Below are 57,671 nucleotides of genomic sequence, written 5' to 3'. Positions count from 1 at the left end.
GACACGCGTTGGTTCCCGATTTATCTGTCAATGTGCTTCTGCATTTCTCCGGGATACCTTCCGCCTTGTACGTCGATACCAGCCAGCGCCTGAGCAATATTCGTCGAATCAGCTTCTGAAAGGTTGATTTCGGCCCCACCGAGGTTTTCTTCCAGTCGGTGCAGTTTGGTTGTTCCAGGAATCGGCACTATCCAGGGCTTTTGGGCAAGTAGCCAAGCCAGCGCAATCTGCGCAGGCGTCGCCTGTTTTTCGGTCGCTATTGTTGTAATCACATCTACCAGGCCCTGATTTGCTTTCCGGTTCTCTTCTGAAAATCTGGGTACAGTATTCCGGAAATCACTTTTGTCAAAGGAAGTATCCTCATTGATTTTGCCCGTCAGAAAGCCTTTTCCCAATGGACTGAACGGAACAAAGCCAATGCCCAGCTCTTCCAATGTAGGCAGAATGCTTTCCTCCGGCTCCCGCCACCACAATGAGTACTCACTTTGCAAAGCAGTAACCGGCAATACTGCATGTGCCCGGCGGATGGTAGCGGCGCCCGCTTCTGACAAACCAAAGTGCTTTACCTTTCCTTCCTGAATTAACTCTTTTACCGTTCCTGCAACCTCTTCAATGGGAACGTTGGGATCCACGCGATGCTGGTAAAAAAGGTCTATTGTATCTACATGGAGTCTTTTGAGCGAAGCTTCTGCCACAGCCCGGATATTTTCAGGGCGGCTGTCTACACCTTCTGTGGGCTTCCCATTTCTGAACCCGAACTTGGTGGCAATAACTACCTTATTACGGAACGGCTTCAAGGCTTCCCCTACCACCTCTTCATTTGTATATGGCCCATAGGCTTCGGCAGTGTCAAAAAACGTAACGCCGCGTTCAAAAGCAGCACGGATCAGCCTGATTGCGTCTTGCTTTTCTGTGGCCGGACCGTAACCAAAACTCAGCCCCATGCAGCCTAGTCCAAGTGCTGAAACTTCCAGACCGCTATTTCCTAATGTTCTCTTTTTCATAATCATTTCTGTTTACAAATCGCGCCACTTATTCCGCTCAACATGCTAACATTTGCATGCCCGGCGTCAGTGTTGATGCTACTTAAACAATGCAAATGTCATACACTTCCCGGGCGCAGCTGGTATACAGATTCCTGAAATGTCTACCATTATTCCTGATTTGCACGCGCAATTGAAACGCCATCTTACGAATCCATTAAATTTGAATCAGTTAAAAAACAAAGTGATATGGAAAAGCTGATCCGGTTTGACTCCGTGAGTCAATACAATTCATTTAACCAACAGGAAACACTGCATCCGCTGGTTACCGTAATTGATCTCTCCAAGGCCAATAAGCGCGGGAACAGCAATATGTACCTCGGTATGTACTTTGTGTTTTTGAAAGAGGTCCATTGCGGTGACCTCCGGTATGGAAAACAGCTTTACGACTACCAGGAAGGAACATTGGTATTCTTCGGGCCCGGTCAGGTGGTACAGATTGAGAATAATGGCGAGCTCTATCAGCCCAAAGGCTACGCGCTCGTTTTCCACCCCGACCTGCTGCACGGGACTTCACTCAACCAGCACATACACGATTATAATTTTTTCAGTTATCAGAACAGCGAGTCGCTTCATATCTCGGAAAGGGAAAGGCAGATTGTTCTGGACTGCCTGGGCAAAATCCGGTACGAGCTCGAACATGCGATTGACAAGCACAGCAGAAAACTGATCGTCTCCAACATCGAGCTTTTTCTGGATTACTGTTCCCGCTTTTACGACCGGCAGTTTCTCACGAGACAAACCGCGCATTCGGGCATTCTGGAACGCTTTGAGTCGCTGCTTAAAGATTATTTTCTTTCGGATAAGCCGGTATTGAACGGCCTTCCATCCGTCGGGTATTTCGCAACAGCGCTAAACCTTTCTGCCAAGTATTTCGGTGATCTGATCAAAAAAGAGACCGGACAAACGGCGCAGGAATACATTCAGGCGAAGGTAATAGACACTGCGAAAGAGAAAATTTTCGACAGGAACAAAACGGTCAATGAGGTTGCATTTGAACTGGGCTTCAAATATCCGCAGCATTTTACCAGACTCTTCAAACAACGCGTAGGTCAGACGCCCAATCAGTTCAGGGCATTGACGCACCCCAATTGAAGTACCCGACCGGAAGTCGAACATCAGCATTTGCAAAAATCAATATTGGCGCAAAGAGCTTTACTTACTGACTATCCGGAAGGTATATCTGAAAAGTTGATCCATTCCCGGGGCTGCTGATCGCCGTGATCATCCCGCCCATATTGACCACAATGCGCTCACAAATGGCAAGGCCGATACCCGTTCCCGTGTATTCACTGCGGCCGTGCAGTCGCTGAAAAACCTGAAAGATGCGGTCAAGATAAACCGTATCAAAGCCGATACCATCATCGGAAATATCAATGCGGTAATAATGCATGTCCGCCGCAAGCGATTGTTGCGCTTCCGGCAGTTCCTCGTGGGCGATCCGCTGCGAATGGATTTTCACGGTTGGAGGTATGAAGTTCCCATCGGGATCAACTTTACGAAATTTGATCGCATTGCTCACCAGGTTTTGAAAAAGCTGCGTTAAATGCGTTGTGTTTCCCGGCACGTCCGGTAACGGTCCAATCTCGAACGTAGCGTCTGCCTGACTGATCTGCACTTCCAGGTCTGTAATTACCTGCTCAACAATGTGTTTCAGGGATGCACGCCCTGCGGGGCTGTCGCTGGTAGAAACGCGCGAGAAGGTAAGCAGGTCGTTGATTAATGACGACATTCTACCTGCGGCTGCACTCATCCTGCTCAGGTAGTCCTGTCCTTTCGGTGATGTCGTTTCAAACTCGGCCATTAACCTGCTTCCGAATTGCTGTATTTTCCGGAGCGGCTCCTGCAAATCGTGTGAAGCTACGTATGCAAACCGGTTCAGATCCTCATTGGAACGGCGCAGCAGCAAATTAGCCTGCTGCAATCTCTGATTACCTTCCGCAAGCTTCTTGTTACTGGCGTCAAGCTCCTTGGTACGCAGCTCCACCAGCGCTTCAAGCGACTGCTGCTGTGTCCGTAGCATCGTCACATCCTGCGCAATGCCTGAGATACTTACGGCTTTTCCGGAAGGATCATAGTTCGTTTGTCCCTTCGTATGAATAATGTGCGCTTTGCCCGTTTTGCCGTGAATAATCGTGTATTCGGCTTCAAACTTCCCGTCGCTGCCCGGTTTTAGCGCATCGAAAAATGCATTGACCAATTGTGCCCTTTCACTTTCGACGACGTGGTTGATAGCGGTTTCGAGGTCCATATCCCGTGCGGTCACGCCAAACATACTCAGGTGGCGCTGGGAGAAAGTTGCTTTTTGCGTCGCAATATCCATGCTCCAGGTACCGAGTTGCGCCACTTCAATGGCATCCAGCAACGATTGTTGCTGCTGCTGCATTAGTATCTGCTGCTGTTTGCGTTCGGTAATGTCAGGGCTTACAGTCGCCAGGATAGCTGGCAAACCCGTGGAAGGATCATCGATGACCATCACATTCCATTGTACCCAAAACGGCTCTTTGGTAACCTCATTCCATAATCGGATTTCATAGCTACCGCCTTTTCGGGCATAAATCTCAGGAAGAACTTTCAGCACAAAATCACGGTCTTCGGGATAGACCGCATCAATGAGCGTCCTGCCTTTATTATGCTTCCAGCCCAGCCTGTCAAGTGTATATTGATTGTTATACAGCGGCTCCGGCATGGGTTCCAAATGGCTGATACCGATGATCAGCTCGCAGTATTCCAGCACCGAAGTTTTAATCTGGCTGTTCACCTCCGACTCCCATAGCGCGGCTGCACTTCTTTTTGCAGCCAGCTCTGCCTCTACGGTTTCGGTCACGTCCACCGAAATGGCCATAATGCCGTAAGCATCACCATTAGCGTCCAACAAAGGTTTATAGGTAAAATCAAAGTAGTGATTCGTGGTTACGCCATCTTTCGTCAGGTAACCCGGCATTCCCTTGGCCTTGTAGCTTTCTTTGGTCTTTAATACCGAAGTAAGGATATCCAGATAAGGCTGTACAGCAATCTCCGGAACCGCCACGCTTGCAGGTTTGCCGAGTATGGAAGCATCTTTCCCGAGCATTTCGATCATACGCTCATTGGCAATCGATATGATATGATCGGGGCCTGTCATCACCATCATGGCAACAGGCGCATTCTCAATAATTGCTTCAAACAATGCCCGTCTGTCGATTTTCAACGTTTCGGGGGTGACATTCAAAACTTCCTGATGCAGTGCAGGGAGCTGAAGTATTTCGTCCAGTTTGCGGGTGAGCTCTTTATCCAGCGCAACGACCTGTTCATATACAGCTTTGGCTTCATTATTCTTTTGCTCAGAAATAAGCAGGTTTATTTGCGCGGCGAGTTTGTGGATACCTGCATGCAGTTCTTCAATGTCCCGAAGCTGGTCAATTTCAGCATAGGCTACCATTGCGTGTGCATACAACCATGGACCAAGTCCGTGCGCATATTGGGTCAGCGCGGCTGCATTGACAGGTTTTTCGGCTTGCCCGTTGATCTTCAAGCGCAGGGCTTCTACAAACGAATGGTGATCGTGTCTTGCCTGCGCCAGGCCGGGAATGTTAAGTGAAATCAACTGCAGCTTCTGATAAAAATGTTTGTGTTTTTGGCCCGCCTTCCACAAGGCTTCAAACCATAACTATCAGAAATTTATTAATTCCATGCCACTGCGTAGTCCGGCAGTCGAAAAGCCGGTATCACTGGTTTCCTACCGTAGCAATACGTATATAGTGTTCTTCAAAGTAGAATAACAACCGCAACGATTCTAAAATCAACTTAATAGTTGTAAGATTTTCTTCCTACCGATTTAAACATTCATAAAAGATTGCCTGAATTCCAGGGGAGATTGCCGCGTTTTGTTCTTGAAAAACTTGTTGAAACTCTGCGAGTGCTCAAAGCCGAGCTCATAACCGATCGCGCTCACGGTCAGATCTGTTGTCGAGAGTCTTTCCTTGGCTTTTTCCACGAGTTTTTCATGAATGTATTGCTGTGCATTCTGGCCGATCAGCGAACGAAGTATATCGCTCAGATAGCCAGAAGAAACATTCAGTTGTTCCGACAGGTACTGCACAGTAGGCAGTCCATTATCGAGCGCCTTCTGGTTGTTGAGATAGTCATTGATCACGCATTCTGTTCTTTCCAGAATGGTATTGCAGGTGGCTCTGCGTGTCACGAATTGTCTTTTGTAAAACCGGCTGGCGTAGCTCAGCAGTAGTTCAAGCTGGGCCACGACGATCTCCTGACTGAATTCATCGACGCGACTATTCAGCTCACGTTCAATGATATGGTATATCGAAAGCACGATCTCTTTTTCCTGATCGGACAAATGCAAAGCCTCATTGACCGAATAAGAAAAATAGCTGTACTGCCTGATCTTCTGCGCCAAAGGATAACCCAGCAGAAAATCGGGATGAATGAGCAGCACATAAGATTCGCCACCAGCCTGATCGTCGGCGGCACCTACCAGCTGCTGCGGTGCCATAAACATCATACTCCCCTCTTCAAAATCGTAGTAATGCTGCCCGTATTTGAGCCTGCCGCTATTTTGTGCATTGAATTTGATTTTGTAAAAATCCAGTACGTCATAAACAGGCGCCCTTCCCATAGGGAATTGATTGTTCTCATTGAAATGTGTGAGGCTGATCAACGGATGCTGCGGCTTTGGCAACCCAAGTGCCTGATGTATAGAAGAAATGGAGCGAAACCGGAGGAGATCTGACTTTTTCATTGTTGGCGTTTAAAATTGAAAAACAAAATCTGCGGCGAATTGATCGCCGCAGATGCGCATTTCTTACTAGCAATTAAGTTTACCAGGGATAAACTTCCTGGTTTGGTCCTGTAAAGAGTGCGGTGGGGCCGTCTTCTTCCAGAGCTACCCGGATCGGTTCGAGGGAACCTACTTCCACTGAATCCGTTCCTTCGAAGTTGTTGAGGGCAGTGGCCGTAAAGCCCGGGCTTACTGCACTTACCTTGATTCCGCTTTTTTCCAGTTCATTGGCAAATGCCACTGTAACTGCATTGAGGGCTGTTTTGGATGCGCCATAAGTCATTTCAAAGTTCGACTCGTACGGATTTTCCGGGTCTCTCGCCAGGGTAAGCGAACCCAGTATGCTCGATACATTCACAATGCGCGGCACTGTGGCTTCGCGAAGCAGTGGCAGGAATATCTGCGTGACCACGACTACTCCAAACACATTGGTTTCCCAAACGCTGCGCATTTCATCTACCGACGAAATGCTTGGGCGGTTGCTGGCCATGATTTCTGCCAACGTTCTTCCGGGCGCTCCGGCATTTGAAATGGCTGCATTATTGACCAGCAGGTTCAGCCGGCCAAAGTCTTGCTGCACCGTCGCAGCCGCATTTTCAACAGACTTCCTGTCTGTCACATCTATTTGAATTGCCCGTGCATTGCCGCCGATCTGTTCGGCAGCGGCGAGGCCATTTTGCAGGTTACGTGAGCCAACATAAACGATATAGCCGTTCTCTGCGAGGGCTTTGGCAACCTGAAATCCTACTCCCTGATTGGCACCGGTAACCAGTGCTACTTTACTTTCCTGTGCTTGCATTTTTGTATCTGCTTTGAATTTGAGAAAGCAAATTTCGGGTGATGCAGCACTGCGTTTGTAGCCAAATCAGGGTGATTTGTAGCCAGAATGAGGGTTGTTCCAGCATTTATGTAAGCCGCGCAAAGTCGCAGGAGCAACCTGTTTATAGCAATCGATTGACAGAGCGGCTATATTAGCAATTTGTGAAAAATCTTTAACAATGGAGCAGCAAGCTAAAAAGCATAACCCAAACGACCATCTCGCCAATGAGCGCACCTTCCTTGCCTGGATCAGGACAAGCATCGGTATTATGGGATTTGGTTTTGTGGTCGTGAAATTTTCACTTTTCGTGCGGCAGATCACAGCCGTACTGGGCCACAAAGCGGAAGTACCTTCCACGGGATACTCGCCTTTGATAGGGATTTTGCTGGTGGGAATGGGCGCACTTACAACACTATTCTCCTACATCAGGTACATCGACACCAAACGCCAGCTGGAAGCCGGGCAGTATTATCACTCCACGCTCCTGGTAAAACTGCTTACTGCGGTTATTTTCGTGATAAGCATTCTGTTGATCTGGTATCTGATGCAAAGTGTATAGGTAACTCAGGTCTGCGAAACAGCTGCCTTATTCTGCAATCCTGTCGATCATTCCATTGAAAATAAAATAATGAAATGGCAGTACGGCGTACCAGTAAAGCCTGCCTCCCAGTCCCAGCGGCCGGAATGTGGCCGTTTGCCTGATCTGATCGCCTTCAATGCAAAATTCCAGCCAGGCTTCTCCCGGTAGCTTCATTTCTGCATACAATAGCAGGCGCCGTTCTTCCCGGTTCGCGTAAATCACCCGCCAGAAGTCAAGCGTATCCCCGATCACTACCTGGTTCCTGTTTTTTCGCCCGCGACTCAGTCCAACGCCGCCGAACAGCTTATCCAGAAAGCCGCGGAAACGCCACAGCCAATCGGCGTAGTACCAGCCCGACTTGCCGCCGATAGCAAAGATGCGATCTGTAGAGCGGGAAACGTCGGTGGCGGTGCGCGTTTTCTTATCCTGAAAAACGCCGTATTTAGGCGGACTCAGCTGCTTGTCGACCATCTTTTTGGAGTAGGTACCTCCCCAGGCATCCTTCCAGCTGGACAGTACCAGGTTCTGTTCTATTTTGTCAAATGCAATGCGTATCGCCTGCTGATAGCTCACCGGCGTGACCCCAAGTTTCTCGCACAGTTCATTCTCCCGCGCCACCACATCCACGCTCATACTCGCCACCAGGTTTTTCGCCAGCACATAGGAAGTGGATGTAACGAGATACAACCAGTACGAAGACAATTTCGGCGTCATCACCGGCACAGTATAGATCGACCGTCGCAAGCCACGCGCGTTCGCAAAGCCGAGCAGCATTCCTTTGTAAGTGAGGATATCAGGACCGTAAATGTCAAAATGCCGGTTGAAGGTAAATTCTTTCATTAACACACCCGACAACAGCTCAATCACATTTCTTATGGAAATGGGCTGACAGCGCGTGTGAAGCCACTTTGGAGCGATCATGACGGGAAGCTTTTCTACCAGGTCCCGGATAATTTCGAAAGAGGCGCTGCCGGAACCAACGATGATACCTGCACGCAAGCTGGTGAGCGGCACGCGTCCCGCGCCCAGGATCTCTTCGACATTTTTCCTCGACGAAAGGTGCACGGACAATTTACTGTCATTGATGATCCCGCCCAGGAATATACACTGCCGGGCAGTTGTCTTATCCAGCGCTTTGATGAAATTTCTGGCTGACTGCTCTTCGCTGCTTGAAAATGCACCTGCAGTGGACATGGAATGCACCAGATAATATGCGGCATCGATATCCCTGGGAATGGCATCCAATGTCGCTTCCCGCAGCAGATCCACTTCGATCACATGCAGCGACTCCCCGTTCTCGAACCGGCCCTTGTCAAACCTGGATGCATCCCGGACTGCACACACAATCTCGTGCCCTTGTTCCAGCAGTACAGGCAGCAAACGCTGTCCTATATACCCTGTCGCACCTGTCAGTAAAATTTTCATGTCAGTCGGAGTAAAAGAGAATTAATGCATGGGGATTTCCCTTGGCTCGGTTCCCGGCTTGGCGTAAGCGAGCCTGCCTACCGGCTGAGGGATGAAGTAGGCGTCCAGTCCGGCAACTGTCATGGTACTTGCTTTCTCGTGATCGATCGTCCCGTCCTCCCCTATCATCATATCCTCCGCAACGATCCGCACAATTTCACCGATTACAATGGTGGTACCATTCAGCTCTACGTCCATCATCTGCCGTAATTTCAGACCAATGCGCACGGTGGATTGTTTTACAAACGGAGCCGAAAAGCCTTCGGAATAAAAAGGTTCAAACCCGCAGGCATCGAATTCCGAAATCCCGGAAGGATAGCTGGCGCTGGTCTGATGCGCTTGTTTGTACCAGTCGGGCAGCACATTGTTTAATGTATATTCGCCAGTTGCCCTGATATTTTTCAAAGTATCATTATGCTCCCGCTGGGGCCGCATGACCAAACCGACCAGCGGCGGATTTGCGCCCAGGTGAAAAGCCGAACTTACAACGCAAAGATTAGTCACTTTATCTTCACCCGCCGTGCCCAGCAGGTTCAGTGATTTAAACCCTACCAGGCTATTGATCAGATTGATACGGTAAAATTTCTCCATTCCGTCAATCTGCTCGCGGTTAAGATGTTCCATGTAAATGTGGTTGTTTTTAGAAATGCCTTCTTCAAAGATGTGTTACATCATTCAGAACACAATAATCAAACCACACCTACTGAAACAGCTATAAAAAAGAATGCTGCGCAATCATGGTCTATGACTGCGCAGCATATTTTCTTAAAGGTGATTGGAGTTGTTGTTACAAACAGCTCGTTTAGTAACGGAAAAGTGTCTCAACCGGCATGGAACTGCCTTTACCTCCTGCAAAGTTGCATTCCAGCGAAAGCTTTGGCGTAATACCCTCTTTTAACTGGTAGAAGATCCTGACAGGATGCTCACCCGCTTTCAAATGCACTGAACCTGTAACCCGCTGGTCTTTCTGCGCATCAAAACTTCCATCCAGTACATTCGCCTGGTGCAGTTTTAGCAGGAAACCGCTGCTGCCCGACATCGCCATTTCGTAGGTACCATCTTTTTCAATATGTATCAAACCTTCGATCACAATCAAACCTTTCTTTGTCTTGAAGTCAGAGAAGTCCAAAGAAGAAAGGGTACCCTCGCGGGCAGGCTTTGTGTCTTTTAAATCCGCGATCCACGGAAAATCACCTTCATAAACCCTGAACTTCAAACCCGGCTTCGCTCCTTTCTGCGATACGGGCGGGATCAGCGCATTGTCGTACGGGCGGGGCGCTTCTTCATCAGGTCGCCGGACTTGCAGTACCTGTGCTTTGAAATCCTGCTGCATTTGTTTGAATGCCGGATCTGACGCCAGGTTCCTCGTTTCCTGTGGGTCCTTTGCAACGTTGTAAATCTCAAAATCATCCTCTGCCGATTTGATCCTGTATCTTACGCCTGCATAATCCCCTTTCCGGATCTTCTGCATCTGGTTTCGCTGCCGCGATCTGTGGTTGGCAGAGAACTCTTCGAAGTCGGGCGTTTTGCCATTCTGGTCATATTCAATGTAAACCAGACTCTCGTTTTTCCTGCCTTTTCCTGTCAGATGCGGCAATAAGGTCACGCCATCCACGCGCGCGGGAGCGGGTATGTGGGCTGCGTCGGCGAAGGTGGAGAGCCAGTCGTGGGAGGCACTTGGGGTATCGATCACCTGGTTGGCCGGGATCTGCCCGGGCCAGCTCACGATGGTAGGAACACGCACGCCGCCCTCCCAAACATCCCGCTTGATCCCGTCGAAAGGACCAAAACTGTTGAAAAACTCCGGACTGTAATCCACGTGCTCTTTGGGAAGATACGATTCGATTGAAGGTCCATTGTCCGAAGTAAATACGACCATGGTATTCTCGTCAATTTTCAGGTCTTTGAGCAACCTGAAAATATCACCGATACCATCGTCAATGCGGCGGCAAAGTGTTGCATACCTTTTGTAAGTATCGGGCCAGGGTTTTTCCGGGGTTGAGGGATTTTTATCATCGTCGTAAGTCGCATTGGCGTAATCGGGATGAATGTACGAATCCGGCGTGCCGCTGGCTGTATTGATCATTTTACCCGGCGTTCCCAGCCATTGAAGTCCCCCTTTCAATCCACCACCTGCCGGATATTGCTGGGTCGGAAGTTCCAGCACTGCGTGGGGCACGTCATAGGCGAGGTACAGGAAGAACGGCTGGTCCTTTTTGCCGGCATTCGTTTCTTTTACGATCCAGTTCTTGGCAGCCGCAGTCCACAGGTCTGTTGTAAAGCATTTATCCAGTCCGTCGGACACTTCGGTTTTATTTTCCCAAACCTTCTTTTTGCCTCTGTAAATCCCCTCTTTCGGATAATGCTCGTGACCGTCCACGTGCTTGATATAAGCATAGGAATAGTCAAAACCACGGTTAAGCGGGTGAGCGGGCCACTCGGGCTCGGTAGCTTTTAAACCCTGCAGTCCCCATTTGCCCACCAGTCCCGTTTTGTACCCGGCCTTTTGCAATACGTTTCCAATCGTAAATGTGTTCTGCAGTTCCTTGTCAAACTGGTTGTCGCGCACATTCGCGTGACCCTGACTTACCCCAAGCATGATCGACGCCCGGGAAGGCGCGCAAACCGGCGCGGCGCAATAATGGTTGGTGAGCATCGCCCCCCCTTTCGCCATCGCGTCCAGGCTGGGTGTAAACTGCCAGGGTTCGCTGCGGTCATTCTTTTTATTCCGCTGATTTTGCCAGAAAGCCCCCACATCACCCCAGCCCATATCGTCGACGAGAATGAAAATGATGTTTGGCTTTGCGGCCTTCTTCTTTTGTGCATCAGCAGGAAGAACCGCCAGCACAGCAAGCACCAGCAAACATTTACTTACTACTGATCTCATTTTAAATCCATCCATTATACTTGATTTTTTTACCGGTTGTAGTTCGGGTTTTGGTCGAGGTTCGGGTTAGTCTGCAATGCGGTGGTTGGAACAGGCCAAAGATAGTCGCGCTGCGGATTGAAAGAACGGTTATCCACTACTTTTCCGAGGTAATTAGTTACATCGACATTCAGCTCCGTATCGGCCGTTTTCCATCTTTTTACGTCAAAATAATAAAGCCCCTCTCCTACAAACTCGATCCTTCTTTCGTGCCGAAGGCGCTCGCGCATTGCCGCCTGTGTCAGTCCCGCCGGTAACTCAGGCATACCTGCACGTTTCCGAACCAGGTTCACCGCCTCGTAAACGGACGCCTCGGGACCAGCTGCCTCGTTCTGCGCCTCCGCGTACGTAAGCAACACCTCCGCGTACCGGATCAGGATCACATTCAGGTCAGAGATATTATCGACCTTTCCTGCGGGCGAAGCTTCATTGTCCTTGTAAGTTGTCCCTTTTTTCAGACCATAACCCGTTTGCGGATAAGTCGTCGCGACCACCGGTTTTCCTTTAAACTGGCTTCCGATATATATGACCGTATTCTTCAACCTGGGATCGCGGTTTTCAAATGGCTTTGCAGGATCGTAAAGTGGTGAGTCTTTAATGGACTTTCCGTCGGTAAGCTGGTATTCGTCGATCAGGTTCTGGGTCGGGGCAAAGGAATTGAACTGGTCAAACTGAATATCATTGCTATGCACAAACTCGGGCTGCTTGTATTGCACGTCGAGTATCACCTCTGAGTTCCCTTCATTTTCCAGCATAAACAGCCCACGGTAATCGGGGAACAATGCATTGGATTTCAGGTCAATCACTGCCTTGGAAGCTTGCGCGGCGGCAGCCCATTTGCCCCCGTACAACAAAATACGCGCCTTCAATGCAAGCGCAGTCGCCTTGCTCACGCGGCCTTTATTGGAGGCAGAAACGGTTGCAGGTAACACAGCAGCTGCGGCGTCAAGGTCGGCCAGCATGTGGGTTTCGATCTCTTCGGCTGAGTTGCGGGGCAGCTCGCCCTGCTCTTTCACCGGCGGATCGGTGATCAATGGTACCCCGCCGTACACCGACCATAAACTGAAATAATAAAATGCACGCAGGAATTGCGCCTCGGCGACAATGAGCTTTTTGCGCGTTTCGTCCATTGCAATGCCGGGCACCCGGTTAATGACCGAATTCGCCCGACCGATACCCTGGTAAGCATTGCCCCAGCGCGAATTAATGATTCCGGTATTTGCCGCATCGTGAATGCCGCGTGCAATGTTACCAGCTCCTGCCTGGTTGTCGTAGCTGTAAAAATTAGGCGTGATCGCGTCGAATGTGGCAGGGATATTGTTTCCATAAACCAACATCAGAGAACTGTAAGCAGCTGTTAATCCTGCATTTGCGTGCTCCTCCGTTTTCCAGAATGTAGTTTCTGTAAAACGGTCTGTCGGATTTACGTCGAGGTAATCGGAGCAGCCGGAAAGCAATAATGCGGCGAGAACGAGTTTAGATAATTTCATATATAAATGCTTTGAAAGGGTCAGAATGAAACATTAAGTCCGAAGGAAACCACTTTGGCGATCGGGTAAGCAACCACGCCGGCAGCAGAAGGATCGCGCTCGGGATCGCCCAGGCGGAATTTGGAAACGGTGATCAGGTTCTGCCCGTTTACGTACAATCTTACCCTCCCCAGACCCAGTTTTTTCACCAGCTCCAATGGTACCGAATAGCCCAGCTGAACATTTTTCAAACGCAGATAGGCAATGCTTTGCAGCCAGAAATCAGATACCTGGAAATTCTGGGGATACCCGTTTGCGGTAGTCAGCCGTGGCAGCGACGCATTCGGATTTTCCGGTGTCCACGAGTCGGTCAGCCAATCGCGGGTTACGCCTGCGCCATTTTTGTAGGGCTGCGCAAGATTGGCAGTTACATAGGTGTCAATCTTGAAGGTACCCTGCCAGAACATCGCAAAATCAAACCCTTTGTAATCGGCCCCGGCGGTGAATGTGTAAGTGTAGCCCGGGTTAGACTGTCCGATCACAACCCGGTCGCCGCTGTCAATTTTCCCGTCGCCATTCTGGTCTTTATACCGGATATCGCCCGGATTGGTCACATTATTCTGAAAAGGCGCTGCGTCAATTTCTTCCTTGGATTGGAAAAGACCAGTTGATTCCAGACCAAAAAACGAGTTGATCGGCGAGCCTTCCTGGATGATCCGGTTGGTGTTGTACAAAATAGCGCCGTCGGTATTTTCCACCTTATTGACCAGATGCGTGATGTTACCTGCCAAATTGTAATTCACGCCGCCGATCCTGTCGCGGTAGCCCAGGGTCAGCTCGTAGCCTTTGTTGGACACGGAGCCTATGTTACTCAGCGGGCCTTGCAGGTTTCCTACCTGCGCAGGCAGGTTTACACGGGCGAGAATGCCGTCGGTGTATTTACGAAAAAGGTCGAATTCGAATGTCAGCTTGTTGTTGAAAAGCCCCCCATCGATCCCGATATTACTCGCGGTGGTCGACTCCCAGCCGACAGTCGGGTCAGCCAGTGTTCTCACAGCCGCTCCGCTGGAAATCACGTTATTGAATGAATAGTTGGTATTATAGCCGGACTGGTTCAGCTCCACTGCATTGATATAGCTGAACAATGGAATGTTCTGATTACCCAGCTGGCCCCACGAAGCGCGCAGTTTCAGGTTGGTGATCGCGCGCACATCTTTCAGGAAATTCTCTTCGTTGATACGCCAACCTGCCGAGAACGAAGGGAAGAATCCCCAGCGCCGCGACTGATCAAAACGGGAAGAGCCGTCAAACCGGAAATTGGTCTCAAACAGGTATTTGTCATTAAAAACATAATTAACCCGCCCAAAAGTGGACATAATGCGCGACTTGGTTGAAGTACCCGTCACGAGCGGGTTCAAACTGCCGCCATTGAGCTCGGTGATCTCATTGCCGAGATACCCCTGGTTTTCGGCTGTAAACCTGCTGATCGAGAAATGTTCGAGACTGAACCCGCCCAGCACATTCAAGTAGTGCTTTTCCTTTAAAGTTTTTTCCCAGTTGAGTGTGTGAAAGTTGGTGAACGAGAAATTCAGCCCGCTTCCCTGCCGCACTCCCCGCGGCGGGATGTTACCCATATTTGCGATGTCGCCCGTTTTGGTATTAGTCAGCGGGATTACTGGATAGTTGTACTTCTCGTTTTCAAAGTAAATGTTGGGCGCAACCGTGATTTTGTATTTAATGTCAAAAGGGAGGTTCACCTGTGCGTACAGGTTTGCTATTCCTCTCAGGCTCTTGTTGGTATGCCTGCCTTCCAGCGATAATGCATACGGGTTCCGAAAGAAATTGTGGCCCGGCACGCGGATCCACTGGTCGGCATAGGCACCGCTGGCGGTAAGGTTGGTCTGCATGGGAAGCCCGCGGTAGATCAGCCCCATAATCCCGCCTTCACCATTAGCATCGTTTACCGTGTATGCACCTTCGTAATTGTCCCACCAGTTGGCGATCACATTGCTCCCGATGGTCAGCCAGGGCGTCACCTCCGAGTTGATATTGGTACTGAAAGAATATTTCTGCGCCCCGCTTCCCGGCAATATCCCCTTTTGATTGAGGTAACCGAGTGAAACCGAATAGGTGGATTTTTCGCTGCCGCCCGATAGCCGCACATTGTGTTCCTGGATAGCCGCATTCCTGAACATCAGCTTAAACCAGTCGGTGTTGGGGTAAATATAAGGATCGGTCCCATTCCGGTATTCCTGCATCAGCTCGGGGGAATATTCGGCGGCGCGGCCTTCATTGGCGAGGGCGCGGTTCTTGCCTTCCATGTATTCCAAAGTATTGGTAACCACATTATCAGGAAGCCTTGTCGCCTGCTGCACACCCAGGTAACCCGAATAATCTACCCGCACTTTGGTGTTCTTCATACCCGTTTTCGTCGTGATCAGCACAACGCCGTTTTGTGCGCGGCTACCGTAAATAGCAGCAGAAGCAGCATCTTTTAACACAGTTATCTTTTCAATATCATTCGGATTGACATCCCGCAGCGAAAACTCGATCCCGTCCACAAGCACGAGCGGACCGGTGCCGGTTTCCAGGTTGTAGGAGCTCGCACCACGAATGGTAATGTTCGCGCCGTCTGCGCCGGGGCGGCCCTGGTTCATATTCACATAAACGCCGGGCAATCCCTGCAATGCCTGCGACGAATTGGTGATCGGGCGGTTCTCTATTGCCTTGGAGTCAATGGACGTGATCGCGCCGGTGAGGTTCACTTTCTTCTGTGTGCCGTAACCTACCACCACCAGCTCTTCCAGTTCTTTGAGATCGGGTTTCAGCGATATGTTCAGCACCGACTGGCCGGCAACTGCCACTTCCTGCGCTATGTAGCCGACGAACGAGAAGATGAGCACAGCCGCATCGTCCACATCATCGAATGCAAAGCTCCCGTCCACATTCGTGGTCGTACCGGTAGCGGTACCTTTCACCAGAATGCTCACGCCGGGCAAGCCTGCACCTTTTTCGTCCAGTACCGTTCCCGAAATTTTCTTAACGGGCGGCGCCTGCGTTTTTGGGACAATGTGGTCCGGCTGGACCAGCGACTTGTCAAGACTGAGCACAATGACCTTTTCGGTAGCCTGGTAAGTAATCCCGAGCGGCCTGAAATTCTTGTCGAGTACATCGAGTACGGTCTGGTTTTGCGCTGCGACCGACATCATCCGCTGCGCCCCGATCATCGACGGGCTGAATACAAACCTGACATTGGAACCCCGTTCAATGGCATCCAGCACAGACTGGATAGAACGGTTTTTCATTTCGATACTGATCCTTTTCCGCAGCAGGTCCTGCGCGTCGACGTCCAGCGCGATGGCGCTGACTGTGCACGTCAATGTGATTAGAAATGGAATGGCGCTGATTTTCATTAGCCAAACAAAATTGGAGTAGCATTTTTTCATACTTAGATGTGGTTAAGAGTTTAGGAATTTTGAGTTTATGAGTTTAGAGTTTATGAGTTGGGGTTAGCAGCCGGGGGATTTGATCTGGATTCCTCCGTTACCCAGGGTGTAGTTTGCGTTGATCGCTTTGCAGATCGCGTCGATCTGTTCCATCAGGTGCATTCCTTGAAAGTTCGCGCGGATTTTGCAGGTTTTCAATTGCTTTGGATCAAAGGAAATATCGATATCGTAGGCCTTGCGGGCGATTTCAAGGTAATGGACAACCTGTATGTTTTTACCGTCCGCGGCAGACCTCAGGAATGCGCTGATCTCGTCATCCGAGGCTTGTGTTGCTTTTAGCACGTTGCGGTTCTTTTTGCCGACGGTTACCTGTTGCCCCGGCGTCACCTGAACCGATTGGCCGGGCGTATCCTGATCTGCCCGTGATACATTCACCTTTCCGGAAACTACCGCTACAACCGTTTCGCTTTCCGCATTCAGTGCCCGCACGCTGAAACTGGTACCAAGCACTTTGGTGATGGTTCCGCCTGCACTTACGTAAAATGGTTTTGACTTATCGGGCGCAACTTCGAAGAATGCCTCTCCCCGCAGCTCCACATCGCGGCGATCAGGCCCGAAATTTGCAGGGTAACGGACAGCGCCACCGGGTTTGAGAAAGACGGTACTTCCGTCAGCCAGCTGGATCAGTTTCGAGCGGGGCGTATTATTGACAATCCATTCCCGGTCAGCACCCTGCTGCGACTGCTGCGCGCTGGCAAAGCCCGCCTGCTTTTGAGAAGGTATCATATAAAAACCGATGATAACGGCCAATGTAGCAGCTGCGCCGAATGCCCAGTAGTAGAGCGGACGGAGTTTGGCGGTCTCCTTCTTCCGGCTTGTCAGGTCGAAAATACGCTCAACCGCTTCCGCATGGTCGACTGGTGAAAGTGCATTGTTTTCAATGCGGACAGCCCTGACCAGATCCGCAGCAGCCATCAGTTTCTGGCTTTCGGCAGGATGCGCTTCAAGCCACTGTTCAAACTGGGTTTGCTGGCGCCCGGTCGGATGAAGTATGAGATTGCGGAAAGATTCGTTCAGTACCAGTTCCTCAATCGTCTGTTGGTAGTATTCTTCCATGCACGCTTTTTTGCTTTTGGCGTACTATAGACAAACCCTGCTGGCAGATACCCTCGCTTATTAGAAATTTTTATAAAAATATTTACAAAAGCCGGCCAGCATCACAAAAACGACTGACGACCAGTTGGTTCTCAGCCACTTCAAAGACTTCTGTAAGGTGTTGGAAACCGATTGCGGGCTGATCTGCATGATCTCGGCAATCTCCTCGCGGGACAAATTTTCAAAGTATTTCAGGAGAATGATCTCTTTCTGGCGGGAAGGGAGGTTGTTGAGCAACGCTGCAAAGCGGAGCCCCAATTCAGTGGCAGCTTCCGACCGGATCATGTCTTCCTCGACAGTGAATGCGGCCTGGAAATAATGGTCTTCCCATTGTGTATCGAGGGTATCTGTGTGCGGGTCGGTTTGCCGGTGGATCCTCCTTCGTAAAGCAGCGAACAGATATGGAACGGGCGGAATGCTGTCGTTGAGCTTGCTTCTGCTTTCCCAGATCGTTAAGAATACATCCTGAATGCAGTCGCGGACCTGCTCTTTGTCCCTGCTGAACTTGGATCCGTAGTGAAAAAGGGAAGGATAGATCTGATTAACGAGCGACTCAAAAGCCTCATTATCACCGGCTATAAACGACCTCCAAAGCGACTCTTCGGATTGACGGGAATTCGTGCTCATTTATACCGTGACTACAAACAGACAATGATCCAATGAAAAGTAATTACTACAAATAGCTGAAAACGCAGCTGATCTACTTGAAGCCTGCAGCTGTATTTACATCATATCAGCGCTCCCGGCAGCTCACTTTCCGTAATATTCCGGCGAATTTCTGTACAAAGCAAAACTTACCTTACCTGCGCCGCCTCCATTTAGCCGAAAAGAACGTTAATCAGGTATAGAATTTTTGTTAACTACATAGCTGGTTAATTCATTACCAAACTGACACTGAACTTCCATGATGCGTACCAGATTTTTGTATTCTCTTATTATACTGAGTAGTACCGTTTTCATGTCCATGAACCCAAGGGCAAAGCACATTACCGAAGGCAGCTGGTATCCCGGACGGACAACTTCCAAAGTCACGATAGCGCCTTGCGGCAATAAATTTTGCGGTACAATCACGTGGATCAAAGACCCTTCCAAGGCAATCAAGAATGGGGAAGTAGGCGCAGTGATCTTTAAAGACTTCACGGTCACTGATCAACATACGCTTGAAGGCGGCAAGATCTATGATCCGCGCAATGACAAATGGTATAGCGGCAGGCTGAAAGTCGGGAGCGACGGTCGGCTGGAAGTGCGCGGCTGGGTGGGTATGCCTACTTTCGGGAAGTCAATGCATTGGACGCGGGCAAACTAGCGAAGTTCCGCTTAAAAGGAACTTGTCTTCCGATCATTTGGAGCGGCGGCATTTTTCACTGCAGTACTTGACCTCGTCCCAAACTTTTTCCCACTTTTTACGCCAGGTAAACGGCCTTCCACAAACCACACAGCTCTTTTGCGGCAGATCCTGTTTTTTGGTCATGGCCATATTTGCGGCAATTAGAGGTACTTCTTTAGAATCCGTTAACTCCAAGAATGGCGGTTACAGCTTTTCAAGCAGCGTACGCATTTCTTTCAGTGTTAACGAGATTTCAGTGAGCTTGTGGGTGTTATTGGCAACAAGCGTGCCGGAATTCTCATTCTGCAACGTTCCTACGGCTACTTCCAGGTCCTGGCAAAATCGGTCGCGCATCAATAAATGCACCCGCTCAATGTCATTGTTTCTTTCCGTTAACGCCTTGTGCATGGCCTTCATCGCACGGTCTGCCTTTTTGAGTTCAATGAGATTGACTACGTGCCGCGCCAATACCTGCAAAGCCGATATCTGCTTTTCGGTTAGCTCCCGCGGCTGATTGTCGATCACGCACAATGAACCGAGCGCGAAGCCCCGGCTGTCAATGAGCGGCGCTCCGGCATAAAATATCACATTCGGGTACCCTGTTACCAGCGGATTTGCTGAAAACCGGATATCATCGCGGGAGTCGGGCACGATGAAAACCTGTGAGGGGTTCTGGATCGTGTGGGTACAAAAGGCGTACTCCCGTGGCGTCTCCCGCACCGACAAACCGAAATTGGATTTGAACCATTGCCGCGAATCGTCCACCAGACTGATGAGGGAAATGGGTGTCTGGCAAATCTCCGACGCCAGTTCTGTGATATCGTCGTATTCCTTCTCGTGCAGCGTATCCAGGATATCATAGCCTTTCAATGCATTTAACCTTTCCTGCTCTGCCATTTTAAATCATTTTCTGGATTCAATGCAAGATCTGAATCTTTTTGTGAACAGTTGCGGAAAACAACAGCCAAGTGTCTGTATTACTTCAAAATACAATGTATTTCTCAGCTGTAACTGGTGCGTTCGCCTGGTAAGGTTGCTTTTTCCCAATAGTCGCAAATAGCCGCGAGCTGGTCTTTAAGGCCTTCGTAAGTTTTTGCTTTGAGATAAAATCCCTGAACCAGTGACATATACGCATCTTCCACATCGCGGGGATGCACCGCATCCGAAAGGAAAATAAATGGGATCGAACGTCTTTTAAGCGTCTCGTCGGAGTTAATGATCTCTTTCAGTTCCAGGCCCGACATCTGTGGCAAATGCAGGTCACATAATATGATAAAAGGCCTTTCTGTTGCAGCGCGCAGGTAGTCGATCAGCGCCTGGCCATTTTCAAAATTAATTACCTGACTGGTACATCCATTGTCTTTCAGTGCATCTGCCACCAGGTACCGGTCGTCATCATCGCCCCCAACGTACAGAATAGGTCCGTTTTGCATATTTTATCAATTTTAATTTACAAAATAAAAAATCGCGCCAAGGAACAATGTTGAAGCTCCTTGCTGTCATTTTCCGGCGGCTTTCCAACAGCTACTTTGTCATTAGGTTGCGCTGAGGAAACCGGCGGCACGTGCGCTGATCAAATAGTTCTGACTTATATGAAGATTGTTTTGTATTTTTCTAAAATAAAATTTATACTCAACTGTTTTCATGAAAAAACTCTACTGCTTCATTGCATTTTTGCTCCCTTTCGCGTCTTTCGCACAGTGCCCCAACGAAGTGAATTTTCAGGACCAGGCTTCGGTTAACGACTTCCCCACCAACTATCCCGGATGTACCGCAATACCGAACTATGTCATCATCGGAGGAGGGTTTGGATCACCCATTACAGACCTTACTCCATTAAGCGGCATTACCTCCATTGGGACGGCGCTCGTCATCAGCTACAACCAGGAGCTGACTACGCTGGCCGGGTTACAAAATCTTGTGAGCGTGGGAACGGATGTTCAGATTTACGACAATTTAAAATTAAGCGAAGTAGCTGCCCTCACTGGCATCACGGCTATTCCCGGTGAGTATCTGGTGCAGAACAATGCCTCGCTGACAACCCTGGCCGGACTGGGGAACGTGCAGACGGTAGGCGGCATCACGACCATTGATAATAACCCTGCACTGACTACGCTGGGAACGATGGCGCTCACCAGCACAAATGAAAAAATTCTTATCCAAAACAACCCCGCACTGACGAACCTGCTTGGCCTGACCAACCTCACCAGCGTGGGCGGGCATCTCGTCATCATGAATAACAAATTGCTGACATCGATCGGGGGACTAACAGCGCTTACGAGCATTGCCGGCGATCTCTATATTGAGGAGGATTCCTCGCTGACGAGTTTGGCAGGCCTGGAAAATCTCACGTCCATCGGCGGAACGCTTCAAGTGAGCGACAATGACCTGCTGGCCAGCATTCAGGCACTTTCGGGCATTACTTTCGTTCCTGGTGAATTGAACATCTATGCCAATCCGTCCCTGACTACGCTTGCCGGTTTGGATGCATTAACAAGTGTCGGTGCGGATTTGGATCTGGATGATCTCTCGGCACTGACCACGTTAAGTAACCTTTCTTCATTGACCAGCGCAGGCAACATTTACATTAACGGCCTCCCGCTGATTACGAATCTGCAGGGATTGGAAAACCTCACGACAGTAGGCGATGAACTTGAACTTTCAAACAACGATCTGCTGGCAAGCATTCAGGAACTATCCAATCTCACCTCGGTGAATTCCATTGATATTGATGATAACCCGGTGCTCACATCACTTACCGGTATCGGACAAATCACGGTGTACAATGGGGACCTTAATATTGAAGACAATGATTTGTTGGCTGACGTCTTGGCACTATCAGGTGTTACCCAGGTCGTTGGCACACTTAATATCGAGGAAAACCCATTATTGACAGACCTGAACGGGCTTGGTCAGATCACTTCCGTTGGCGAACTTACCATTGATGGAAACGATGCATTAACCTCGCTTAACGGTTTGACGCTTACGTCTGCTCCGTATGTCCGAATCAGTTACAACAATCTGCTGGTCAATTTGACCGGATTGGGTACCATTACGGATGTGACTGACCTGAATATCCTGGGAAATGAATCGTTGGTAGATCTGTCAGGCTTGACATTATCTTCAACAATGAGCTACATCGACATTGAAAACAACCCTAATCTGACCACACTGCAAGGGTTAGAAGCAGTTACAGTTGTTGATAACCTGCTGATCCTCGGCAATAAAAAGCTGACTAGTCTGCAAGGGCTCGATAACGTCACTGAAATACCTTTAGGATTCGCACTCGCGGACAACAGGGATTTAACGGATATCACCAGCCTGTCAAAACTTACCACAGCCGGCGTATTATTCATTGTATCAGACAGCTCTTTGGTTGACTTGCAAGGTCTTGAAGGTTTGCAGACGATTGCAGGGCAGCTTGCAATTTTGAATAATCCGGCACTGACCAGTCTGAGAGGTTTGAATGGACTTACCCAAATTGGCGGGTTAGGTGATGTGAGCTTACTGCTAGCTAATAACAGCGGGCTGACCAATATCGACGATCTTTCGGCATTGACCAGAATTGACGGCGGGTTGGTCATTTTCGGCGATAGTGCATTGACGAGCGTACAGGGCCTGAGCAATCTGGAAGCTATCGGGCCTTATGGTACTTTGTCAATTGTAGGCAATCCCGCCTTGACCAGCCTGTCGGGCATCGGGATATTTGAGAGCGTCAGTGATATGGAAATTATCCTGAACGACGCCTTAACGAATCTTGCTGGTCTTGAAAGTTTAGGTACGGTAATCAACAACCTTACTATAGCAGGAAACAAGGCGCTTACCTCTCTTACCGGATTGAGCAGTTTGACCCAAATAGGCGGTTATTTCACGCTGGATTCCAATGTGGTACTTACCAGCGTCAGTGGTTTAAGCGCACTGACCTCCATTGGCAACACTCTTGAAGTCAGAGACAACACCGAGCTGAGTACCTGCGCGGTAATGGGGATATGCGCCTATCTGGAAAATAATGCGCCGGGTTCGGCAGTGTTTTCGGGTAATGCCACCGGCTGTAATTCAGAAGATGAAGTGAAAATTGCCTGCGCAAGTCTGCCCGTTACATTGGTTGACTTCTCGGCCGTGAAGCAGGAAACTTCGGTGCAGCTGCGCTGGTCTACAAGCAGCGAGATCAACAGCGGCCGGTTCGATATTCAGCACAGCGACAATTCAGGTCAGTCGTGGGAAACGATCGGCGAGGTACAGGCGAGCAAGGAGAGTTTTGAGGTTAAAAAATATGATTTCATACATCTTAACCCTTCCAGAGGCGAAAATCTGTACCGCTTGAAAATGATCGATCTGGACGATAGTTTTGCATTCAGCAGCATTCGTACCGTGAATATGGGCGGACTGAAAGAATTTCTGGTTTATCCAAACCCGGTAGCTGACCAGCTGACCGTTGAGGTGGAGAAAACAGTTACTTCCGGCAAGGTGCAGGTTTACAATGCAGCAGGCAAAATGGTCCTCTCAAGAAACATGACTTTTTCCGAAGAACCCTCTACACTGGAAATTGAGACGCTACCTGCGGGAATTTACACGATCCGGATGCTGAGTGGGCAAGGTAAGAACGAGGTGAAGAAATTCATCAAACTCGCGCGTTAAGGCAAGTACAACAGTTGCGGCACGACTTCGGCCAAATCAATAAAAAAGGTTATTCGCTTTGAATAACCTTTTTTATTTCAAAATCAAAGCTCCGTTTTGCCACTGATTTTCTCAATATGGCATTGATCGGCTTTGATGACGTAATCTTCACTGACAACCACCTGACCGGCCCGCGTTCCGATGAACCGGAAGTTGTCCACGCCACCACTCAGTTTTGGTTGGTAGCTGTCGTCCAGAACAATGTAATGATTACCCCCCAGCCCCCAGCGCTGGGAATAGCGGATTGTATCAGAATTAGATAACCTGACGGTGTAGGCAGTTGTCAGCGAGTCGCCAGGCACCAGCAGCGTTACAGATCTGAATTCTTCGGTGCACATCACAGCCGGCTCGTTTTTGGAGCAACCGTGTAGCGAAGCAGCAATACAAAAGGTCAATTCGAATGCAAGTAATCTGGCTGTCATGTTGCTCTTCCAGGTTAAGTGAGTATGGTAACTGCAGGAAAGACAAAAACTACATGCTATGAGTTGGAAGCGCTGCTGAATTAAGCCAATTACACGCCTGTTCCACCCAGGATTTCCAGCTCCTGTCCTCTGCTTGGCGACCCGTCCAGGATTGGCATTGCCCTCGATATCAGCGCTCTTACATTATCATGTTTGAGGGAATCGTCATGATCTTCCTTACTGTCCCAGATCTCGGTGACATAGACCGAGTTCAGTTCGGCTGCATCTTTTCCGATTACGTAGAGCTTACATCCTCTTGCATCAGAGACCAGTTGAGCTGCCTCTAACAAAATGCCCGCAAGCTCATCTGCGTGCCCTGGCTTTGCAGTTAATTTTCCGTGTAACAGATACATGAATAATCGTTTTAAAAGTTGATTTTACACTACCGGTAATTTACAAATCCGATCGCTCCACTTCAATACCGGAAATAGAAATATTGCCTAAACCCGCCTGCGATGCGCTCAGGAACATTTCGCCGCGAAAACCGGTATGGGTAATCTTCACGTCCCTGATTTCCAGGTTTTGCACCGACGTTTCCTTATCAAAACCAAAAGTGGAGTTCGAATACCGCTTTTCAATACGCTTTACATTGCTGATCGTCAGCTTGTCGAAATCTGAATTCTTGAATGCCAGTACCGCATAGGTCTGGGGTAAGTTGCGTTGGCTCGCGCGACTGTACACATTGGTACCTTCTACATTCGAGATCTTCACATTTGAAAAACTTCCTTTTTTATCAAACAAACTGTAAAACAGCACAGACGCCATGGCGGTATTTCCCTTTACATTTTCAATGACGACATTGGATACGCGCGTGTTTTCAAATGTATAAAATGCGACACCTTTCAAAGACGGAATAGAATCGTAGATCATCTCCGGAAAGATATTCCTGACCGTTACATTGCTGTAATCCCGCGCCGGGAAAGGCGACATCTTACCCTGAAAGCTGGCGCCGCCAGAAGCGAATGCAATCAGGTCGTCATTGGTGAATCCTGAGATATTTTCGATCAGTACATTGTTGCCTCCGCCGGTCACGCCGTCGCCATTGTGGGTCAATGCACTGGTATGTTTACTGTCCCGGAAAGGATTTTGTTGGAAGCGCACATCGTGTACATGCACATCGTCGCATTCCATATAAGCAATGCCCCAGCTGCGCGTGCTATCGATCTGCATGCTGCCCACTTCCAGGTTTTTGACCTTGTAAAAAAACATTCCGAAACAGAAATCAGAGTTTTCGACCTTGTCCCGGATCGTGCGTGTTTGCGTAAATGCATTTCCATTCCATTTGCCGCCCAGTACTTTGATATTCTCGTTTCCGTTCACAATATCCCTGTTTCGCAGCAGGTACTGATTGCAGGATTTTTTCAGTTCGATATACGCTTTCTGATCCGCTACCAATGTGAAGTTGGAGGGAATCAGCAGCGGCGCAGAAATAAGGTAATGCCCTGCGGGGATCTCATAGCGGTTTGTGCCGTTTTTAGCTGCTTTGTCAATGCCATTTTGCAGCATTTTGGTCATATCCTTTTGCCCGAAAACACATTGAACAAGAAGTAAGCTGAGTGCGATAGTGAATGAATATTTCAATTGCAGAGAATTTAGATGAAGCCAGCCGGTTTCCCGGATTTTGCTTAAACATGAAGTTTATTTAATAAAAAAGCGGCCTGACGTTTTTGAGGCGCAGGCCGCTTGGGTTCACAGCTACTAGTATCCGTTATTTTGTTTTAAACCCGACGACAAATCGATCTGCGCCTGCGGGATCGGATATACGCTCATATAGGCTTGCGGGGCGAGATTCACCACAACCGGACTTTTGGAAGCATAGTTGTACAGCCTTTCTTCCTGCTTCATCACCGTGGTGAATTTGCCGGTGCGTACCAGGTCAAACCAGCGCTCGTGCTCGTAAGCCAGTTCCAGCTGGCGTTCCAGCAGGATCAGGTCCATCAAGTCTGCTGCTTCGGTGCCTTTGTAATTGTGCGTTGCATTGCCGAATGCACGCTGGCGCACGCGGTTAAGCTGGGTCAATGCACCCGCTTTATCGCCCAGCGCATTGAGCGTTTCGGCGTAAAGAAGCACTACATCTGCAAACCGCAACACCGGAATATCGATCCCGGAAGCACCATAGGAATGCTTCACGGCATATTTGCTCACATAAGGATACCAGATCGCCGGCGCGTTGGGCTGTGCGGGCGACACCCACCATTCCTGAATCGTAGCCGCTTTGCGCTTGTCTCCTTCCTCATATTTCTTCATCAGGCTCCACGAAGGCAGCGACGTTTCGGCACCGCGGTCGGTCACGCCTACGATCCCTCCATTCGGTGCGTAGTTGGTCGATAAGCTGTGTCCGTTTGTACCGTCAATGTATTTTACCGTAAAAAGCACTTCGCTGTTGTCCTCGGTCGCAAGCTGCCAGAGCGAGGCAAAATCGTTCACCAATGCATAATCAAAATCCTTGATCAGCTTCTCAAACTGCGTTTTTGCATTGGCATAATCTTTCCGGTACACATACACTTTGCCGAGCAAACCTACCGCCGCTCCCCTGCTCGCGCGCCCTGTCGCAATCGCATTTCGCAAGGGCAATTTCGCTGCAGCGTCTGTCAGATCAGCGATAATCTGTGCGTAAATTTCTTCTTCGCTCGCTTTCGGCAATGCAGCCGCTTCGGGGATCGAGATTTTCTCGGTCACCTTGGGTACTCCGCCGAAAATACGCACCAGATCAAAGTAGTACAGCGCGCGCATGAACTTGGCTTCGCCGATGTACTGGTCTTTGGCACCCGCCGCATAATTCGTAGGGTTGTCGATATTCATCAATACCGAGTTTGCGCGGAAGATCCCGTTGTAAGTCGTGTTCCAGAACGCGGCTGTCAATGCATTATCCGAGTTCAATGTCAGGAAATCGACGTCGTTGGAGCCGGCAATGGTTGTGTTGGTCGACATATACAGGTTGTCGCTCGGCACTTCCATGAGCAGGTAATCGGACGAGCGGCGGGTTTGCAGATTGTTGTAAATCCCAAGTACCGCCTGGTTGATATCGTTGGCAGTCTTGTAAAAGTTATTGGCTGTCAGTACCGATTCGGGCGTCGGGTTAAGTAGCTTGTCTTCGCAGCCGGCCAATCCCAATGCCAGCGCGGCAAAGCATTTGATGAGGTTATTTCTGATTTGCATGGTCGGTTCAGTTTAAAAATTAAAGTTGATACCCAGCGTGTACACCCGGTTGATTGGCGCTGCTCCATTGTTGAAACCCGGCTTGCTGCCCGTTCCCGCAATTTCACCATTTGTATATCCTTCGGGATTGTAGCCGTGAAATCCTTTTTTGGTGAACATGAATGGATTAGCCAGCGAAGCGTAGATCCTGAAATTGGACAGATGCGCTTTTTGTACCAGGTCGAGCGGCAGGGTATAGCCCAAATTGATGTTCCTGACAGCCAGGAAAGAGGCGTCTTCAATGTAGGCAGAGGAGGAAGACTGGTAGGTAAGCTGGCTCAGCGAGCTGCCCGGTGTGATACCATTTCCTGTCTCCGTTTGCGACCACCATTGTCTCTCCACCAGCGGCCTTCTCATAGCACCCAGCAATGCACCTTCGTAATATTCATTTTCAAAATTGTAGATCTTGGCACCTACCGAAGCTTGCATGGCAATGCTCAGGTCAAAGCTCTTCCACGCAAAATTGTTGATCAGACCGAAATAGGCTTTGGGTTGGAAATTACCGAGAATCACCTTGTCGGCCGAAGTGATCTTACCGTCGCCGTCTACATCCTGGTACTTGGGATTACCCGGCTTGGAGCCTGACAGTACTGGCGAATTGTTCACCTCTTCCTGGTTTTGCAGCACGCCAATTACCTTGTAGCCAAAGTAAGAGAACATCGGCTGGCCAAGACGCAGGATCCAGCCCATTCCGTAAGTGTCTGTTGTAATGCGTTCCTGCACGCCGCCGAGGTCTTCCACGGTATTGACATTCTTCGCCATATTGAACGAAGTTTCCCATTTGAATGCACCCGTCAGGTTTTTGGTAGTCAGTTCAATTTCAAAACCCTTGTTACGCACGGTTCCTACATTGGACAAAGAACTTGTAAAACCGGTAATGGAAGGGATGGAGACATTGTAAAGCAGACCATTGGTTTTCTTATCGTAATAATCCAGGACAAGACTAATGCGGTTTCTGAACAAACCTAACTCAAGACCCACGTCGTAGCTCGACGTTTTTTCCCAGCTCAGACTGTTGTTACCATAAGAAACCTGCGTCTGGCCTTTGGTAAGGGTGTTATTTGGCGCATAATACACGTCGCCGATCTGCCCGAGGTATTCAAAATCACCGATGTTGAAGTTACCCGTCGCGCCGTAGCTGGCACGCAGTTTCAGTTCACTGACAGCCGAAATACGCTTCATAAATTCCTCCTGCGACACGCGCCACGCTACCGAAGCAGATGGGAAATAGCCCCATTTGTTATCCGGTCCGAAACGCGAGCTGCCGTCTGTACGGATCGAGGCAGATAGCAGGTATTTGTCTTTGAAACCATAATTCACGCGGCTGAAATACGAGATCAGGCCCCACTGCGACCGTGTGGAATTCGTCGCGGAAGGATTGATGATCGCATTATTGAGCGTGCGGATAATGTCGTTATTAAACGATCCGTTCACCGCCGCCATATTTGACGCATTCGAGTTGAATTTCTGGTAAGATGCACCCGCGATTGCGCTTAATGTGTGCACATCCTTGAAAGTAGCGCTGTAACTCAACACGTTTTCGTTCGCGATGCTATAACTGTTGCTCTGCGCCAGCGAACCCGAGTTAAGGTTGGTGCTTTGCGCCCAGGAAGCCTGGAAACGGTCTGTCTGGTTGGAAGCCAGGTTGGTACTGATCGACGAGCGTAATGAGAGTCCTTTCGCCAGGTTCAGGTTCAAGAACGCTTCTCCCAGGTTATTGACCGTGGTTCCGTAGTAATGCGAACCTTCCAGTGTCGCCATCGGATTGGCCTGTCCGCTTACCACTGCGCCCCAGTAAGAGCGGGAATTGGGATAAGTACCGTCCGGATTCTGGACCGCTACAAAGCTTGGAAACTTGATATAGTTATTAATGTCGGTCGAAGCAAATCGACGCTTGGAATACGAAGGGTTCAGCATAAAGCCCAGGCTCACCACCGAGTTGACGGTCACATCCACATTGGCGCGCACGCCGTAGTTTTTGTACCAGGTGTTTTTCAAAGTTCCCTGTTCATCTTTCAGCGTACCCGACACATAGTAACGCACATGGTCCGTTCCACCACCTACCGACAGGTTGTAGTTCTGTACCATGGCGCTGCCAAGTACCTCATCTTCCCAAACCACATTGTTTCCGTTTTTCAAAACATCACTCACCTGGTATGCATTGGGCCTGCGCGGGTCGTTCCAAACGGGCAAAGTAGGATCTCCGCCTATCCAGGTGTATTCCCTGTTTTGGTAGCGTACCGCATAATCGTAGTACTCCTGCCCTACCAGCCAGTCGCCATGCTTTTTCGGACTCGCGACACCTGCGTATGCATTGAAATTGAATTTCGCTTTACCTGATTTTCCTTTTTTGGTCGTGACAATAATCACCCCGCCTGCACCGCGTGATCCGTAAATCGCCGCCGCCGAGGCATCTTTCAACACTTCAATGGACTCGATATCATTGGTACTGATGCTCCCCAGACTACCGCCCGGAAATCCGTCGATCACCACCAACGGATCGTTACCTGCGTCAATGGAGCTTGCTCCGCGGATCCTGATCAATGGCGCGCTGCCCGGCGAAGTATTTGTTTGTGAAACATTTACACCCGCAAGTCGCCCTGCCAGCACGGATTCAGGCCTGCCCACGGGGATCTGGTCGAGCACGGTGTTTTCTACTTTGGATACTGCTGCCGTGACAGAGCTCTTCTTTACAGCTCCGTAACCCACTACCACGAGTTCATCCAAAACCGTATTGTTCTGGCGCATTGTCACATTGATAACCGATTTGCTTCCTACCGGCACTTCGTTTTTCTCATAGCCAATAAACGAGAATGTGAGCACATCGCCCGCGCCTGCCTGTATCCGGTACTTACCATCCGCATCGGTGGTAACCCCTTTGCTTGTGCCTTTGATCACAACGCTCACACCGGGCAGCGATACATTGCCGACACTATCGACAACAATACCGGAAACCTCTCCGGCATTTTGCGCATAGCCGGTGACGCTCAGGAGCATCGCCAGCAAAAAGACAGGCAATTTCAATTGCGGCAATGTCCATTTTTTGTAGAATTTCAATCTGTTCATACGGAATTGGGTTTATTGGTTATGTAGAAAACACCGTCCCGTGCACGTGCCCGGGATACTTGAAAAAAATTTACCGGGACCTCACGGTCTTGACTTCACTCCCGGAAACTGCACTAAGCTGGTTGCCAAAGCTTTGTCGTACATAGGTTGCAATACCTGCAAGCGCATCATCGGTCAAAAATGACATAGCGGGCATGTGCTGGTCGTAAGATTTCCCATTCACTTCTATTTTGCCCGAAAGTCCGTTGAGCATGATATGGATAAGCTGCTCCTTATCCTTAACCTGCCCGGTTCCTTTTAGCGGAGGAAATACCTCGGCTACTCCTTCCCCATTTTGTTTGTGGCAAGAGGCGCAATACTGATTATACAGCCGCTGTCCCTGGGGTACCTCGGGCAATGCGGCTGTTTGCGGTGCAGGATCTCCCTTCATGCCGGGCGTGATCCGCAGGATCTGATCGTCTGCAGGCTTGGGAAATCCCGTTGCCGGGTTCCAGTCGCGATTGCTTGTGGAAACATAGATACTGCCATCGGGAGCTACACAAATGTCCCGCAGCCTGCCATACTGTGCGTCCAGTACAATGGTTTCCGATTCGATCTTTTTACCCGTTTTATCCAGTTTGAGAATGCGCAGATCGCTTTCTTTTAAGGTTGTAAGCAAAATGGCATTCTTCCATTCCGGGAACAGGCTTTTATTGTAAAAAGCAATTCCTGCCGGTGCAATCGTCGGTGTCCAGGCTTTTACAGGTTCAGTGACTTTAACCGAATCACAAAACTGCTTCTCGGCAGGCTGATCACAGAAACCTTCTACTTTGGGCCAGCCATAATTGCCGCCTTTCTGAATGATATTCAGCTCGTCTTCCAGCGCGTCGCCGTGTTCTGAGGCGTACAGCATTCCGTTTACCCCGTAAACCAGCCCCTGGATATTGCGGTGTCCCCACGACCATACCAGGCTTCCTTTGATGGGATTATCTGCTGGTGCAGTACCGTCGATGTTCATGCGCAAAACCTTCCCATTCAGCGACTTTGTGTTCTGTGCATTGGTGATCGTGATCGCATCCCCGGTCGCAAACATCAGTTTTCCATCGGGTGCAAAAACAATTCTGGATCCATTGTGGCCGGTATGCGCCGGAATTTCAAGCAGCGTTTTCGGATCGGTTAGCTTATTGTTTTTATAGGTAAACCGGACCAGCTTCGTTGTAATCAGCGAATCCTTTTTACACATATAATCAACGAACACAAACGGTTTGTGCTTGAAATCGGGGTGGATCGCCATTCCGAGCAATCCCAGCGAGCGATACCGGTACACTTCATCAATTTTCAAAAGCAGCGTTTTCGCACCTGTTTTCGGATCCACTTTGCTGATTGTGCCGCTTTGTTCCGTCAGCCAAAGCTGATCGTCAGGTCCCCAGCTCATTTCCCAGGGCACATTCAAACCGGAAGCTACGGTAGTAACCTTCAATGGAGTATCGACAAATGCATCCCGCTGCTGCGGTACGTTTTGACTGTCCCTGAAATGCCACATGCCCGCCAGGATCAATCCTGCTGCTAACCGATACACCAATGTCATACTAGATCAGATTGACTTCCTTCTCCAAAAATGCACTTACAAATTCATCGTCCACCAAATGCGGATAAGCCTCGGTAACCCTTGTAATTTCCTCGGCCTGACCTGGTGAAAGGTCTTCTTTGGGGTTCAATGTCCATATTCCTTCCATTAGCCCCTGCCTTCTGAGCACTTCGTGAACACCGGTAATGCAGCCGTGAAAGTTGTGCGCCGGGTCGAAAATTGCGGCATTCATATCGGTCACCTCCACATTGGCACTGAGCAGTTTTTCAATATCTTCTTTGGTACCGTTTATGGCTGTTTTAATATCTGCCAATAACTGCACTGATCTTTCTGTCCAAACAGCATAATGGCCGAGCAAACCACCTACAAACCGTTTTTCTACCTTCTCTCCATTCACATCAAACACAAACGGCGTCAGCAGGTCGGCCACGATATTATCGTCATTTCCGGTATACAATGCAATCTCATCTTTCCTCGAAGAGCAGGCGACCGCGCGTACCACGTCCAGTGTCTGGTACCGGTTAAATGCAGCTACTTTGATCGCAGTCACATTCGGTATCTCCGCAAATTTCTGCCAGAATTCGTAGCTGAAAACCCGGCCTCCGACTGCTACCTGCAGGTAAAACCCGAACACCGGAATCTTCTCAGCCACCTTTTTTACATGTGCAATAATTTCATCCTCAGGCTCTGTCCGGAATGCGGCCATGCTCACGAGTCCGAGATCGTAGCCGTATTGAATGGCGATGTCCGCTTCTTTGAGCGCCTGCTCCGTTTTACCACAAATCCCTGCCACTTTGATAAATGGTCTGTCCAGCGCTGCCTTGTCGATTTCTTCCGCCGTCATCGCAAGTACTTTTTCAAACAAATTGATCTCCGGATCACGGATCTCGAACTGCGTCGTGTGCACGCCGATCGCCACTCCACCCGCGCCACTGGCCATGTAATACCGCGTCAATCCGCGCTGCCTGGTCTCATCCAGTTGAAGCTCACGTGTCAATGCAAGTGGGTGTGCCGGAATAACCGTTCCTTCAAACAGCAGCTTTTTCTTCTGTTCGTTCAACATTTTGTATGCGATTTTACTGATATACCAACTCTATTTTCTTCCTAAAACTGTCCTTTTCTTTCCTGGAAATGGGTGGGCTTATTGATGGTCTTGCCACCTTCCAAAAGCCACTGCGCAGTAATGCCGATCATCTCTTTCAATGTGGTGCGCGGATAGCCGAATAAACGGAATGATTCCGCAGCGTTGCTCAGCAGTGCAGTGGACTGTTCCTCGCCCAAAAATGTCGGTTCGGTATTGAATATACGTCCGAATTCCATAGCCAGCCAGCGGAGCGAAACCGTCTCCGGTCCGGTAATGTTCAAAAGCTTCGCCGGCGCTTCACAATGCAGCAGCGAACGGATCGCCATTTCGTTGGCGTCGCCCTGCCAGATCACATTCACGTGCCCCATACTTACATCGATCGGCTTTCCATTCAGTACCGATTTGGCGATTTCAAGCAATACGCCGTACCGGAAATCAATGGCGTAGTTAAGGCGGTAGATCAAAAGCGGTGTACCGTAAACGGATGAAAAGTATTGGAATAACCGCTCGCGGCCGAGACACGACTGTCCATACTCTCCTACCGGATTTGCACGCACCTCCTCGGTAGCGCCACCCGAGTTCACCGGCGTAAACGGATATACATTGCCCGTTGAATACACCACAATGCGCGATCTGCGGAACTTCTCAGCCACACGGCCAGGCAGGTAGGTGTTCATGGCCCAGGTATAAGGCTCGTTGTTAGACGTACCAAACTTGGTACCAGCCAGATAAAGGACATTTTCGATTTCAGGGAGGTCGTGCAACTGGGTATCATCCAGGATATTGGCAGAAATGGTGTCAATACCCTCTGCATTCAGTTCTGCGGCCAGGCCGGGTTCGCTGAAACGCGATACTGCCACCACACGCTTGTCGAGACCGGCGCGTTCTATCGCCTGTTTCGCGAGCCTGCAAATGCTCGGACCGATTTTGCCTCCTGCACCCAGCACCATGATGTCGCCGTCGATGCGCTTGATATCCTCGATCAATGCCTCTGACGGGCTCAGCCATTTTTCTTCCAGTGAAGCGATGTCAATCATAAAAGGTTATTTGAAAAGCGGATTATTAAAGAATAGTTCTTTCGAATTGATGATCGCCAGTCCGAAAATCACCAGCAGGCCGATCCCTGCCACAACTTTTACCAGCGGACTATTGACCTTGTCGCCCATGATCTTGCTGTCATTGCCGACCATATAAATGGCAGTACCTATGAACGGAACCACGAAAATGGTAACGCTCTGTGCAAAAACGATGAGTTCCAGCGGCAGCTTTCCGAAGCGGATCGCAATGAATGCTCCGACGATCATGACCAATGCAACCAGGTAACGTACTGACTTTGAACTGAAATTACTTCCCAGCCCAAGTGCATCACCTAACAAAGTCCCGCCCACTGAAGCATTTCCGATCAGCGACGAAAACGCCGCACCAAACAAACCCACCAGAAATACCGTCGACGCATTTTCACCAAAAATCGGTTCCAGCGCCTTGGCCATATCCGAAGCCGAGTTCACTGCAATGCCTTTCGGGTTCAGGATCGCTGCGGCGCAGATGATCACAATGCTGCACATCACTCCCAACAGGATAATCCCGGTAGAACTATCGTTTCTGGCATTGCGCAATGCAGGATTGATACGGATTCTTTCCTGTATCAGGTACGACTGGTATAAGGCGCCCACGATGGAAAAGCAGGACGCCATAAAGGCAATGATCAAACCCTGCGAACCTTCCGGGATCACGGGTGTTGTAAAGCCTTTTACGATCTTAACAGGATCAGGATCAGCCCAGAACAGTGTCGTAATAAACGAAAAAAGCATTAAGAAGATCAGGAGGATCATGGTCCGTTCCAGAACGGAATAAAAGCTTCGGAAGAACAACAGGCCGATGCCTAATCCATTGAAGACAATGATCCAGGGTACCGGTGAAGTATCATACAGCTCGCCCAGCGCAATACCCAGTCCGATCGAATTGCCCGCCTGAAACGAAGTGGCTACCAGAAAAACACCCAGGCCCATTGCTACGGAGGCCGCATTGCCCCACTTATGCTTTACCGAAGCCAGCAAAGACTGATTGGTAGCCACCCCGATGCGGGTCGACATGGCGGTGAATACTGCCATGAACAGGATTGCCACCACGACGATCCATAAAAGGGAATAGCCGTAAACCGCGCCGAGCTTCGAAGTAATGGTCATCTTGCTCGGTCCGAAAACCAATGCGGCAGTGATCATTCCCGGGCCTAGTGATTTGAGCCACCTGAGGGTTTGTTCTTTCATCATATTGTTCGAGGCAAAAGGTGTTTTGAGAGACGTCCACAGGCTTGTTAAAAGAATTTACGGGCACGTGCCCGTAAAGATAGAAAAGAATTTAATAATTCTAATTTCAGAGGATTTATATCCAGAAAATTCTGCAAGTTTTTTTGATCGGCCTATGTTCTAGCGCGAAGAGACCGTATTGCATTATGTAGTACTGAAAGGCTAATTCTGGTAAAACTCGTAGTTTTCCTTGGTAACGATGTCAATGGGCATATAGCTCAGCTTGCTCACAGGCGCATTGACAACCAGTTTCTGATAAAGGGCCATAATACCCCGATACCCCTGCTCTTCGGGGCGGTGGCAGATCAGGAAATCGATGACATTGTTTTCAAGATAGGATACATTTTCCGTCACAAAATCAAAGCCGATCAGCGATACATGCGTGCGGTGACTGTTTTTCAGGAAAGAAGCGACCGTATGCACGCGTGAATTGGTCACGAATGCAGCGCCTATATCTTTATTCAAATGAAAAACATAGGTAAGGTGCCTGGCGACGGACTGGTAGTCGGTTTCCCGGATATCAATCCTGACAATCTCCATAGGCTGTCCACGGTCGGCAAAGTAGCCTCTGAAACCTTCCTCTATTTTTTGGTAGTTGAAATTGTCAATCTCTTTGGAGATGTTAATGATCAGGATTTTCTTGTTGCGGTCCAGCCGGTAAGTGAGCAGCTTCGCACCAACATAGCCGCTCTTGAACAGGTGCGGGCCAATGTAGGAAAGACTGTGAAGATCGGGAATGTCCGAATCCAGAAATACGAATGGGATTTTGCGCTCGGCGCATTGTGCCGCAAACTTTTTGGTCTCTTCAATATAGGAGGGCGAGATCAACACCCCCTGAAAATCCCCGCGCAGTACCTCGGCGATCGTGCTGGAAAAAGAATCCTTGTCGTTCAGATCAAAAAAGAAGACCTGCGTGTGTACGCCATACTGCTTTATTTCTGCTTCCGCCCTTTTCACACCACGCAAAGGCGCCTCCCAGAAGTTGGTTTCCTCCGATACCTTCGGGATTACCGCAGCGATACTGATGATCTTTTTGGAAGCAAGGCGGCTTGCCAGCAGATTGGGCTGGTAATCCAGTTCCTTGATGATCTCGTTGATCCGCTTTTTGGTTTTTTCAGAAACACCGGTACGGTTGTGCAGCACACGGTCCACGGTTGCGGTGGATACATTAGCACGTCTGGCAATTTCTTTTACTCCCTGCGAGGTACTCTCCTTTTTCATCTGGCGCTTGGTTTCGGTGCCTTGCGTCTTTTTGATTTAAGACTTCAGGGTAAATATAGCCTACCCGCCAATACCTCCAAAACTTTCGGGTTTGCTTACTGCTCTACTTTCCTGAAAATAATAGCGTCGACCAGCACCTGTCCTTCGGAACCTTCGCTCAATATCTCGACATAACCATCCATTCCCTCCCAGAACTCAAACTTTCCAAGCGAAAGCGATTCAGTTGACTTTACCCGGATATTTTCTGTCCCCTTTTTAGAATGGATCTTTACTGTGAATGCAGGAACTGCATTCAATCTGCTGTCGACCGAATATTTCTTGTCCCCGACAGTCGCCCTGCGCTGCGGATCAAAAGGGGTTTGCTCCGTGAAAAGCACCTCATAAGTACCCGCCGCTAGATCGGGGCGAAACCTGACAAATTCACCCGGTGTGGCGCGGCCTCCGTTTGTTAAATACAGATCGCGAAAACCTTTTTCTTTCCAGCGTTTAAATTCCGGCCCGATCCAGAAATAAGGCGTGGCGTAAAAACGGTTTTCACGCACATCGGCATTGTCCACGATCTCCTGTTTCAAATTACCCATTTCGTTGTGTGCAGGCGGGTAAGTCGGGATAGTGAGTGATACCTGAAAATATTGAACTGCATTTAAAGTGCCCGGAATTTCAACACGGACTTTCGCCGCATAAACGCCCGCTTTCAGTCCGGTTGCATTGACAGCAACCCGAATTTTTTGTTCATTCCCCTGCCCTTCCAGCTTTAAATCCAGCCAGTTTTTCCCTTGCAGATATTCGATTTTCGGTGCATTAACTTTTCCTAAAACCCCATTTCCATTATTAATCAAATTCACAATTTTCGCATTGGGCTGCGGCCGTGTGGCGCGGGCTAAAAAGTGAACCGTATTCGGGACAAACTTTCTTTCAAATGCATACACATCCATGACGTGTGCCGGACGAATGCGGAATGAAGTTTCTTCTTCACAAGCCAATGCAACCGCCGGAGATTTTAATGCATTACCATTAATTGTAATATGTTGGGTAAAAGCGCTTTTTGAAATACCATCATCAACCAACAATGTCACCGGATAAATGCCGGGTTTGGTAAAAACGTGTTTTGGATTTTTCTCAATGGAAATACTGCCGTCGCCAAATGTCCAGTAGTAAGACAATTCCTTACCTGCATTCTTGTATTCATTCCTTGATTTCTCACCTATAAATGAAATAGCGTCGCCCGTTTTGCCCGGACGAAATGCATTCACTATCGCCTTGGTTTCGCCCGACCGCTCACGGTTATCTTCGAAAGTCTGCCAGAACAAGATCCACGGATCGAGCAGGATTTCCGCTGCTTCTTCCTTTGCTTTTACCCGGAATACAAAATGCGAATGGTTGTGCGCGCCGACATGTACGCCCGATCCGTCGGAGTACAATGCGCCCGCAGGGATCGGCGTATGCTCGGGTACGCGCAAGTTGAGCATGTGGTGGTTTTGAATGCTCCATACATCGCCGTTTTCCCAGGTATGAATGCCCCGCCAGCGATTGTTGTTGTCGCCTTTCTCCAGACTGAATACAAAATAATGGTCGTCGATCGGGAAAGGCGTGAAATGCGGCGTCCCGGCGAGCTTGTTCAGATCTAGTCCGCCATGGAGCTCAAATCCGTTGTATGCGCCCATCCAGCAATCGTCGGCATTATAACTGTCCGAAATGCGGATGAGATTTTCTGTCATGGGGAACATCGGATAAAGCCTGGACGGCGCAATGCGCTTGGTCATATCAGCCACGGCAAAACGAGCGTGCTTTTTCGGAACCGACTCACTGCTTTTTCCGCCGTGTTCGTCCTTGATGATCTGCCCGATGGTGTTCACGCCGTCAAACCAGATCCGCATTCCGTTGATGACGTAAGGCTCATAAAAGCTCTCCTGCGAACCCACGTAACGTTCCATTTCTATCAAATGCCCGTCTATCAGCACCTGGCAGGTGAAATGATAAAGCGTTGCACCCCCGGGCTGGTCTGCGCGGAGTTTGCCCAGGTTCGTAATAATGATATCGGAAGAAATTTCTTTCAGTACCATCGTTCGCACCTCACCATTCTGGAGCACAAACTTCAATGTATCTTCCCTGTTCATTTCCACGGGCGTCAGCGTGGCTTTTGCCTTGCGGTGAATGGTTTCGCTGAATGCAGGAATCCCGAAAAGCATAAGCAAAACAATGGGTATCCACGAAATGCGACGCGTTGAAACAGAAAAATTTAATATTGGTTTGTGCTCCATTTTTGATGCTGATTCTATCAAACTGATTTTACTGAAATGCTTATTTATTCACCTGCGTGGGTTCAAACAGATCGGGCAGCGGGCTGGGGGCATTCGCATTGGAGTTGATCTCATTTTGTCCGTAAAAAAACCTCTCGGGCAGGCGGTTTCCGGCTGATGGTGTCAGCTTGATACCGATCCCTTCTTTCCTTGTGCGCCTCACATCATTGAAACCGATCAGCCGCACATAAAAAGTGACATACCTTTCTTCCAGGATTTCTTCCAGAAGCGCCCGCGCTTTGTCCCATTGACCCGGATTGGCCATTCCTCCCGGAACGAAATCGGCCTCTGTGTAGGCCTGGTATTTCAATGCATACCGCGAGCGGTAAGTAGGGTCGATATACCCGCCCGAATTCATGAAGCTGCGGAAGCTGTTCAGGTGTCCCAATGCCGCATTGAAATCCGGTTTGCGGGCTGCCGCCTCAGCCAGGGTCAGCAGATTTTCCTCATAGGTAACCATCGGCGAAGACGCATTCATCGCGATTGCCCCATTCAAAGAGTCGCCACGTGCCACGGAAAGATAATTTGGCTCAATTTCCCCCGTAATTCCTTTAGTACCCAGGTTGATATAGTAAAAGTTGAACCGCGCCGTTTCATCCGTTTTGGCATTACCCCGGTAGGTTTTCGAAGCAGGATCCAGAATGGTCGTCAGGTAGGCATTTCGCGCACTCACATCGCCCGCCCGTTCTTCCACATTGTGCAGATAATACCGGTTGCGCGTGCCCGCGGTGGCCGTGTGCGGACTGAGCAATGAGCCTGCCGGAGCAGCAATTCCTTTCAACGCTTCACTGTAAGCTTTGTCGTATTCACGCGTTTCCAGGTACATTCTCGCTTTCAGCGTATGCGCCACGCCCAGCCATTTGGCCGCGTCCCCATCGAAAAAAATGTCCGATTTGCTTCTCACAGCACCTTTCCCCGATTCGAGCGCCGCAATGCCCTCGTCCAGCAGCAATTGTACGCCCGCGTAAACGCTTGTCTGCGGGTCAAATACAGGATTGGGAAACCGTTGCGGGTCGCCGAACTGCGAGAACGGAACATCCCCGTAAAGTGCCGCCGCAGAACTCATCGCGTAAGCCTGAATTACCCTCGAAATGCCGATACCCCGCTGATTTTCCGCTGCCGCATATTTTTCGATCGCTTTTTCCAGCTGGATGTAGGTTTGGTTATAAATGTAAGTCCAGGCATCGTCCGTTTCCACCGCCGTGTACTGGTAATTCTGGTAGTTCAAATACTGCCGTTGAATACCCGTCATATATCCTGACCACATATTGGCAATGATCGCAATGCGCGACCCGTTGAAGTTGACCGAAGCCACCTGTGCGCCCGTCAGCATCATATCCGCCGGCGCGTCGGTCACATTATTCGGGTCTACGTTCATGTCCTTTACAAAATTCGAACAGGACGTGGCGTAAACAAAAACAGTAGTTATGACAAACTGAAATAGTCTTTTCATGAGATAACTAATTAATAGTTAATGAGTAAAGAGAACAAATAAGATTGGGTACCGGGGTTATCAAAGTAATCCAGCCCGCGTCCCAGCGACACCTGCGTGTGATTAGAGTCCGGATCAATTCCACGTACGCCGGTCCACAGGAAGAGGTTACGGCCTGATAATCTGAACTCCACGGATTGCAGCTTCGTTGCTTTTCTGAAAGTGGCAGACTGTAATGTGTAGCCCAGCGAAAGCTCGCGCAACCGTGTCCAGCTTCCGTTTACCACAAATTGTTCTTTCAATCCACTGAAACCGCCGCCCAATGTGGTGTAATACGATTCGTCCAACAGCACTTCGCCGGCGCCGAGGTCTGCAATATTTCCTCTGACCGTGGTTCCGGCGGGTACTACTGTCCCTTTAAAGTTTTTGAGATCTCTGGTCAACGTCACCTCTTTGCCCACATCCTCGTGGGTACCATGCGAATACATCACGCCTCGCGTCCCTTCGAAAAAGTCCCCGCCCTGAAAGGTTTCAAACAGCAGGCCGAGCGAGAAGGATTTGTAAGAAAGGTTCGCCCCGAAACCGCCTCTCCAATCCGGATTAGGATCACCGATTTTGGCATTGGCCGCATTCACCGTCGGAAAACCATTGGCATCGAAAATCTTATTGCCCTGATCATCGCGGGCATAATGTCCGCCCATGAATACGCCCACAGGTTGTCCTTCCAACGCATTGATCGTCATGTACCCGCTGATCCCACCGACCTGAACTGCCGTGGCACCGGCCAGGTCGGTGACAAGACTGCGGTTTCGGTTGAGGTTAAAATTGAGCGAAAGTGTCAGGTCTTTTTTTCTGAAAATGTCATAGTTCAGGTCGAAGTCGATACCCTTGTTCTGCATTGTTCCGGCATTCTGGTAAGCGCTGGAAAAACCAGTGGAATTGGGCACCGGCACAGACAGCAGCAGGTCGGTCGTTTTGTTTTTGTAGTAGGTGATCTCCGTTCTCAGCCTGTTTCCCAGGAACCGGAGGTCGGCGCCTACTTCATATTCTGTTTTTCGTTCGGGCCGGAGCTGGTCATTCCCGAAGTTGGCACTTTGCAGGTACGATCCGTTTCCATAGAGCGAGTTACCGGGCACAAACAGCGTTCTGGTACGGTAAGGCGCTGGCTGCGAGCCCACTACGCCATACGAAGCGCGGAGCTTTCCGAAAGACAGCCAGTTGGCTCTTTCAAGAAATTTCAGCTTCGTAAACTGCCACGCCACATCGCCGGAAGGATAATAGAAAGTGTTGTCAGAAGCTTCGCCGAAAGTGGACGCTGCCTCGCCGGCGAATGATAAGTTGAAGAACAATGCCTCGTAAACCGACAGCCCGAGTACCGAATATGCCCGCGCACTTCGAATGTAGGTCTTGCCGTTGTTCGGATTTTTGTTGACCGTCAATGCATTCGAGAAATTCCAGGGACCCTCCGCGATCAAGAAATCAGACATTTCCCCGCCCAGATCCGCGTATTTTCGGTCGTTCAGGTTAAAACCTGCGATCAGGTTTGCCGAGAAATTGGTGTTGAAATTGTGGCTGTACCTTCCGATGAGATCATAGTTCAGCTGGTTTTCCAGAATATTCACTTCACCATACCTTCCATTCAAATTCACCGCATCAGCCTGCGCGGAATTAACCGGGAAAAAGGTTTGGCGCACGTCCGAAGAATTGTCAATCCCGATCCGATTGATGATATCCAGACCTTTGAACGGCGTGATCGTGAGCTCCGCGCTACCAATGAAACGATTGACAGAGTTCGGATTTTTCTGCTCGATCATCGTCCATAATGGATTGTTATACACCGGATTGGAGCTATTGCCCAGATAATTGCGGTACGAACGCTGGCGGTTTACGATCGGTGCTGCATTAGGGCCGCTGTAATAGTTGCCCTTGTAGTCGGTAATGTCAAAATCGGGCGTCATCCGGTAATATCCCAGCAGCATACCCGCTGTATTATTCGATCGCTGCACACGCTCAGAGCGGATCATCGCATAAGAAGCATGCGTCGAAAGCTTGATGATTTCGCTCAGCTTGCTTTCGATATTCAACCTGATCGTGCTGCGTCTGTAATCGCTGTTTTCGCGAAAAACGCCTTTCTGGTACACATCGCTCAGACTGAACAGGTAATTGGAGTTCGCGCCGCCTCCGCTCAGGCTCAAACTGTTATCAAATGCATATCCATTTCTGAAAATGGCGTCGAACTGTTTGTCGGCAAAAACTTCCTGCGAATTTTTCCTGATAATCGGGTAATACTTTTGTCCGGTCTGGTAACCTTCAAAGAACTCGCCGGATTGGTTCACTTCATCCGCACCGCCTGCTCTTGAAGCGATTTTATCGCCCCAAGCATTCCCCGAAGCCGGATTGAATTTTCCCTGATCGCCCTGACCATAAGCCGTTTGGCGCTGGTGAAAGCGGTTGATCTCATCCATTGAATAGCTCGATTTGAATGAAATCTTCATTTTATCATTATAAGAACCGTTTTTGGTGGTAATCACAATCACGCCATTCGCTGCCCGCGAGCCCCAGAGCGCAGCTGCCGACGCGCCTTTTAAAACCTGGATGGACGCAATGTCATCGGGATTAATGTCATTCACACGCGACTGCTGCACTACGCCGCGAATGTTGGTTCCCCCATGAACGGAGCTGTTTATAGGTACACCGTCGACAATGTAAAGCGGCTGCGACGAGCCCGACAATGTGCTTGCCCCGCGGATCTGCACGAACGAACCGCCGCCCGGATCGCTGCCGGAAGACCTTCCGATAAACACGCCGGACGCTTTTCCGGCCATTTTGTTAAGCAAACTGGTTTCGCCGGAAGCGGCAATGCTCTTATCCGTGATTTTTGAACTGGTAGAACCCAGCTTGTCCGCCGACTCTTTAAAACCCAGCGCGGTAACCACCACTGCATCCAGCATTTTGACGTCCGATTCGAGCACGATATTGAAGGTAGTTTGCGCGCTTACGGCAATTTCCTTGTTGACATAACCCACATAGGATAATATCAGCGTCGCATTTTCATCCGGCACGTCTATCTCAAAGGCACCGTCGGTGTTGGTCAATGTCCCGCGCTGCGAGCCTTTCAGCATTACGCTCACGCCCGGGAGTGCCTCCCCCGCTGCATCGCGGACAATGCCCCTGATTTTCCGGTCTGCGCCGGGCGAGACCGCATTCGACGTTTCGGCCTGGTCTCCGGCTTCTTTTGTCGGAGGTAGCGCTTTTTGCAGGATAATCTGTTTGCCTTGCACCTTGTACCGGATGCCTGATCTCAGCAGCAGCTCATCCAGCACATCGGACAGCGGTTGCTGGCGGACGGCCAGGGTTACCTTCTGGTCAGGCGCGATCAGCGTGGCATTGTAGGTAAAATGCACATCGGTCATTTTTTCGATCTGGCGAAGCACATGACGCAATCCTTCGTTTTCGGCCTGAATGGTAATTTTCTGGTTCAATGCATTTTGGGCATCGGCGGGCCGGGCGAGGCTTACGCCGGTAAACAGAAAAACCAACAAAAACTGGTGTATTGATATTTTCATAATTGTACGTGCCAGCCAAAGCGCTTGTCTTTGTTTTTTCATAATTTTGATCGTTTTGTCGAAATCTTGATTAGGGTTGAAGGCAAAATAATCCCGTTCATCTTCTTTGAAGATTTGCATGCTTACAGGTGTACAATGGTTACGGGACCGGGTTGGTGGTGGCTCAAACACCGCCAGCCCTTTTTTGTGGGATCTGGTAAGAGGTTTAGTTCATAGGCAATTTTTGGTTTAGCTTCTAGCTTTTGTTGCTGGCTACTAGTTGTTGTGTTGTTGTTATTGCCTTGTCACCCTGAGCGGACCGGGCCGCCGGGCGGTCGAAGGGTAACGTGCTGCATGTTCCCTTCGACCGCAGCGGCGGCCGCTCCGCTCAGGGTGACAAAAAGCGGACAGCCGACAGCCGAAAGCGGATAGCCCCCTACTCCCTGCACCCACTACCGGAGATGACGATTGCCCCACCCGCTGGCTCGTAACTGGCTTCGATGGCCTGGCAAATGCTGTTTACACGTTCTATCAGCGTTTCTCCACGGAATGATGTGATGATTTTACAGTCTGCAAAAACACGTTCGTCGAAGCTGATCTGAATACCGTAAATGCTTTCCAGCTCTTTGAAAACCTGCGTTACAGGCGTATCGACAAATACCTGCGCCTGCGAATCGGTATTTTGCGTGATGACTTTCAAGTCGGTCAACTGTGTTTTTTCCAATGCCTCAAGCGCTTTGTCGAATACGACCTGCTCGTGCCTGGTGAGCATTACGCCGGGGATTTCGTGTTTTTCGGAAGGTTTGGGAAGGATAAATTCGCCGGCTTTGTGAACGGATACTTTTCCGCTTTTCACACTAACCTTCACATCCTTGTTTTGCGGGAAAGCCGTGACGCGGAATTGCGTGCCCCAAACGCGCGTAACCGTTTCTCCTGCGTACACCAGAAAAGGCTTGCCGTCGTGGGTTACTTCAAAGAATGCATCGCCCGTGAGGGTTACCTTGCGGCTGTCGCCATGGAATGTTTCGGGAAACTGCAAGGTGCTTCCCGGAAAAAGGGTTACAATACTGCTGTCACTCAAAATGAGCGTCTGGTTGTGCTGCGTGTTGTTGTTACGGGAAATTGATAATTGTGAAGCCTGATCAGAACCGTTGCTGCGAAGCGATTGGAGATCATGACGCGAGCTCCACAGCAGAAAGCCCAGTGCAGCAACGAATACCGCCGCCACCCGCCACCAGTAGCTGATCAGCAGAGGCTTTTTCGGTTGAGAATGCTCTTCCAGCTCATCCAGCCGGCCCAACATCTGTTCCACCCGGTGCTGTACTTCTTCTTGCGGCAGCGGCGTCTGATACCGCTGGTGCAGACCGATCACCATGATCCGCGCCTTTTCGTAACGCGCCCGGTGTTCGGGACTGGCGGCAGCCCACGCTTCCCAGAATGCAGCCGAGTCGTGATCGGGATGAAGTATGGAATTCCGGAAATATTCGTCCCGGGCTAAATCTTCACTCGTGTAGGCATTGTAATCGTACATGAATGCAACAGGCATTAAATGGGTGAATTGATACGCGACCCAATGTGTCTGTATGCAGGGTCACCCTATAGTCCGTTTTGCGGCACCACATACCCAGCAACATTCAATTTTTTTTTCGAAGAGTGATAAAAATGCTTTCCGGTGCGCGTAATTGAAGGTTTTATGCTGGTAAAAAAAGGAAAATAACGGAGACCATCAGGGCGACGATCCAGCTTTCCTTTATTTTCCGGAGCGTTCGGTGCAGCAGATTGGCTACACTCTGGCGGGTAAGGCCCATGATATGGGATATCTCGTCAAATTCGAGTCCCTGATAAAAGCGGAGATAAATGATTTCCTGCTGGCGGGCGGTGAGCGTACCGAGCGCTGCAGTCAGCTGCCGCATTTGGGCTGTTTCCTCTTCATTCAAAACCATACGCGATTCGATTGAAATATCAGCCTCTGCAGCAAAAGGCACTTCCCGGGGTTGCTGGAAACGTTTTAACCGGATACTTTCCTTGAAGATCTTGTTGCGAAGTGCCCGCAGCAGGTAAGTTTTGACGAAATCTGTTTTAGACAGAAAGCCGCGCCGTTCCCACAATTCAAGAAAAAGCTCCTGAATGCAGTCCGAAACAAAATCCTCATCATGATTCAGATTCAATCCGTAGTTGTACAACAGCTGGTAATAATGCAGCGCGAGCTTTCCGAAAGCTTCCTTGTCGCCCGCCCTGAACCGGTCCCACAATAGCTCGTGCGAAATCGGTTGAGATATGTTGATCGTATCGTTCAAGGCACGGGTGTTTGGATTTGCTTTACACCGTCACATTCTCAACCATTTCCAGCTTGGTTTTCACCAGCTCGGTGATCTTGCAGGTTGCTTTTGGAAATACCTTGCGCAGGTCGATGTCCTGGTTATTGGTCAGCTCCGTTTTGAGCGAAGCCATGAATATATTCTTGATCTCGGTGGCCAGGTTCACCTTGCAGATCCCGTTGGAAATCGCCTGCTGTACCTGGTTGTGCGGCACGCCTGAGCTGCCGTGCAAAACGAGGGTAGCGGCCGTTTTTTCTGCGATCCGCCGCAGCAGGTCAATGTCCAGTTTGGGTTCCTGTTTGTAAAAACCGTGGGCGGTACCGATTGCAACTGCCAATGCATCTACACCCGTTTCCTCCACAAAAGCTGCCGCTTCATCAGGTTGTGTAAATCCGCTGCCATCGTGCGACTGGCCCAGTTTGGCCACATAACCCAGCTCCGCCTCTACGTGCACACCATAACTTTTCGCCCGCTGAACAACCTCTTTGGTAAGCTTTACATTTTCTTCAAAAGGCAGCTCACTCCCGTCGATCATCACCGAATCAAAACCTGCATCCAGACAACGCTGCACCAGGTCCACCGATCCGCCATGGTCCAGGTGGATCCAGCCTTCGACGCCGAACTCTTCCAGCCCGTTCCGTCCCAGGCTGACCGCCGTTTTCAGGCCCATATAGTCAATGGAGCTTTGCGTAAGCTGCAGAATGACAGGCTGTTTTAAATCTGCTGCTGCCTGTAACACGCCATGAAGGGTTTCCAGATCGTAATAATTGGTCGCCAGAAGGCCTTTTTTAAGCTTCGTAAGTTCCCTTAATTTTTCTTTTAGTCTCATATCAGGTTTAGTTCCAGCCCCCAAAAGGCTTGTATGTTTTCGCTCAGCTTTTGGCGGTCGCAGAATGCACCGGTGCCTCCTGCGGCGGTCGTGTTGACGGCGCCCATCAGATTTCCCTCCCGCAGACAGTCTTCCAGACTGCCGCCAGCCATATATTTCCTTATAAACCCCGCATTGAATGAATCGCCCGCGCCGATCGCGTCCACAAATTGCGTCCCCTCGAAAGCAGGTACGGCCACCTGCTCGTCGCCGCGGATACCCATGCTCCCGTTCCGGCCCATTTTCAAAGCCAGCGTATTCAGGTAAGGTTGTATGGTTTCAATGGCGCTGCCGACCGAACCGGCTCCTGTAAGTGCGAGCAGTTCTGCTTCATTGGGCATGAAAACGTCCACATAAGGAAGGCAGCGCGCATAGTCGAATGCCCATTGCTCGGCAGGGTCCCATTGCAGGTCGAGGGAGGTCGTCATCCCGACTGTTTTGGCTTTGATCAATACCTGCTCAATGTCTTGCCGGATTCCCTCCTGCAAAAACACGCTCGACAAGTGCAGATGCTGGTAGGAATCGATTTGGCCCAATGGTATATCATGGATAGTCAATGCATTCATCACACCTGGAAAAGTCACGTTGGCGCGGTCCTGCTCGTAGCTCATGACGAGTGTGCAGCCCGTTTTCTGGCCTTTTCGCGTTTTAATGTGCGCGCAGTCAACCGATTTGCTCCGAAGTTCCCGAAGGACAAATTCCCCGAAATAATCATCACCCACCATCCCGCAAAAGGCAGTATCCACGCCCAGCGCGGCACTGTTCGCGGCCATAATCGCTGACGAGCTGCCGAGACAGATGTTCATTTCTTCCGCAATCGTCTCCTTGCCTACCGTCGGAAAAGCATGGATTTCGTTCAATATGAGGTCGACGTTGAGTTCGCCTACGACCAGTAACTTCGCGTTTGACATGGTTTACTCCTGATAAATATTCACTCCCTGCACTACCCTGCTGATCGAGCCCGATGTGGACGGACTGTCGGGATTAAGTCCCGCATGCAGCGCGCTGTAATAGCCCATCAGCTGCCCCACGAGGGTGGCGGCGATCATTTGGTACTCGTTTTCGGGATCCATTTTCAATGTAATTGTATTGCTGTTCGGCAGTTCAAGTCCGCCCGCGCGTCCTATTTGCAGCGACCTGATAGACCTTGCATCTCTCGCGGTATCTTCCGCCAGGTCCCGCTCGTAGCGCAGGATGTGCGGGTTTCTTGAAAACAGGTATACCAATAGCGTATTTTCATTGACAAAAGCCCGCGGCCCGTGTCTGAAGCCCAGAAAGGAATCCGACATACATACCTGTTTTCCGTCGGTCAGTTCCAGCAATTTCAAATGGCACTCTCTGGCAATTCCCAGCATTTCACCCGAGCCCAGAAAAACTACCCTTTCAAAGCCCTTTTGTACCAGGCTTTCGAGTAAAAATTTATTTTCAAAAATCACTTTTCCCTGCGCAACTATGTGCTGCACTTTGGAATACGACCCTTCAATCGTAGCTACATTCGCCACCAGCAGCGCCGTAAGCAGCATGCAGGTAAAGCTGCTCGTCATCGCCAGACTTTTGTCGTTGGTCGCCTCGGGCAATATGATACAGTAAGCTTTATCCGGGTTAGCGGCGCCCATGTGAGCGAGCGCGCCGTCGTTGTTGCAGGTGATGATCAGATGGTATACTTCATCGCAGCATTGATCCGCCAGCTTCACGGTCTCCACACTTTCAGGACTGTTTCCCGAGCGGGCAAATGAAATGAGCAGCGTGGGTACCGATCGTATAAATGTAGCTTGCGGCTGTGTGACGATCTCGGTCGTTGGTACTGCCTGCACAGACTTCTGCCAGGCTTTTTGCAACGTTCCCTGTGCGGAATCGCCGATATAGCCAGAGGTACCTGCGCCGGTGAGCACAATGCGCAATTGTTCCTTTTCGAGAATCGGGTTCAGAAAACCCGCGATCGCTTCACTTTGCTGATGAACTAAATGGTATACTTCTTCCCACAGCGCAGGCTGTGACAGTATCTCTCTTCGCGTGTGTGCTTCCCCATGGCTTTCGGGCGCATGGATGCCACTGTTAATTTTTATCATTCCCGCAGTATCAGAGGATGGTGGTTTTGTAAAATTTTGAAGTATGCTAATATGACGATTCAAATTAAACATCATAAAACGAAAGTAAAAAATATTACTAAACCTTTCTTTTAATTTATTTAATCTTACCCCTATCTTGCAAGAAAAATAAAGGCGTATATTAAGCAAGCAACAACCGGTGACCGGCTTGCCATGCAGATAATCGCTTCCTGACCCACATTTATGATCCCTACTGAAAAGGCCTCGCCACAAGGACTTGTAATAGCAGACTTATGCAAAATCAGAAAGGCAGGCACCCCATTATTGTCGCCCGATAACCGATATCTTGTTTATCACCTTGGATTAGCCGATTTCGATGCGGACAGCCGGTACGATGAAATCATTTTAATGCCGCTGGAAGGTGAAACCAAAAAGAGCATCGCCCGCGGCACTGCCCACGCCTGGTCGCCGGACGGAACGGCATTATTATACGAAACCGAAGACGGAGCGCTGCATATATATGATGTAGCCAATACAAACAGCCGCTTTCTGGTGCAGCGTTATGAGTCTTCGTATTTCATCAATCATCTTGCCTTAAATAATTGCATCTGGTCGCCGGATGGGAAATACGTTGCTTATGTAAGTGCTGACGTTTCGGTGACAGAAACGGAAACACCAGCCGTGCGCGTATTCGACGACTTGCTATATAAAAGCAAAGGGGGCCGCGGCAGACCGACCTTTGCGGACCAGGCCGGAACGCACATTTACCTGATTCCGGCTGCGGGCGGTGCGCCTGAGCTGGTTACCCCAGGTTCGTGCAACGAACATTCCATTACTTGGTCGCCTGACAGCCAGCACATTGCATTTGTCAGTAACCGAACGGAACGACCTGATGATATCCAGCAGAGCGAAATCTGGATGGTTGATATCAATACAAAAGCAATTACGCAACTGACTGACAGCAAAGGCCTCGGTTATCAGCCAGCCTGGTCGCCCGATGGAAATTACATTGCATTTCTGGCGACATCAGAAGCAATCGGTACCAACGATAGTCCTGCCGAAGACACGCACATTGCGCTGGTTTCGGCCAATGGCGGAGCATCAAACTACATCAGCAAAAGCTTGGATCGCCGCATCGAGCATATTCGCTGGCATCCTTCGGGACGACATATTTACTTTACTGCCGGCGACAGGGGGGACACTTCTGTTTTTCGGGTTGATATTGAAAATGAAGAGATTGAGATTGTGCAGGGAGGAGCGGGTTGTGTTTCGGAGTTTTGTTTAGATGCGTCGGGTGAGGGTTTGGTGTTTGTGAAGTCGAGTTCAAATTGTCCGGCCGAGATTTTTATAGCTAGAAATCAAAATTTGGGTACTGAGCAGCATTATGGCAGAGGCCCTTCGACCGCCCGGCGGCCCGGTGCGCTCAGGGTGACAAAACATATTGAACAAATTACTCAGGAGAATACAGCTTTGCTTGCGGTGAAAACGTTGCAACCGGCTGAATCATTCTGGTTTGAAAGTTTTGACGGTACGCAGGTTCAAGGTTGGCTTGTGCCGCCGGTTGATTTTGATCAAAAAATAAAGTACCCGCTCATTCTGGTGATCCACGGCGGTCCGCACAATATGTTTGGCCAGGATTTCGATGAGCGAATGCATTTGCTTTCACAGGCAGGTTATGCGGTGGTTTACATTAATCCCCGAGGCAGCCACGGTTATGGACAGCAGTTTTCTAATGGGACCCTGAATAACTGGGGAGGGGCTGATTATCAGGATTTAATGGCCGGTGTTGATTTTATTTTAGGTCAAAAAACCTGGCTGGACGATGAGAAATTGGGGGTTACTGGACAGAGTTATGGAGGTTATATGACCAACTGGATCATCACCCAAACTCCCCGTTTTAAAGCCGCGGTCGCCGATGGCGGACTGAGTAACCTGGTCAGTTTTGCGGGCACTTCGCTGTACCATTCTTTAATGGAATCCGAATTTGGCGGTCGCGCTTATGATCGTTTTGATTTACTCTGGAAATGGTCGCCGCTGCGGAATGTGGCCCAGGCGACCACGCCGACGCTGATTTTGCACGGCGAAACTGATAATGAAGTGCCCTTCACACAGGCCGAAGAAATGTACATTGCCCTTAAAAAACGCGGCGTGGAAACCCAGCTCGTACAGTATACCGGCGAAGGCCACGGCTGGCGGCCCGACCTGAGCCCGGGCAACCGCGCCGACCTGAGTGGGCGGATGATTCAATGGTTTGACAAATATGTAAAAGCAAGCGTTAATGAGCAGTAAGACAAATAGTTGGCTGATTTATGTGATTATTCACGTCCTGTTCATCGGCATATGGGGCGCAGTCATTGAGATTCCCGAAAAAGCTGGTTTCCCTGCCACGCTCGGCTATGTAGTCTGGGCGCTGACGATGATCCCGGCTTCATTGGCAGCCTTAAAAATCAAAGGCTGGAAGCTGGATTTCAACAGAAAAGCCATGCTCTGGGGCGGCGCAGCGGGACTGCTCGGCGCTGGCGGCCAGCTGGTACTTTTCTTCGTGCTGCGCATTGCGCCGGCTTACCTGGTATTTCCGCTCCTTTCACTCACGCCAGTGGTAACGATTTTAATGGCGGTTTTGCTTCTGCACGAAAAAACGGGCAAACTAGGCTGGATTGGCGTGGCGCTGGCACTGGTTTCCATTTTCATGCTTTCTTACCAACCTGCAGGCGCGACGCAGGTGAGCGGTTACACGTGGATGCTGCTGGTGGCGATCCCGCTTTTTGCCTGGGGCGCGCAGGGGTACATCATGCGCTTTGCGAATGAGATTATGTCCGCCGAAAGTCTGTATTTCTATATGATGGCGACTTCTGTGACGCTCATTCCCTTTGCGTTGTATCTCACCGATTTCAGTCAGCCGATCGAATGGAGCTTTAAAGGCCCGTACTTGTCGGCGATCATTCAGTCGCTGAATGCATTTGGCGCATTGTGCCTGGTGTATGCGTTCCGTTACGGCAAGGCAATAATTATTGCGCCAATTACAACCGCTCTTTCTCCGGTACTCACCGTTGCCTTGTCACTAGCTATATATCAAACAATCCCACACCCTGTCATTGTAGCAGGTATCGTTTTGGCTATTGTTTCAGCCTTATTTATGGGATACGAAGAAGTTTCAAATTGAAATGAAATAAAAAAGAAAGATTTCGAAAGTTTTGTTATTTTATTTATGCCGGACTAGTTATATTAGCATAATCAAAAACAATAACTACCTAAACCTTTAACTTCTTGACACGTTCATTACACCTCTGGCTGTATTTGATGTGCGCCGCCACTTCTTTTGCCCAGAAATCGCCCACCGAAGATAAGAATACCGTCTTCATCGAGTACCCTGATTTTCCTGAAGCGCATTCCACCTGGGGTTCGATCGGGTACAATGCCGCTTCCAATACCGTGCACATCGGAGTCACCAATCACGCCAATAACATTGGTCTGTACACGTTTGACGCTTCGCAAAAAACGATGAAACTCAACGGTTTCATTAAAGAAATGGCCAACCTGCGACCGTATCAATGGCAGGGAAAAATACATTCTAAAATTGTGGCGGCTCCCGACGGTTCCATTTATTTTTCTACCGACGGCGGTGAGTCTCGAGAAGAGTACTTGATGGAGCATCCGCAAGGTTATGCCGGCGGTTTTTTCATGAAATGGGATGCCAAAAACGGTTTGAAAAACCTGGGAATCGGAATGCAATATGAAAGCATTAAAGATGTGGATATTGACCCGAAAACAGGAACATTGTACGGCATTACCTATCCTCAGGCGCATTTCCTGGTTTACAATCCGGAAAAAAATCAAATGCGCGACCTCGGTCGCCTGGCCAGCTCGCACGTGCCGCGTGTATTGTTCACCGATTGGTGGGGAAACTGCTATTATGTCGACTGGCGGCAGCGGCTGGTGAAGTATGAAAAGGATAGCGACAGTCTGGTTTTTGCCCGAGAAGCATTGCCCGCATTCCCCGGCACGCCCGGTTCCAAGATCATCACCGGCGTAACGGCCTATGCCAAAGATGAAGCAAAAGGCATTATTTACCTGGTTACCTACGGCGCAAAACTGATCGCGTTCCATCCTGAAAAACAAGGCATTGGCAAAGTGGAAGACCTTGGCGGTGTGATCGAAACAGGAAAGGCGCCCGCCTGGGGACCTTATGTTCCGAACCTGAACATTGGCCAAAATGGCAAGCTGTACTACATCATCGGCGGACACGGTAACTATGTTTTGAAAGACAAAACGGTGCTGGTGGAATTCGATCCGGCGACCAAAAAACCGACGATTCTGCGCGAGTACCCTACCACTTCCATGACCGAGGCCACGGGTTCGGATATCAGGGACAAAGACGGGAACCTGTATTTTGCAGCCCGTCGCCGCACAGGTGAAGGCGATTCCAGCCGGCCGTTTATGATCCAGTTCAATCCCGAAAAAGAAATCCGGAAATGAGAAATCTTATCCAAAACATACTCATACCCGCGCTGACGCTGGCCAGCTCAGCCCCGCTTTTTGCGCAATACGAATTCTTCACGCCCAAAGATGCATTTGCCATCGAAGTGTCGCTTCCTAATAGTAGCGAAAAGCGGCTGCCGATGTACCGGAATGCGATCACATCACTGCACGTACAGGGCGACAGGGTAATCGGTGGCACTACCGCAAAGGAAGGATTGTCGCCTTACCTCTTTGTCACCTCACTTTCCGGTCGCAAAATGCTGGCTATGAAAGATTTGCAGGAAACCATTCCCGGACAAAAAGCAATTGCAACGGGCTTTTGCAAGGGCGCTGGCAATGTGCTTTACGCAGGAACATTATCGCATTCCGGCAAAGACCAGCAAGCCGGACACTTATTACAGGTAACTATTGGCAGCGGCGACGCAATCGAGGTAAAAGACCTTGGCTCCCCCATTGCCGGAGAAGGCATTTTCACATTGTTAAGCAATGCGCAAGGCACAGCGCTTTACGGCATCAGCTACCCGAGCGGAAAGTTTTTCACCTATGATATCGCTTCAAAAAAGACACAGGTTTTCGACGAAGTAGCACCTAAGGAAAAGGAGTTAAAAAACGCGCACGATTTTGCGGTCGGCCCGGAGGTGTATTTGTGCAAAGCATTGATTCAGGATAGTAAAGGGTTGGTTTACGGCAGTGCCGCGGGAAACCGAATTTTTACTTTTGACCCTGCAAAAAAGAGCATTTCGTTTCTGGAAACGCCGCTTCCCGCCGTTTGGGGACGCGAGGTATTGGGACAAGTGGAAGCCTGGGCTAAGGCTCCGAATGGAAAATTGTACGGCGGTAATGCCGGTGACGGTCAATTGTTTGTACTGGACCCTGCAACCAAAACAATCAAAAACCTGGGTAAACCGACGATGATGCCGCGCTTGCAGGCGCTGGCTTTTGGCGGCGACGGGAAATTGTACGGCCTGGCTGGCGGCGCGCCGGGTTACTCGCATTTGTTTTCTTACGACGAAAAAGCCGGTTTTGTTGATCTTGGAAATCCCGAGTTTAAAATGGTAGAGCCGGGCATTGAGCAAGGCATTTTGTGGCGCGGCTTCCAGCTGAGCACGCTGGCTTCGTCGGCCGACGGCAAGTATATGGTGATCGGCGAAGATGAAGCTTTGAGCCAGCTTATGATCTTTCCTACCACGAAATAGCGACCCCAAACCCCACTTCAAAATGTTAAGATTTACAACAAAAATGCTTTGCATGATTGCATTCTCCGCATTCAGCAGCATCAATAACACTTTCGGCGCAGACCCGTGGCAACTGCGCGCCCTACCCTCCTCCGTCAGGCTTGATCCCGTTTCAAATGAAATTATAGAACATCGGTTCAAAGGCGTGCCTTCCAGTGCATCAGCCAAAGGAAATTTGCTGGATAAGAACTGGATTTACGACGGGAAACAGGTTTCCCTGCATGCTGCGCGGGGTGAATATGTTTCTTTTCAGCTGGTTCTGACCAATGAAGCCGATGCCGAGCTGACCGGGATCAAATTGGAAATGGCGCCATTCAAAAATGGTAATGCAGAACTTGCCATTAAGCCTGAGCTCTTTTTGGAATGGTCTGTCAATGTGCAAAGTACGAGCACGGGTTACCTGAAAGCGAGCTTGGGAAAAGGCTGGTATCCTGACGCGCTGATCCCCTTTAAATTTATCCAAACCGACTCCGCCAAAGTGCGCGGGCGCTGGGTATATCCGTTCACATTGCCCGACTTTAACAACCGCATCCCCAACCAAAAATCACAGATCATCTGGGTCGACCAGTTTGTTCCCATTGACGCGCAGAAAGCAAAACCTGGCACCTATCAAAGCGTCATTTCGGTCACAATCGGCGGACAGACTAAGCAGATTCCGGTGAGCATGACGGTCTGGGATTTTGAGCTGCCGAATGAAAATGCGTTCAAGGCCAGTCTGCAACACGAAGGTTTCCTGAGCCGCATGGACCCAAAACAGGAACTGGCTGTGTACCAGCTTTTCAAGCGAAATAGAATCTCATTAATGGACCCGACTTACGATCCTGAGATCCAGGTGAAAAACGGAAAGGTCGAAATCCAGTGGGACAAGTTTGACAAACAACTCAAAAAATACCTGACCGGCGAAGCTTTCACGGCTGCACAGGGCTATGCTTACGGCCCCGGCTACGGCGAGCCGCTGGAAACTTTTGCACTTCCATTTGATGTGTACGGAAAACATGGTACTGCCGGCTGGCCGGATATCGGCAAACCCGAAGTGGAGCGCAATGCAGCCAATCAGGCTATTTATAGCAGCGCGATCAAACAGGTACGTCAGCACTTGGTGCCGATGGTGAATCCTAAAAAGACGCTGCTGACGGTGTATCTGAACGGTCTGGACGAATCGTACTTTCCCGAAGCCTGGTCGCGGATGGTGTTTTATGGTAATCTGTTTAAAAAGGAATATCCCGAGGCAAAATTCCGCGTGGACGGCGCTTATACCAAAGAGGCGATGGACGTGATCGGCAAATCGATCACCGACTGGGCGTCGCATACCATCAACTACAACATCGATACCGTAAAATCGTATCAGCAAATGGGCATCAAGGACTGGCTTTACGGTCCGATGCTCTACGAAGCGAAGCTCAACAGCTGGGTAGGAAGCTCGACATTCATCGACCTGCCGCTGGTTAACGACCGTGCGATCAGCTGGTCTTGCTGGAAATACAAAACCTTCTCGTGGATCAGCTGGGGCATCGGTGCGGGCTGGGAACGCGGCTGGTACGATCCCGAATCGTGGAAAGACTTTTATAAAGAAGCCTCTGAGGCCGACGCGGAATTTACCTACCGCGCATTCAATGGAAACGGCTCGGTGATTTACAAACCCGGCATGGTGCCCAATGTATCCGAACCTTGCCCGTCGATCCGTCTGAAAACAATGCGTGACGGTGTCCAGGAGTACGAATATCTCCGCCTGCTGGCCAAGCTCGATGGCGACACCAAACGTGCGGATGCGCTTGTGAATCAACTCATTAAAGAACCTTTCGGAGACAGATCCATTGGTAACCTCGATGTGTGGAGTTACGATCAGGAGCAATGGCATAAGGTCCGCATGGAGCTCGCAGGGCTTATTTTGAAAAGCAAAAAGTAATATCGCGACTATTTAAAATTTATCATCTGCGTGAGTGCCCTCTCCTCTTTTTCTCTGCCGTTGAATGCCAGAACAACCCGGTTTGTTCTGGCTTTACTGGCAACTTCGCCAGCGTTAATCGCGCAAAAAGCCAGTATCACCGAGCAGGTCCAGGCGATGAAAACATACCCGTTTTCTGATCCCAGCCCGCTGCCGGTGATGGGAATCGGCAAAAAAGTTGCGCCGTTTTATCCATATTATGTTTTCGACGGCTATACGGACAAAAGCACGACCAAAAACTGGAAAATCGTAGAACTGGAAAACCCGTACATCAAAGTGCAGGTGCTGCCGGAAGTGGGTGGGAAAGTCATGGGCGCGACTGAGAAATCGACGGGCGAGGAGTTTGTATACACCAATCACGTCATGAAATTCCGCGCGATCGGCATCCGTGGACCATGGACGAGCGGCGGCATTGAGCATAACTTCGGCCTCGACCTCGGTCACGCTCCCTGGGCAGCTGCGGCGGTGGATTATGTGATGCAAAACAATCCCGACGGCAGTGTAACCTGCGTCGTAGGCGGCCTGGACCTGGCTTCGCGAACGCAATGGCGCGTCAAAATCGTGCTCCCGAAAGACAAGGCATATTTCGAAACGCAAAGTCTTTGGTACAATCCCCTACCCCTGCACGATTCCTATCTTTCCTGGGAAAATGCGGCTTTCCGGGCTTCTGATGATATGCAGTTCTTTTTTCCGGGCACGCATCATGTGGGGCACGATGGCAATGCAAGTCCGTGGCCCGTGGATGAAAAAGGCGTGGATCTGTCTTTTTACAAAAACAATAATTCGGGCGGCGACAAATCTTATCACGTCGTCGGCACGCATACGGAATGGTTTGGCGGCTACTGGCACGACCGCAAATTTGGCTTTGGTCACTGGGCACCTTATTCGGATGCGCCAGGCAAGAAACTGTGGAT

Annotated in this window: 43 protein-coding genes (2 of these 43 only partly in view); 11 read left to right on the top strand and 32 right to left on the bottom strand. The window is 49.8% G+C overall.

The window, feature by feature from the left end; all coding sequences use genetic code 11:
• Positions 1-2, top strand: partial view of an ABC transporter permease gene (locus tag ASG33_RS15830; RefSeq protein ID WP_162242750.1) — a 2-nt sliver only. It extends 2,356 nt beyond the left edge of the window; only 2 of the gene's 2,358 nt are visible here; its start codon lies beyond the left edge, outside the window; the stop codon is cut by the window's left edge — 2 of its three bases fall inside, at positions 1-2.
• Between the two features lie 18 nt (positions 3-20).
• Here the strand turns inward: ASG33_RS15830 and ASG33_RS15825 are convergent, their stop codons facing one another.
• Positions 21-1,004, bottom strand: coding sequence for an aldo/keto reductase (locus ASG33_RS15825; RefSeq protein WP_056287320.1), 984 nt, complete (start codon positions 1,002-1,004; stop codon positions 21-23).
• A gap of 228 nt (positions 1,005-1,232) precedes the next feature.
• On the opposite strand from ASG33_RS15825, the gene ASG33_RS15820 reads away from it, so the two are divergent.
• Positions 1,233-2,138 (top strand): AraC family transcriptional regulator, encoded by a 906-nt coding sequence (locus tag ASG33_RS15820; RefSeq protein ID WP_056287318.1) that lies wholly within the window; start codon positions 1,233-1,235, stop codon positions 2,136-2,138.
• Between the two features lie 64 nt (positions 2,139-2,202).
• On the opposite strand, the gene ASG33_RS15815 is transcribed toward ASG33_RS15820, so the two are convergent.
• The 3 genes from ASG33_RS15815 to ASG33_RS15805 all read right to left on the bottom strand — a co-directional run bounded on the left by ASG33_RS15815 (position 2,203) and on the right by ASG33_RS15805 (position 6,619).
• Positions 2,203-4,629: an ATP-binding protein gene (locus tag ASG33_RS15815; protein ID WP_157474802.1), complete on the bottom strand. Its 2,427-nt coding sequence runs from the start codon at positions 4,627-4,629 to the stop codon at positions 2,203-2,205.
• Positions 4,630-4,860: 231 nt separating this feature from the next.
• A complete protein-coding gene (locus ASG33_RS15810) occupies positions 4,861-5,781 on the bottom strand; it encodes an AraC family transcriptional regulator (RefSeq protein WP_056287314.1) in 921 nt (306 codons plus the stop codon).
• Between the two features lie 79 nt (positions 5,782-5,860).
• The gene (locus ASG33_RS15805; RefSeq protein ID WP_056287312.1) at positions 5,861-6,619 is read right to left on the bottom strand and encodes an SDR family NAD(P)-dependent oxidoreductase; all 759 of its coding nucleotides are present in this window, start codon (positions 6,617-6,619) and stop codon (positions 5,861-5,863) included.
• Between the two features lie 199 nt (positions 6,620-6,818).
• Between ASG33_RS15805 and ASG33_RS15800 the strand changes: the two genes are divergently transcribed.
• Positions 6,819-7,199, top strand: coding sequence for a YidH family protein (locus ASG33_RS15800; RefSeq protein ID WP_056287310.1), 381 nt, complete (start codon positions 6,819-6,821; stop codon positions 7,197-7,199).
• A gap of 27 nt (positions 7,200-7,226) precedes the next feature.
• Here ASG33_RS15800 and ASG33_RS15795 read toward each other — a convergent pair whose 3' ends face one another.
• The 7 genes from ASG33_RS15795 to ASG33_RS15765 all read right to left on the bottom strand — a co-directional run bounded on the left by ASG33_RS15795 (position 7,227) and on the right by ASG33_RS15765 (position 18,307).
• Positions 7,227-8,645 (bottom strand): SDR family oxidoreductase, encoded by a 1,419-nt coding sequence (locus ASG33_RS15795; protein ID WP_056287308.1) that lies wholly within the window; start codon positions 8,643-8,645, stop codon positions 7,227-7,229.
• A 21-nt stretch (positions 8,646-8,666) separates the two neighbouring features.
• Positions 8,667-9,308 carry a flavin reductase family protein gene (locus ASG33_RS15790; RefSeq protein ID WP_056287306.1) on the bottom strand — a complete coding sequence of 214 codons (642 nt, stop codon included), beginning with the start codon at positions 9,306-9,308 and terminating at the stop codon, positions 8,667-8,669.
• A 178-nt stretch (positions 9,309-9,486) separates the two neighbouring features.
• Entirely contained in the window at positions 9,487-11,571 is a 2,085-nt protein-coding gene (locus tag ASG33_RS15785) for a sulfatase-like hydrolase/transferase (protein ID WP_082489256.1), read from the bottom strand.
• A gap of 29 nt (positions 11,572-11,600) precedes the next feature.
• Positions 11,601-13,100, bottom strand: a complete 1,500-nt coding sequence (locus ASG33_RS15780; protein ID WP_056287305.1) for a RagB/SusD family nutrient uptake outer membrane protein — start codon at positions 13,098-13,100, stop codon at positions 11,601-11,603.
• Positions 13,101-13,120: 20 nt separating this feature from the next.
• On the bottom strand, positions 13,121-16,525 hold the full coding sequence (locus tag ASG33_RS15775; protein ID WP_056287303.1) for a TonB-dependent receptor: 3,405 nt from the start codon (positions 16,523-16,525) through the stop codon (positions 13,121-13,123).
• A gap of 63 nt (positions 16,526-16,588) precedes the next feature.
• Positions 16,589-17,641 (bottom strand): FecR family protein, encoded by a 1,053-nt coding sequence (locus tag ASG33_RS15770; protein WP_056287301.1) that lies wholly within the window; start codon positions 17,639-17,641, stop codon positions 16,589-16,591.
• Positions 17,642-17,701: 60 nt separating this feature from the next.
• Positions 17,702-18,307, bottom strand: a complete 606-nt coding sequence (locus ASG33_RS15765) for an RNA polymerase sigma factor (RefSeq protein WP_056287300.1) — start codon at positions 18,305-18,307, stop codon at positions 17,702-17,704.
• A 277-nt stretch (positions 18,308-18,584) separates the two neighbouring features.
• Here ASG33_RS15765 and ASG33_RS15760 point away from each other — a divergent pair, with 277 nt between their 5' ends.
• On the top strand, positions 18,585-18,986 hold the full coding sequence (locus tag ASG33_RS15760; protein ID WP_082489255.1) for a DUF2147 domain-containing protein: 402 nt from the start codon (positions 18,585-18,587) through the stop codon (positions 18,984-18,986).
• A 33-nt stretch (positions 18,987-19,019) separates the two neighbouring features.
• Here ASG33_RS15760 and ASG33_RS25585 read toward each other — a convergent pair whose 3' ends face one another.
• The 3 genes from ASG33_RS25585 to ASG33_RS15750 all read right to left on the bottom strand — a co-directional run bounded on the left by ASG33_RS25585 (position 19,020) and on the right by ASG33_RS15750 (position 20,440).
• The gene (locus tag ASG33_RS25585) at positions 19,020-19,151 is read right to left on the bottom strand and encodes a DUF2256 domain-containing protein (RefSeq protein WP_409012535.1); all 132 of its coding nucleotides are present in this window, start codon (positions 19,149-19,151) and stop codon (positions 19,020-19,022) included.
• A gap of 60 nt (positions 19,152-19,211) precedes the next feature.
• Positions 19,212-19,904 carry a GAF domain-containing protein gene (locus ASG33_RS15755; RefSeq protein WP_056287296.1) on the bottom strand — a complete coding sequence of 231 codons (693 nt, stop codon included), beginning with the start codon at positions 19,902-19,904 and terminating at the stop codon, positions 19,212-19,214.
• Positions 19,905-20,008: 104 nt separating this feature from the next.
• Positions 20,009-20,440, bottom strand: coding sequence for a response regulator (locus ASG33_RS15750; RefSeq protein ID WP_056287295.1), 432 nt, complete (start codon positions 20,438-20,440; stop codon positions 20,009-20,011).
• A 211-nt stretch (positions 20,441-20,651) separates the two neighbouring features.
• On the opposite strand from ASG33_RS15750, the gene ASG33_RS15745 reads away from it, so the two are divergent.
• On the top strand, positions 20,652-23,645 hold the full coding sequence (locus ASG33_RS15745) for a T9SS type A sorting domain-containing protein (protein ID WP_056287293.1): 2,994 nt from the start codon (positions 20,652-20,654) through the stop codon (positions 23,643-23,645).
• Positions 23,646-23,728: 83 nt separating this feature from the next.
• On the opposite strand, the gene ASG33_RS15740 is transcribed toward ASG33_RS15745, so the two are convergent.
• The 18 genes from ASG33_RS15740 to ASG33_RS15655 form a co-directional block, all read right to left on the bottom strand.
• Positions 23,729-24,106, bottom strand: a complete 378-nt coding sequence (locus tag ASG33_RS15740; RefSeq protein WP_056287291.1) for a hypothetical protein — start codon at positions 24,104-24,106, stop codon at positions 23,729-23,731.
• Between the two features lie 89 nt (positions 24,107-24,195).
• Positions 24,196-24,498: a putative quinol monooxygenase gene (locus tag ASG33_RS15735; protein ID WP_056287290.1), complete on the bottom strand. Its 303-nt coding sequence runs from the start codon at positions 24,496-24,498 to the stop codon at positions 24,196-24,198.
• A 40-nt stretch (positions 24,499-24,538) separates the two neighbouring features.
• A complete protein-coding gene (locus tag ASG33_RS15730) occupies positions 24,539-25,726 on the bottom strand; it encodes a glycosyl hydrolase family 28-related protein (RefSeq protein WP_157474798.1) in 1,188 nt (395 codons plus the stop codon).
• 117 nt (positions 25,727-25,843) lie between these two features.
• On the bottom strand, positions 25,844-27,304 hold the full coding sequence (locus tag ASG33_RS15725) for a RagB/SusD family nutrient uptake outer membrane protein (RefSeq protein WP_056287287.1): 1,461 nt from the start codon (positions 27,302-27,304) through the stop codon (positions 25,844-25,846).
• Positions 27,305-27,316: 12 nt separating this feature from the next.
• Positions 27,317-30,409, bottom strand: coding sequence for a TonB-dependent receptor (locus ASG33_RS15720; protein ID WP_056287285.1), 3,093 nt, complete (start codon positions 30,407-30,409; stop codon positions 27,317-27,319).
• A gap of 70 nt (positions 30,410-30,479) precedes the next feature.
• Positions 30,480-31,976: a PQQ-dependent sugar dehydrogenase gene (locus ASG33_RS15715; protein WP_229238670.1), complete on the bottom strand. Its 1,497-nt coding sequence runs from the start codon at positions 31,974-31,976 to the stop codon at positions 30,480-30,482.
• A 1-nt stretch (position 31,977) separates the two neighbouring features.
• Complete coding sequence (locus ASG33_RS15710) at positions 31,978-33,039, bottom strand: dihydrodipicolinate synthase family protein (protein ID WP_056287281.1); 1,062 nt, start codon at positions 33,037-33,039, stop codon at positions 31,978-31,980.
• A 41-nt stretch (positions 33,040-33,080) separates the two neighbouring features.
• Entirely contained in the window at positions 33,081-34,097 is a 1,017-nt protein-coding gene (locus ASG33_RS15705; protein WP_056287280.1) for an NAD(P)-dependent oxidoreductase, read from the bottom strand.
• Positions 34,098-34,103: 6 nt separating this feature from the next.
• A complete protein-coding gene (locus tag ASG33_RS15700; protein WP_056287277.1) occupies positions 34,104-35,330 on the bottom strand; it encodes an Nramp family divalent metal transporter in 1,227 nt (408 codons plus the stop codon).
• Between the two features lie 198 nt (positions 35,331-35,528).
• Positions 35,529-36,587: a LacI family DNA-binding transcriptional regulator gene (locus tag ASG33_RS15695; protein WP_056287275.1), complete on the bottom strand. Its 1,059-nt coding sequence runs from the start codon at positions 36,585-36,587 to the stop codon at positions 35,529-35,531.
• A gap of 95 nt (positions 36,588-36,682) precedes the next feature.
• The gene (locus ASG33_RS15690; RefSeq protein WP_082489253.1) at positions 36,683-38,848 is read right to left on the bottom strand and encodes a PKD domain-containing protein; all 2,166 of its coding nucleotides are present in this window, start codon (positions 38,846-38,848) and stop codon (positions 36,683-36,685) included.
• A 40-nt stretch (positions 38,849-38,888) separates the two neighbouring features.
• A complete protein-coding gene (locus tag ASG33_RS15685; RefSeq protein ID WP_082489252.1) occupies positions 38,889-40,340 on the bottom strand; it encodes a SusD/RagB family nutrient-binding outer membrane lipoprotein in 1,452 nt (483 codons plus the stop codon).
• 11 nt (positions 40,341-40,351) lie between these two features.
• Positions 40,352-43,927 carry a SusC/RagA family TonB-linked outer membrane protein gene (locus tag ASG33_RS15680; RefSeq protein ID WP_229238669.1) on the bottom strand — a complete coding sequence of 1,192 codons (3,576 nt, stop codon included), beginning with the start codon at positions 43,925-43,927 and terminating at the stop codon, positions 40,352-40,354.
• A gap of 373 nt (positions 43,928-44,300) precedes the next feature.
• Positions 44,301-45,410 carry a FecR family protein gene (locus ASG33_RS15675; RefSeq protein WP_056287270.1) on the bottom strand — a complete coding sequence of 370 codons (1,110 nt, stop codon included), beginning with the start codon at positions 45,408-45,410 and terminating at the stop codon, positions 44,301-44,303.
• Between the two features lie 145 nt (positions 45,411-45,555).
• Positions 45,556-46,161, bottom strand: a complete 606-nt coding sequence (locus ASG33_RS15670; protein WP_056287269.1) for an RNA polymerase sigma factor — start codon at positions 46,159-46,161, stop codon at positions 45,556-45,558.
• Positions 46,162-46,183: 22 nt separating this feature from the next.
• The gene (locus ASG33_RS15665; protein ID WP_056287268.1) at positions 46,184-47,011 is read right to left on the bottom strand and encodes a class II fructose-bisphosphate aldolase; all 828 of its coding nucleotides are present in this window, start codon (positions 47,009-47,011) and stop codon (positions 46,184-46,186) included.
• Positions 47,008-47,961, bottom strand: a complete 954-nt coding sequence (locus tag ASG33_RS15660; protein ID WP_056287265.1) for a carbohydrate kinase family protein — start codon at positions 47,959-47,961, stop codon at positions 47,008-47,010. The genes ASG33_RS15665 and ASG33_RS15660 overlap by 4 nt, the downstream gene beginning before the upstream one ends.
• Positions 47,962-47,964: 3 nt before the next feature.
• Positions 47,965-49,119 (bottom strand): SIS domain-containing protein, encoded by a 1,155-nt coding sequence (locus tag ASG33_RS15655; RefSeq protein WP_056287264.1) that lies wholly within the window; start codon positions 49,117-49,119, stop codon positions 47,965-47,967.
• 222 nt (positions 49,120-49,341) lie between these two features.
• Here ASG33_RS15655 and ASG33_RS15650 point away from each other — a divergent pair, with 222 nt between their 5' ends.
• The 6 genes from ASG33_RS15650 to ASG33_RS15625 all read left to right on the top strand — a co-directional run.
• Positions 49,342-51,387, top strand: a complete 2,046-nt coding sequence (locus tag ASG33_RS15650; RefSeq protein ID WP_056287257.1) for a S9 family peptidase — start codon at positions 49,342-49,344, stop codon at positions 51,385-51,387.
• Entirely contained in the window at positions 51,377-52,261 is an 885-nt protein-coding gene (locus ASG33_RS15645) for a DMT family transporter (RefSeq protein WP_056287255.1), read from the top strand. The genes ASG33_RS15650 and ASG33_RS15645 overlap by 11 nt, the downstream gene beginning before the upstream one ends.
• 104 nt (positions 52,262-52,365) lie before the next feature.
• On the top strand, positions 52,366-53,574 hold the full coding sequence (locus tag ASG33_RS15640; RefSeq protein WP_056287254.1) for a hypothetical protein: 1,209 nt from the start codon (positions 52,366-52,368) through the stop codon (positions 53,572-53,574).
• Positions 53,571-54,773 (top strand): hypothetical protein, encoded by a 1,203-nt coding sequence (locus ASG33_RS15635; protein ID WP_056287251.1) that lies wholly within the window; start codon positions 53,571-53,573, stop codon positions 54,771-54,773. Before ASG33_RS15640 ends, ASG33_RS15635 begins: the two co-directional genes overlap by 4 nt.
• 52 nt (positions 54,774-54,825) lie before the next feature.
• Positions 54,826-56,718 carry a glycoside hydrolase domain-containing protein gene (locus tag ASG33_RS15630; protein ID WP_229238666.1) on the top strand — a complete coding sequence of 631 codons (1,893 nt, stop codon included), beginning with the start codon at positions 54,826-54,828 and terminating at the stop codon, positions 56,716-56,718.
• 30 nt (positions 56,719-56,748) lie between these two features.
• On the top strand, positions 56,749-57,671 hold the beginning of the coding sequence (locus ASG33_RS15625) for a DUF5107 domain-containing protein (protein ID WP_157474796.1). Its footprint extends 2,344 nt past the window's final position; 923 of the gene's 3,267 nt are visible here — the first part of the coding sequence; it begins with the start codon at positions 56,749-56,751; the stop codon falls past the right edge of the window.

This window comes from Dyadobacter sp. Leaf189 (assembly GCF_001424405.1).
GTDB lineage: Bacteria > Bacteroidota > Bacteroidia > Cytophagales > Spirosomataceae > Dyadobacter.
Note: the sequence above shows the minus strand (reverse complement) of the source record. Positions and strands in the feature narration are given on the sequence as shown.

Excerpts from the sequence above, each read along its gene's own strand:
- ASG33_RS15825 (WP_056287320.1), bottom strand. The coding sequence starts at position 1,004 with ATGAAAAAGAGAACATTAGGAAATAGCGGTCTGGAAGTTTCAGCACTT.
- ASG33_RS15820 (WP_056287318.1), top strand. The coding sequence starts at position 1,233 with ATGGAAAAGCTGATCCGGTTTGACTCCGTGAGTCAATACAATTCATTT.
- ASG33_RS15810 (WP_056287314.1), bottom strand. The coding sequence starts at position 5,781 with ATGAAAAAGTCAGATCTCCTCCGGTTTCGCTCCATTTCTTCTATACAT.
- ASG33_RS15805 (WP_056287312.1), bottom strand. The coding sequence starts at position 6,619 with ATGCAAGCACAGGAAAGTAAAGTAGCACTGGTTACCGGTGCCAATCAG.
- ASG33_RS15800 (WP_056287310.1), top strand. The coding sequence starts at position 6,819 with ATGGAGCAGCAAGCTAAAAAGCATAACCCAAACGACCATCTCGCCAAT.
- ASG33_RS15795 (WP_056287308.1), bottom strand. The coding sequence starts at position 8,645 with ATGAAAATTTTACTGACAGGTGCGACAGGGTATATAGGACAGCGTTTG.
- ASG33_RS15790 (WP_056287306.1), bottom strand. The coding sequence starts at position 9,308 with ATGGAACATCTTAACCGCGAGCAGATTGACGGAATGGAGAAATTTTAC.
- ASG33_RS15785 (WP_082489256.1), bottom strand. The coding sequence starts at position 11,571 with ATGAGATCAGTAGTAAGTAAATGTTTGCTGGTGCTTGCTGTGCTGGCG.
- ASG33_RS15780 (WP_056287305.1), bottom strand. The coding sequence starts at position 13,100 with ATGAAATTATCTAAACTCGTTCTCGCCGCATTATTGCTTTCCGGCTGC.
- ASG33_RS15775 (WP_056287303.1), bottom strand. The coding sequence starts at position 16,525 with ATGAAAAAATGCTACTCCAATTTTGTTTGGCTAATGAAAATCAGCGCC.
- ASG33_RS15770 (WP_056287301.1), bottom strand. The coding sequence starts at position 17,641 with ATGGAAGAATACTACCAACAGACGATTGAGGAACTGGTACTGAACGAA.
- ASG33_RS15765 (WP_056287300.1), bottom strand. The coding sequence starts at position 18,307 with ATGAGCACGAATTCCCGTCAATCCGAAGAGTCGCTTTGGAGGTCGTTT.
- ASG33_RS15760 (WP_082489255.1), top strand. The coding sequence starts at position 18,585 with ATGATGCGTACCAGATTTTTGTATTCTCTTATTATACTGAGTAGTACC.
- ASG33_RS25585 (WP_409012535.1), bottom strand. The coding sequence starts at position 19,151 with ATGACCAAAAAACAGGATCTGCCGCAAAAGAGCTGTGTGGTTTGTGGA.
- ASG33_RS15755 (WP_056287296.1), bottom strand. The coding sequence starts at position 19,904 with ATGGCAGAGCAGGAAAGGTTAAATGCATTGAAAGGCTATGATATCCTG.
- ASG33_RS15750 (WP_056287295.1), bottom strand. The coding sequence starts at position 20,440 with ATGCAAAACGGACCTATTCTGTACGTTGGGGGCGATGATGACGACCGG.
- ASG33_RS15745 (WP_056287293.1), top strand. The coding sequence starts at position 20,652 with ATGAAAAAACTCTACTGCTTCATTGCATTTTTGCTCCCTTTCGCGTCT.
- ASG33_RS15740 (WP_056287291.1), bottom strand. The coding sequence starts at position 24,106 with ATGACAGCCAGATTACTTGCATTCGAATTGACCTTTTGTATTGCTGCT.
- ASG33_RS15735 (WP_056287290.1), bottom strand. The coding sequence starts at position 24,498 with ATGTATCTGTTACACGGAAAATTAACTGCAAAGCCAGGGCACGCAGAT.
- ASG33_RS15725 (WP_056287287.1), bottom strand. The coding sequence starts at position 27,304 with ATGCAAATCAGAAATAACCTCATCAAATGCTTTGCCGCGCTGGCATTG.
- ASG33_RS15720 (WP_056287285.1), bottom strand. The coding sequence starts at position 30,409 with ATGAACAGATTGAAATTCTACAAAAAATGGACATTGCCGCAATTGAAA.
- ASG33_RS15715 (WP_229238670.1), bottom strand. The coding sequence starts at position 31,976 with ATGACATTGGTGTATCGGTTAGCAGCAGGATTGATCCTGGCGGGCATG.
- ASG33_RS15710 (WP_056287281.1), bottom strand. The coding sequence starts at position 33,039 with ATGTTGAACGAACAGAAGAAAAAGCTGCTGTTTGAAGGAACGGTTATT.
- ASG33_RS15705 (WP_056287280.1), bottom strand. The coding sequence starts at position 34,097 with ATGATTGACATCGCTTCACTGGAAGAAAAATGGCTGAGCCCGTCAGAG.
- ASG33_RS15700 (WP_056287277.1), bottom strand. The coding sequence starts at position 35,330 with ATGATGAAAGAACAAACCCTCAGGTGGCTCAAATCACTAGGCCCGGGA.
- ASG33_RS15695 (WP_056287275.1), bottom strand. The coding sequence starts at position 36,587 with ATGAAAAAGGAGAGTACCTCGCAGGGAGTAAAAGAAATTGCCAGACGT.
- ASG33_RS15690 (WP_082489253.1), bottom strand. The coding sequence starts at position 38,848 with ATGGAGCACAAACCAATATTAAATTTTTCTGTTTCAACGCGTCGCATT.
- ASG33_RS15685 (WP_082489252.1), bottom strand. The coding sequence starts at position 40,340 with ATGAAAAGACTATTTCAGTTTGTCATAACTACTGTTTTTGTTTACGCC.
- ASG33_RS15680 (WP_229238669.1), bottom strand. The coding sequence starts at position 43,927 with ATGAAAAAACAAAGACAAGCGCTTTGGCTGGCACGTACAATTATGAAA.
- ASG33_RS15675 (WP_056287270.1), bottom strand. The coding sequence starts at position 45,410 with ATGCCTGTTGCATTCATGTACGATTACAATGCCTACACGAGTGAAGAT.
- ASG33_RS15665 (WP_056287268.1), bottom strand. The coding sequence starts at position 47,011 with ATGAGACTAAAAGAAAAATTAAGGGAACTTACGAAGCTTAAAAAAGGC.
- ASG33_RS15660 (WP_056287265.1), bottom strand. The coding sequence starts at position 47,961 with ATGTCAAACGCGAAGTTACTGGTCGTAGGCGAACTCAACGTCGACCTC.
- ASG33_RS15655 (WP_056287264.1), bottom strand. The coding sequence starts at position 49,119 with ATGATAAAAATTAACAGTGGCATCCATGCGCCCGAAAGCCATGGGGAA.
- ASG33_RS15650 (WP_056287257.1), top strand. The coding sequence starts at position 49,342 with ATGATCCCTACTGAAAAGGCCTCGCCACAAGGACTTGTAATAGCAGAC.
- ASG33_RS15645 (WP_056287255.1), top strand. The coding sequence starts at position 51,377 with ATGAGCAGTAAGACAAATAGTTGGCTGATTTATGTGATTATTCACGTC.
- ASG33_RS15635 (WP_056287251.1), top strand. The coding sequence starts at position 53,571 with ATGAGAAATCTTATCCAAAACATACTCATACCCGCGCTGACGCTGGCC.
- ASG33_RS15630 (WP_229238666.1), top strand. The coding sequence starts at position 54,826 with ATGATTGCATTCTCCGCATTCAGCAGCATCAATAACACTTTCGGCGCA.